Source organism: Acinetobacter sp. CY73, from assembly GCF_059515865.1.
In genome coordinates, this window is the sequence record NZ_JCAKMZ010000002.1 from 173,014 (window position 1) to 229,658 (window position 56,645).

63 protein-coding genes, 4 tRNA genes and 2 pseudogenes (2 of these 69 only partly in view) are annotated in these 56,645 nt (G+C 40.1%); 47 read left to right on the plus strand and 22 right to left on the minus strand.

Features of this window, described 5'->3' with window-relative positions; genetic code table 11:
* Positions 1–611, minus strand: the 5' portion of a protein-coding gene (locus tag AC5YD2_RS02170; protein ID WP_496124746.1) for a ComF family protein. The gene continues 34 nt to the left of window position 1, outside the view; 611 of the gene's 645 nt are visible here — the first part of the coding sequence; it begins with the start codon at positions 609–611; the stop codon falls past the left edge of the window.
* A 201-nt stretch (positions 612–812) separates the two neighbouring features.
* Between AC5YD2_RS02170 and AC5YD2_RS02175 the strand changes: the two genes are divergently transcribed.
* On the plus strand, positions 813–1,571 hold the full coding sequence (locus tag AC5YD2_RS02175; RefSeq protein WP_496124747.1) for a DUF4184 family protein: 759 nt from the start codon (positions 813–815) through the stop codon (positions 1,569–1,571).
* A 33-nt stretch (positions 1,572–1,604) separates the two neighbouring features.
* On the opposite strand, the gene recG is transcribed toward AC5YD2_RS02175, so the two are convergent.
* Entirely contained in the window at positions 1,605–3,650 is a 2,046-nt protein-coding gene (recG, locus tag AC5YD2_RS02180; RefSeq protein WP_496124748.1) for an ATP-dependent DNA helicase RecG, read from the minus strand.
* Positions 3,651–3,695: 45 nt separating this feature from the next.
* Here recG and AC5YD2_RS02185 point away from each other — a divergent pair.
* A pseudogene (locus tag AC5YD2_RS02185) lies at positions 3,696–4,483 on the plus strand (NAD-dependent epimerase/dehydratase family protein).
* 49 nt (positions 4,484–4,532) lie between these two features.
* On the opposite strand, the gene plsB reads toward AC5YD2_RS02185, so the two are convergent.
* Positions 4,533–7,106, minus strand: a complete 2,574-nt coding sequence (gene plsB, locus AC5YD2_RS02190; RefSeq protein WP_496124749.1) for a glycerol-3-phosphate 1-O-acyltransferase PlsB — start codon at positions 7,104–7,106, stop codon at positions 4,533–4,535.
* Positions 7,107–7,410: 304 nt separating this feature from the next.
* Here plsB and AC5YD2_RS02195 point away from each other — a divergent pair, with 304 nt between their 5' ends.
* Entirely contained in the window at positions 7,411–8,286 is an 876-nt protein-coding gene (locus AC5YD2_RS02195; protein WP_496124750.1) for an acyl-CoA thioesterase, read from the plus strand.
* Between the two features lie 244 nt (positions 8,287–8,530).
* Positions 8,531–9,787: a dicarboxylate/amino acid:cation symporter gene (locus AC5YD2_RS02200; RefSeq protein ID WP_496124751.1), complete on the plus strand. Its 1,257-nt coding sequence runs from the start codon at positions 8,531–8,533 to the stop codon at positions 9,785–9,787.
* Positions 9,788–9,949: 162 nt separating this feature from the next.
* On the opposite strand, the gene AC5YD2_RS02205 is transcribed toward AC5YD2_RS02200, so the two are convergent.
* The 6 genes from AC5YD2_RS02205 to AC5YD2_RS02230 all read right to left on the minus strand — a co-directional run bounded on the left by AC5YD2_RS02205 (position 9,950) and on the right by AC5YD2_RS02230 (position 16,350).
* Complete coding sequence (locus AC5YD2_RS02205) at positions 9,950–10,894, minus strand: metal-dependent hydrolase (RefSeq protein ID WP_496124752.1); 945 nt, start codon at positions 10,892–10,894, stop codon at positions 9,950–9,952.
* A gap of 131 nt (positions 10,895–11,025) precedes the next feature.
* A complete protein-coding gene (gene yihA / locus AC5YD2_RS02210; RefSeq protein WP_496124753.1) occupies positions 11,026–11,856 on the minus strand; it encodes a ribosome biogenesis GTP-binding protein YihA/YsxC in 831 nt (276 codons plus the stop codon).
* Between the two features lie 196 nt (positions 11,857–12,052).
* Positions 12,053–12,508 carry an RrF2 family transcriptional regulator gene (locus AC5YD2_RS02215; protein ID WP_496124754.1) on the minus strand — a complete coding sequence of 152 codons (456 nt, stop codon included), beginning with the start codon at positions 12,506–12,508 and terminating at the stop codon, positions 12,053–12,055.
* A gap of 96 nt (positions 12,509–12,604) precedes the next feature.
* The gene (locus AC5YD2_RS02220; protein ID WP_496124808.1) at positions 12,605–13,366 is read right to left on the minus strand and encodes a globin domain-containing protein; all 762 of its coding nucleotides are present in this window, start codon (positions 13,364–13,366) and stop codon (positions 12,605–12,607) included.
* Between the two features lie 173 nt (positions 13,367–13,539).
* Entirely contained in the window at positions 13,540–15,123 is a 1,584-nt protein-coding gene (locus AC5YD2_RS02225; protein ID WP_496124755.1) for a helicase HerA-like domain-containing protein, read from the minus strand.
* 24 nt (positions 15,124–15,147) lie between these two features.
* Complete coding sequence (locus AC5YD2_RS02230) at positions 15,148–16,350, minus strand: PLP-dependent transferase (protein WP_496124756.1); 1,203 nt, start codon at positions 16,348–16,350, stop codon at positions 15,148–15,150.
* A 157-nt stretch (positions 16,351–16,507) separates the two neighbouring features.
* Between AC5YD2_RS02230 and AC5YD2_RS02235 the strand changes: the two genes are divergently transcribed.
* From AC5YD2_RS02235 to AC5YD2_RS02380, 30 genes and pseudogenes are all read left to right on the plus strand, one after another.
* Positions 16,508–17,233: a type 1 glutamine amidotransferase gene (locus AC5YD2_RS02235; RefSeq protein ID WP_496124757.1), complete on the plus strand. Its 726-nt coding sequence runs from the start codon at positions 16,508–16,510 to the stop codon at positions 17,231–17,233.
* Positions 17,234–17,509: 276 nt separating this feature from the next.
* On the plus strand, positions 17,510–17,821 hold the full coding sequence (gene rpsJ, locus AC5YD2_RS02240; protein WP_004725677.1) for a 30S ribosomal protein S10: 312 nt from the start codon (positions 17,510–17,512) through the stop codon (positions 17,819–17,821).
* A 59-nt stretch (positions 17,822–17,880) separates the two neighbouring features.
* A complete protein-coding gene (rplC, locus tag AC5YD2_RS02245) occupies positions 17,881–18,519 on the plus strand; it encodes a 50S ribosomal protein L3 (RefSeq protein ID WP_496124758.1) in 639 nt (212 codons plus the stop codon).
* Between the two features lie 11 nt (positions 18,520–18,530).
* Positions 18,531–19,133 carry a 50S ribosomal protein L4 gene (rplD, locus tag AC5YD2_RS02250; RefSeq protein WP_005012993.1) on the plus strand — a complete coding sequence of 201 codons (603 nt, stop codon included), beginning with the start codon at positions 18,531–18,533 and terminating at the stop codon, positions 19,131–19,133.
* Complete coding sequence (gene rplW / locus AC5YD2_RS02255; protein ID WP_496124759.1) at positions 19,130–19,450, plus strand: 50S ribosomal protein L23; 321 nt, start codon at positions 19,130–19,132, stop codon at positions 19,448–19,450. Before rplD ends, rplW begins: the two co-directional genes overlap by 4 nt.
* Positions 19,451–19,461: 11 nt before the next feature.
* The gene (gene rplB / locus AC5YD2_RS02260; RefSeq protein ID WP_067661646.1) at positions 19,462–20,286 is read left to right on the plus strand and encodes a 50S ribosomal protein L2; all 825 of its coding nucleotides are present in this window, start codon (positions 19,462–19,464) and stop codon (positions 20,284–20,286) included.
* Positions 20,287–20,305: 19 nt separating this feature from the next.
* Complete coding sequence (gene rpsS / locus AC5YD2_RS02265; RefSeq protein WP_004281508.1) at positions 20,306–20,581, plus strand: 30S ribosomal protein S19; 276 nt, start codon at positions 20,306–20,308, stop codon at positions 20,579–20,581.
* A gap of 9 nt (positions 20,582–20,590) precedes the next feature.
* Complete coding sequence (rplV, locus tag AC5YD2_RS02270; protein ID WP_067762914.1) at positions 20,591–20,920, plus strand: 50S ribosomal protein L22; 330 nt, start codon at positions 20,591–20,593, stop codon at positions 20,918–20,920.
* Position 20,921: 1 nt separating this feature from the next.
* Positions 20,922–21,738, plus strand: a pseudogene (gene rpsC, locus AC5YD2_RS02275) (30S ribosomal protein S3).
* The gene (rplP, locus tag AC5YD2_RS02280) at positions 21,678–22,091 is read left to right on the plus strand and encodes a 50S ribosomal protein L16 (RefSeq protein WP_496124760.1); all 414 of its coding nucleotides are present in this window, start codon (positions 21,678–21,680) and stop codon (positions 22,089–22,091) included. Before rpsC ends, rplP begins: the two are co-directional and overlap by 61 nt.
* A complete protein-coding gene (gene rpmC, locus AC5YD2_RS02285; protein ID WP_496124761.1) occupies positions 22,091–22,288 on the plus strand; it encodes a 50S ribosomal protein L29 in 198 nt (65 codons plus the stop codon). Before rplP ends, rpmC begins: the two co-directional genes overlap by 1 nt.
* The gene (rpsQ, locus tag AC5YD2_RS02290) at positions 22,285–22,542 is read left to right on the plus strand and encodes a 30S ribosomal protein S17 (protein ID WP_122899910.1); all 258 of its coding nucleotides are present in this window, start codon (positions 22,285–22,287) and stop codon (positions 22,540–22,542) included. Before rpmC ends, rpsQ begins: the two co-directional genes overlap by 4 nt.
* A 91-nt stretch (positions 22,543–22,633) precedes the next feature.
* On the plus strand, positions 22,634–23,002 hold the full coding sequence (gene rplN / locus AC5YD2_RS02295) for a 50S ribosomal protein L14 (protein WP_004725701.1): 369 nt from the start codon (positions 22,634–22,636) through the stop codon (positions 23,000–23,002).
* A gap of 11 nt (positions 23,003–23,013) precedes the next feature.
* Positions 23,014–23,331, plus strand: coding sequence for a 50S ribosomal protein L24 (gene rplX / locus AC5YD2_RS02300; RefSeq protein WP_496124762.1), 318 nt, complete (start codon positions 23,014–23,016; stop codon positions 23,329–23,331).
* A 16-nt stretch (positions 23,332–23,347) separates the two neighbouring features.
* Complete coding sequence (gene rplE, locus AC5YD2_RS02305; protein WP_496124763.1) at positions 23,348–23,884, plus strand: 50S ribosomal protein L5; 537 nt, start codon at positions 23,348–23,350, stop codon at positions 23,882–23,884.
* 9 nt (positions 23,885–23,893) lie between these two features.
* A complete protein-coding gene (gene rpsN, locus AC5YD2_RS02310) occupies positions 23,894–24,199 on the plus strand; it encodes a 30S ribosomal protein S14 (protein ID WP_067762906.1) in 306 nt (101 codons plus the stop codon).
* Between the two features lie 13 nt (positions 24,200–24,212).
* Complete coding sequence (rpsH, locus tag AC5YD2_RS02315) at positions 24,213–24,608, plus strand: 30S ribosomal protein S8 (protein WP_496124764.1); 396 nt, start codon at positions 24,213–24,215, stop codon at positions 24,606–24,608.
* Positions 24,609–24,621: 13 nt separating this feature from the next.
* On the plus strand, positions 24,622–25,155 hold the full coding sequence (gene rplF / locus AC5YD2_RS02320) for a 50S ribosomal protein L6 (RefSeq protein ID WP_496124765.1): 534 nt from the start codon (positions 24,622–24,624) through the stop codon (positions 25,153–25,155).
* A 14-nt stretch (positions 25,156–25,169) separates the two neighbouring features.
* The gene (gene rplR, locus AC5YD2_RS02325) at positions 25,170–25,520 is read left to right on the plus strand and encodes a 50S ribosomal protein L18 (protein WP_496124766.1); all 351 of its coding nucleotides are present in this window, start codon (positions 25,170–25,172) and stop codon (positions 25,518–25,520) included.
* A gap of 2 nt (positions 25,521–25,522) precedes the next feature.
* Positions 25,523–26,020, plus strand: coding sequence for a 30S ribosomal protein S5 (rpsE, locus tag AC5YD2_RS02330; RefSeq protein ID WP_004657688.1), 498 nt, complete (start codon positions 25,523–25,525; stop codon positions 26,018–26,020).
* 6 nt (positions 26,021–26,026) lie between these two features.
* The gene (gene rpmD, locus AC5YD2_RS02335) at positions 26,027–26,203 is read left to right on the plus strand and encodes a 50S ribosomal protein L30 (protein WP_005012961.1); all 177 of its coding nucleotides are present in this window, start codon (positions 26,027–26,029) and stop codon (positions 26,201–26,203) included.
* Between the two features lie 3 nt (positions 26,204–26,206).
* Positions 26,207–26,647, plus strand: a complete 441-nt coding sequence (gene rplO / locus AC5YD2_RS02340; protein ID WP_496124767.1) for a 50S ribosomal protein L15 — start codon at positions 26,207–26,209, stop codon at positions 26,645–26,647.
* A gap of 45 nt (positions 26,648–26,692) precedes the next feature.
* Complete coding sequence (secY, locus tag AC5YD2_RS02345; RefSeq protein WP_496124809.1) at positions 26,693–28,012, plus strand: preprotein translocase subunit SecY; 1,320 nt, start codon at positions 26,693–26,695, stop codon at positions 28,010–28,012.
* A gap of 21 nt (positions 28,013–28,033) precedes the next feature.
* Positions 28,034–28,150, plus strand: coding sequence for a 50S ribosomal protein L36 (gene rpmJ, locus AC5YD2_RS02350; protein ID WP_000867907.1), 117 nt, complete (start codon positions 28,034–28,036; stop codon positions 28,148–28,150).
* 105 nt (positions 28,151–28,255) lie between these two features.
* On the plus strand, positions 28,256–28,612 hold the full coding sequence (rpsM, locus tag AC5YD2_RS02355; RefSeq protein ID WP_496124768.1) for a 30S ribosomal protein S13: 357 nt from the start codon (positions 28,256–28,258) through the stop codon (positions 28,610–28,612).
* Between the two features lie 19 nt (positions 28,613–28,631).
* Complete coding sequence (gene rpsK, locus AC5YD2_RS02360) at positions 28,632–29,018, plus strand: 30S ribosomal protein S11 (protein ID WP_004281491.1); 387 nt, start codon at positions 28,632–28,634, stop codon at positions 29,016–29,018.
* A gap of 12 nt (positions 29,019–29,030) precedes the next feature.
* On the plus strand, positions 29,031–29,657 hold the full coding sequence (gene rpsD / locus AC5YD2_RS02365; protein ID WP_496124769.1) for a 30S ribosomal protein S4: 627 nt from the start codon (positions 29,031–29,033) through the stop codon (positions 29,655–29,657).
* A gap of 17 nt (positions 29,658–29,674) precedes the next feature.
* Complete coding sequence (locus tag AC5YD2_RS02370) at positions 29,675–30,682, plus strand: DNA-directed RNA polymerase subunit alpha (protein WP_496124770.1); 1,008 nt, start codon at positions 29,675–29,677, stop codon at positions 30,680–30,682.
* 18 nt (positions 30,683–30,700) lie between these two features.
* Positions 30,701–31,066: a 50S ribosomal protein L17 gene (gene rplQ, locus AC5YD2_RS02375; RefSeq protein WP_067726622.1), complete on the plus strand. Its 366-nt coding sequence runs from the start codon at positions 30,701–30,703 to the stop codon at positions 31,064–31,066.
* Positions 31,067–31,259: 193 nt separating this feature from the next.
* Positions 31,260–32,750, plus strand: a complete 1,491-nt coding sequence (locus tag AC5YD2_RS02380) for a flavin-containing monooxygenase (RefSeq protein WP_496124771.1) — start codon at positions 31,260–31,262, stop codon at positions 32,748–32,750.
* Positions 32,751–32,813: 63 nt separating this feature from the next.
* Here the strand turns inward: AC5YD2_RS02380 and AC5YD2_RS02385 are convergent, their stop codons facing one another.
* A complete protein-coding gene (locus tag AC5YD2_RS02385) occupies positions 32,814–33,986 on the minus strand; it encodes an acyl-CoA dehydrogenase family protein (protein ID WP_496124810.1) in 1,173 nt (390 codons plus the stop codon).
* A 197-nt stretch (positions 33,987–34,183) separates the two neighbouring features.
* Between AC5YD2_RS02385 and AC5YD2_RS02390 the strand changes: the two genes are divergently transcribed.
* The 4 genes from AC5YD2_RS02390 to AC5YD2_RS02405 all read left to right on the plus strand — a co-directional run bounded on the left by AC5YD2_RS02390 (position 34,184) and on the right by AC5YD2_RS02405 (position 39,824).
* Positions 34,184–34,444 carry an FAD assembly factor SdhE gene (locus AC5YD2_RS02390; protein WP_496124772.1) on the plus strand — a complete coding sequence of 87 codons (261 nt, stop codon included), beginning with the start codon at positions 34,184–34,186 and terminating at the stop codon, positions 34,442–34,444.
* 944 nt (positions 34,445–35,388) lie between these two features.
* Positions 35,389–36,507: a hypothetical protein gene (locus AC5YD2_RS02395; RefSeq protein ID WP_496124773.1), complete on the plus strand. Its 1,119-nt coding sequence runs from the start codon at positions 35,389–35,391 to the stop codon at positions 36,505–36,507.
* Between the two features lie 179 nt (positions 36,508–36,686).
* Positions 36,687–37,277 carry a rhombosortase gene (gene rrtA, locus AC5YD2_RS02400; RefSeq protein ID WP_496124774.1) on the plus strand — a complete coding sequence of 197 codons (591 nt, stop codon included), beginning with the start codon at positions 36,687–36,689 and terminating at the stop codon, positions 37,275–37,277.
* A 1,161-nt stretch (positions 37,278–38,438) separates the two neighbouring features.
* On the plus strand, positions 38,439–39,824 hold the full coding sequence (locus tag AC5YD2_RS02405; protein WP_496124811.1) for a TRAP transporter large permease subunit: 1,386 nt from the start codon (positions 38,439–38,441) through the stop codon (positions 39,822–39,824).
* A gap of 277 nt (positions 39,825–40,101) precedes the next feature.
* Here the strand turns inward: AC5YD2_RS02405 and AC5YD2_RS02410 are convergent, their stop codons facing one another.
* The 4 genes from AC5YD2_RS02410 to rnr form a co-directional block, all read right to left on the minus strand.
* Complete coding sequence (locus AC5YD2_RS02410; protein ID WP_496124775.1) at positions 40,102–40,536, minus strand: hypothetical protein; 435 nt, start codon at positions 40,534–40,536, stop codon at positions 40,102–40,104.
* A 14-nt stretch (positions 40,537–40,550) separates the two neighbouring features.
* A complete protein-coding gene (locus tag AC5YD2_RS02415; protein WP_496124812.1) occupies positions 40,551–40,760 on the minus strand; it encodes a YheV family putative zinc ribbon protein in 210 nt (69 codons plus the stop codon).
* Positions 40,761–40,798: 38 nt separating this feature from the next.
* Positions 40,799–42,838 carry a M3 family metallopeptidase gene (locus AC5YD2_RS02420; RefSeq protein WP_496124776.1) on the minus strand — a complete coding sequence of 680 codons (2,040 nt, stop codon included), beginning with the start codon at positions 42,836–42,838 and terminating at the stop codon, positions 40,799–40,801.
* A gap of 195 nt (positions 42,839–43,033) precedes the next feature.
* Positions 43,034–45,481, minus strand: a complete 2,448-nt coding sequence (gene rnr / locus AC5YD2_RS02425) for a ribonuclease R (protein ID WP_496124777.1) — start codon at positions 45,479–45,481, stop codon at positions 43,034–43,036.
* Between the two features lie 269 nt (positions 45,482–45,750).
* On the opposite strand from rnr, the gene AC5YD2_RS02430 reads away from it, so the two are divergent.
* The 3 genes from AC5YD2_RS02430 (at position 45,751) to AC5YD2_RS02440 (ending at position 46,057) form a co-directional block, all read left to right on the plus strand.
* A tRNA-Ser gene (locus AC5YD2_RS02430) sits at positions 45,751–45,842 on the plus strand.
* Between the two features lie 16 nt (positions 45,843–45,858).
* Positions 45,859–45,935 (plus strand) — tRNA-Arg (locus AC5YD2_RS02435).
* 45 nt (positions 45,936–45,980) lie between these two features.
* Positions 45,981–46,057: transfer RNA gene (locus tag AC5YD2_RS02440), tRNA-Arg, on the plus strand.
* A 67-nt stretch (positions 46,058–46,124) separates the two neighbouring features.
* Here the strand turns inward: AC5YD2_RS02440 and AC5YD2_RS02445 are convergent.
* Entirely contained in the window at positions 46,125–46,778 is a 654-nt protein-coding gene (locus tag AC5YD2_RS02445; protein ID WP_496124778.1) for a hypothetical protein, read from the minus strand.
* Between the two features lie 157 nt (positions 46,779–46,935).
* On the opposite strand from AC5YD2_RS02445, the gene AC5YD2_RS02450 reads away from it, so the two are divergent.
* A tRNA-Arg gene (locus AC5YD2_RS02450) sits at positions 46,936–47,012 on the plus strand.
* A gap of 93 nt (positions 47,013–47,105) precedes the next feature.
* Here the strand turns inward: AC5YD2_RS02450 and AC5YD2_RS02455 are convergent.
* Positions 47,106–48,401, minus strand: a complete 1,296-nt coding sequence (locus tag AC5YD2_RS02455) for an SRPBCC family protein (protein ID WP_496124779.1) — start codon at positions 48,399–48,401, stop codon at positions 47,106–47,108.
* A gap of 188 nt (positions 48,402–48,589) precedes the next feature.
* Between AC5YD2_RS02455 and AC5YD2_RS02460 the strand changes: the two genes are divergently transcribed.
* Together AC5YD2_RS02460 and AC5YD2_RS02465 are read left to right on the plus strand one after the other, a co-directional pair.
* Entirely contained in the window at positions 48,590–49,090 is a 501-nt protein-coding gene (locus AC5YD2_RS02460; RefSeq protein ID WP_496124780.1) for a YcxB family protein, read from the plus strand.
* Between the two features lie 211 nt (positions 49,091–49,301).
* On the plus strand, positions 49,302–49,940 hold the full coding sequence (locus AC5YD2_RS02465; RefSeq protein WP_496124781.1) for a fumarylacetoacetate hydrolase family protein: 639 nt from the start codon (positions 49,302–49,304) through the stop codon (positions 49,938–49,940).
* 128 nt (positions 49,941–50,068) lie between these two features.
* Here the strand turns inward: AC5YD2_RS02465 and AC5YD2_RS02470 are convergent, their stop codons facing one another.
* Positions 50,069–51,313, minus strand: coding sequence for a YihY family inner membrane protein (locus tag AC5YD2_RS02470; RefSeq protein ID WP_496124782.1), 1,245 nt, complete (start codon positions 51,311–51,313; stop codon positions 50,069–50,071).
* A 115-nt stretch (positions 51,314–51,428) separates the two neighbouring features.
* Between AC5YD2_RS02470 and wrbA the strand changes: the two genes are divergently transcribed.
* Positions 51,429–52,025, plus strand: coding sequence for an NAD(P)H:quinone oxidoreductase (wrbA, locus tag AC5YD2_RS02475; protein WP_496124783.1), 597 nt, complete (start codon positions 51,429–51,431; stop codon positions 52,023–52,025).
* Positions 52,026–52,098: 73 nt separating this feature from the next.
* Here wrbA and AC5YD2_RS02480 read toward each other — a convergent pair whose 3' ends face one another.
* The 4 genes from AC5YD2_RS02480 to AC5YD2_RS02495 all read right to left on the minus strand — a co-directional run bounded on the left by AC5YD2_RS02480 (position 52,099) and on the right by AC5YD2_RS02495 (position 54,898).
* Positions 52,099–52,482 (minus strand): hypothetical protein, encoded by a 384-nt coding sequence (locus AC5YD2_RS02480; protein ID WP_496124784.1) that lies wholly within the window; start codon positions 52,480–52,482, stop codon positions 52,099–52,101.
* Between the two features lie 179 nt (positions 52,483–52,661).
* Positions 52,662–53,237: a xanthine phosphoribosyltransferase gene (locus tag AC5YD2_RS02485; protein WP_496124785.1), complete on the minus strand. Its 576-nt coding sequence runs from the start codon at positions 53,235–53,237 to the stop codon at positions 52,662–52,664.
* Positions 53,238–53,328: 91 nt separating this feature from the next.
* Complete coding sequence (locus tag AC5YD2_RS02490) at positions 53,329–54,042, minus strand: DUF3108 domain-containing protein (protein ID WP_496124786.1); 714 nt, start codon at positions 54,040–54,042, stop codon at positions 53,329–53,331.
* A gap of 178 nt (positions 54,043–54,220) precedes the next feature.
* Positions 54,221–54,898: a hypothetical protein gene (locus tag AC5YD2_RS02495; protein WP_496124787.1), complete on the minus strand. Its 678-nt coding sequence runs from the start codon at positions 54,896–54,898 to the stop codon at positions 54,221–54,223.
* A gap of 232 nt (positions 54,899–55,130) precedes the next feature.
* On the opposite strand from AC5YD2_RS02495, the gene AC5YD2_RS02500 reads away from it, so the two are divergent.
* Both AC5YD2_RS02500 and AC5YD2_RS02505 read left to right on the plus strand, forming a co-directional pair.
* Positions 55,131–56,012, plus strand: a complete 882-nt coding sequence (locus AC5YD2_RS02500) for an energy transducer TonB (RefSeq protein WP_496124788.1) — start codon at positions 55,131–55,133, stop codon at positions 56,010–56,012.
* Positions 56,013–56,031: 19 nt separating this feature from the next.
* A complete protein-coding gene (locus tag AC5YD2_RS02505; protein WP_496124789.1) occupies positions 56,032–56,469 on the plus strand; it encodes a hypothetical protein in 438 nt (145 codons plus the stop codon).
* On the opposite strand, the gene AC5YD2_RS02510 is transcribed toward AC5YD2_RS02505, so the two are convergent.
* A protein-coding gene (locus AC5YD2_RS02510) for an antibiotic biosynthesis monooxygenase family protein (protein WP_496124790.1) crosses the window boundary here: on the minus strand, positions 56,434–56,645 show its 3' portion. Its footprint extends 121 nt past the window's final position; 212 of the gene's 333 nt are visible here — the last part of the coding sequence; the start codon falls outside the window, past its right edge; its stop codon occupies positions 56,434–56,436. The two genes, AC5YD2_RS02505 and AC5YD2_RS02510, sit on opposite strands and share 36 nt — an antisense overlap.

Below are 56,645 nucleotides of genomic sequence, written 5' to 3' on the forward strand. Positions count from 1 at the left end.
ATCTGTTGACAGCCTAATTTTTCTAAAGCCATTTTCAGTGCATGTAGTGAACTGCCTGTTGTTACGACATCATCAATGATCAAAACTTTTCGGTACTTGCGTCGTTCAGCTTTGATGATTTCAAATTGATCTGCAATATTCTCCATTCGCTCAACACGACTTAAACCTTTTTGTGAGTGTTGAGCCAGACGAATGATAGGTTGCCAAACGGGAATATTCAGTTTTTGAGAGAGTTGATTGGCAATGATTAACATTTGATTGTATCCACGTTCGGCTAAGCGTTCTGTAGAGATCGGCATGGGGACAATGGCTTGAACTTTGGGTAGACGCATTTGCAATAAGCTATGAGCGAGTAAAGTTTGGTATTGCAGTTGCTGTTCATATTTATATTTTTGAATCATTCGATCGATGGGAAACTGGTAGTTGAAAGCAACGCTGATTTCCATTTCATTGCGGTAAAGTTTGACTTGATTAGATTGTTGAAACCAAGGGAGTTGATTCCAACAATCATGACATAAGGAGTGAGATTGTTGATGGTCTAAACCACATAAGCTACAGGGAGAAACATGGTGTATTGCGCTTTGAAAAATTTGATGAGTCAACCGGAGCATGAGCTTGTCTTTATTGTCATTCTTATTTGAGTGTTAAGATGACATGATTTATAGCTGAGTTCAATTGCCAAACAGATGTTGGGGTGGACATAGGACTTTAATTGCTAATCTAAGTATTAAAATAGACGTTTTCTGGAAAATTTTATTTTTCTCATTTATGCTCTAAAAATAACAAATTATTCTAGACTCATAACATTAACAATGCCTTTTACACTTTCTCATACTGCCGCAACTGTTATTTTTAAGCCATGGCTTAAAAGGCAAAAGCTATCTTATACAGGTTTGATACTGGGGACGATGTCACCTGATTTTGAATATTTTTTAAGAATGCAAATGAAAGGAGAAATAGGGCATCAACTTATCGGTATCATTCTGCTAAATTTACCTGTTGCTCTAATGGTTGCAGTGTTATTTCATCTTGTGATTCGGGATCAATTGATAGAATACTCACCGAAAATCATTAAAAAGCGCTTTGTTATTTATCAGTATGAAAATTGGTTGGATTATTTAAAGCAACACGTCTATATCGTTGTAGTCTCTATTTTGCTTGGAGTTTTGACCCATATTTTATGGGATGCTTTTACGCATAAAACTGGTTTTTTTGTAGAACATTTTTTAATTTTAGAACAAGGTATCAGTATTGGCAGATTGCATATTTATATGTATAAAATTTTACAACATTTAAGTTCCATTTTAGGCTTAGCACTTATTTTGTACTGTGTATATAAAATGCCTTCCTATGATCTACCAAGTCAAATTTTGGATTTAAAAGGTATCTGTTCCTATTGGCTGGTGATGTTGATTTTTATCACAGTTTATTTTGCAATGTGGTTGCTTCTGAATACTGAATTGATGTATTCAATAGGCCATATAGTGGTTGCGTTAATTGCATGTACATTTTGGAGTCTATTTTTCACATCTTTAATTTTCAAACTTAGAAAAAGCGAAGTGTTAAAATAGAAATGTGACAAATAAGCTTTTAAATTAGATCGTTTAAACGAAGGCATAGCGAGGTGCTTCAGGGAGCCATCGTTTAAGCAAAGCGTCTGCCTGTAGCGGATGATCTTTGAGGAGCTCACCAGCAACATAATGCGCTTGAGCTAAAAGATGATCATCACGTTCGAGTTTGGCGACCTTGAACCCCATATCACCTGTCTGTTTAGTACCAAGTAACTCACCCGGACCTCGAATTTCTAAATCTTTTTCAGCAATTAAAAATCCATCATTGGTTTCACGCATGATGCGTAAACGCTCCTGCCCATTTTGCGAAAGCGGGCTTTTATAGAGTAGTGCACAAAAGCTGGCAGTTGCTCCACGTCCGACACGACCACGTAATTGGTGTAACTGTGATAGTCCTAATCGCTCAGCATTTTCAATCACCATGATCGATGCATTGGGGACATCGACACCGACTTCAATCACGGTGGTCGCAATCAGAAGTTGCAGTTCATTGTCCTTAAACTGTTGCATGACGGACTGTTTTTCATCAGCTTTCATTTTGCCATGCACTAAGCCGATATTGAGCTGTGGAAAACGCTCTTTAATTTCTGCAAAAGTCGCTTCTGCTGCTTGTGCATCTAAAGTTTCAGATTGTTCCACCAAGGTACAAACCCAGTAAGCTTGTTTTCCTTCTGCACAGTTCTTTGCGATGCGTTGTAAAACTTCTTCACGGCGATCCAGTGGAATGGTCACCGTTTGAATCGGTGTACGACCAGGTGGAAGCTCATCAATCACAGAGGTATCCAAATCGCCATAGGCTGACATGGCGAGTGTTCTTGGAATCGGTGTGGCAGTCATTACCAATTGATGCGGCGTTGTATTGTTGACGCCTTTATTACGCAGAGCTAAACGTTGATCAACACCAAAACGATGTTGTTCATCAATAATCACTAAACCGAGTTTGGCAAATTCAACATTGTCTTGAAATAGGGCATGAGTCCCGACCACTAGTTGAGCAGATCCATCTTTAATATTCTGCTCTGTTAAAGCACGCGCTTTACCTTTTTGCTTGCCTGATAGCCAAGAGACATTTAAGCCCAAAGGTTCAAACCATTTTTTGAAATTCAAATAATGCTGTTCGGCTAAAATTTCAGTCGGTGCCATCATCGCCACTTGCCAACCTTCTTCCAAGGCATGACATGCGGCAACGCCTGCAACCAAAGTTTTTCCTGCACCCACATCGCCTTGTACCAATCTCAGCATTGGTTTGTTTTGCTTTAAATCTTTAGCAATTTCATTGGATACACGTTTTTGTGCATTGGTCATTTCAAAGGGTAGAGTGGATAACAATTGCTTCGCAAAAGTTTGACTCGGTGCAAAGGCAGGTGCCGCAATTTTTTGAATGAAAGCACGTCGCGTCAGCATGGTGATTTGATGCGCAACCAACTCTTCAAAAATCAGTCGTTGCTGAGCAGGGTGGTGACCTTGTGCCAATTGCAACATATTGGCATCTGTAGGCGGATGATGAATATATTCTAGCGCTTGCTTAAGCGCATAACCATTGGTGAATTTTTCAGGTAACAGTTCTGATAAATTATCACTGTGATGAGTCAGCGCTTGTTTGACATATTCACGAAGTTTGGACTGTGTTAGTCCTTCAGTGGCAGGGTAAATGGCGGTCAGCTGAGTTTGCGGAAGTGGGGTATGCTCTGAAATGAGTTGAATCTCAGGATGGTACATTTCTAAACCACGAGCACCAACACGAACTTCACCAAAGATACGCAGTCGATTACCTGCCTTGGCACGATCCATTAAAGCTTTATAAATATGATAAAAACGCAGTGTGACCTTGCCATAATCATCTTGGACTAAAATCGCCATAGATTTACGTTTACCGGGAGGCATGTCGATGGACTTCACGATACCTTCGAGCAAATAGCTGCGCCCGACGTGTAATTGGTTCATTGGAATGATCGTGCTACGATCTTCATAGTCACGGGGTAAATGAAACAACAAATCGTCAGTGGTGAAAATGTTTAGTTTTTCAAGCAGAGCAACGGTGGCATTGCCAACCCCTTGCAATTGATGGACTGCGGCCATGTCCCCTCAACTTAGTTCAATTCATGTAGATGAATAGGTCGTATGATGCATATGCTAATGATTGGTTATGGTAAAACATCACAACGTGTTGCTAAACAATTATTCCAACAAGATCACCAAATTACCACAGTTAGCCTGACTCGGAAAGATGATGCTTTCGCAGCGCATTTACAACAAGATATTCATCAGCTTGATTTATCCATGATTCAGCCTGTCGATATAGTCTATGTACTTTTAGCGCCATCTCGCCAGTCTAAATTGAGTAGTGTTGAAAATTATAAACGCACCTATGTGGATTCAGTTCAGTCTATGGTTAAAGCTTTAAGACATCACCCTGTTCAACGCATTATTGTGGTTTCGTCAACGCGTGTGTATGGTGAAGATCAAGGGCAAATCATCAATGATGATTCACCAGTTATTCCAAAAGATGAGCAAGGGCATTTGTTATTGCAAATGGAGCAATTGTGGCAAGACGCTTATCCTGAGCAAGTCATTATTGTCAGACCGACAGGAATTTATGGAACTTCAAATGCTCGAATGCAAAAGCTGGCTGAAACAACAAAAAACTATCCGAATATTCATTGGTCAAATCGAATTCATATCGATGACTTAGCTCGATTTTTAGTGCATTTGATTCACGTGGAACATCCTGAAAAATCTTATATTTGTACGAATAATCAGCCTGAACCTTTGCATGAGCGGATTTTAAAGATTCAACGAGAAATGGGATTGCCTGAGTTGTTGTTAGAAAGTCAGATGGAAACAGGGAAAAGGGTTTTGCGGAGAGGATGGTGGAGAGTAAATTTGAGCTTATGAAGATAAAAGCTATTTGAGCAAACACATAAAAAAAATCCCCTTCAAAGAAGGGGATTTTTTTTATGACTATTTCTTCTTACGCTTTAAACGCTTCTTCGCTTGTTGTTCTGCAACGGCATCCAATGCATCCTTCAATTCCTCATCGGTAAATGAAGTAATGTGTTGAAGCATTTGCAAAGTCACATCATCAAGCACAAGGTTGGCATACTGGGCCACATTTCTGAAATGCGCATCAAATACAATCGAACCTTCTTCATTCTTGCTGATGTAGCCTTGCTCAGTTAAGACTTTAATGAAGCTTTGGAACAGCGCTTTATCGAAGAACTCAGGTGAGTTGAACTCGTAAAGCACAGACAAACGCTGACCCAATAAATGACTCAAGTCTTCAACTTGTTTAGTTGAAATATTACCTGAACCACGTTGTGTGATCAGCGCTAAAGTCATGTAATAACGCTCAAGACTTTGACGAACTGGCGCTGCAAGAACCACCAATTGATTATGATCTTCAGAGTTTGGTGCAGGGCAGAGCAGATTATTCTGATCATCAATGGAAATTAAATTTGCTTGAACAAGCGCATCGACATATTGCTCAATTTGTTCTTTAAGCTCATGTTGTTCCCATTTAAGGAAAAGCTCAGCTTTTAAGAACGGGTAAAGCGTTGAAATTACACTGATCATATCGTCTTTGCTAATACGACCATTGTGTTCAACCAGCGCAGCGATGAGAGATGGAAGAACAAAGGCATGCAGAATGTTATTACGGAAATACGTCAATAACACAGCTTGATTGTCTTCAATCGCAATGATGTCGCCCAAAACATGCTTCACACGTTTAATCAGTTTAAGTTTCAAACCATATGCAATGATTTCTTTACCGGATAATGGCGTCACTTGCATACGATGATCGTATGGAAGTGCAGTCAACAGATTACGATAAGTATCCAGTTGCTTAATGCAGATCTCTTCATCCAACGTGTGTTTTGTGGTTGCCAAAAGGATTAACGAGAGCAATGAAACAGGGTTAATGACTGCTGCACGGTTAATATTTTCCAAAATGGCTTGCGCAGAACTATTTACTGCATCGGACACTGCTTGAGGAATAGGATCATCATTCTTTTCAATTTTGACATTTTCAGCACCATGCTTCTTCAACATGTCATCTAAGAAAACAGGCTCACCAAAGTTCACATAAACACGTCCGAAAATACGTTCGATTTTACGTAAGGTTTGGATAATGCCAAAAACCGATTCAGATTCTTTCGGCTTACCATTCATCTCACCGACGTAGGTTGCACCTTCCATCAAACGTTCATAACCGAAATAAGTCGGGACAAAAGCAATTGGCTTTTCACGACCACGTAAATGACTATGAACTGTCATTGCGATCATGCCTGTCTTTGGCGGCAGTAAACGACCTGTACGTGAGCGACCACCTTCAATGAAGTATTCAAGTGGTGTATTACGAGTCAAAATACTGTGTAAATACTCTTTAAATACGGTGGTGTACAAGCCATTACCACGGAAACTACGGCGAATAAAGAACGCACCCCCACCACGAAGTAATTGACCCACAAACGGCATGTTTAAGTTATCACCCGCTGCGATGTACGGCACCATCATGCCACGTTTGTAGATTACGTAAGACAGAAGGAGATAGTCGATGTGACTACGATGACATGGCGTATAAATAATTTCGTAGTCCTTGGCTAACTCACGTACCGTATTAAAGTTATGTACTTCAACGCCGTCATAGAGTTGCGTCCATAAGCGGGTTAAGGCTTGTTCTGCAAAACGCACTGTCGAATGAGAATAGTCAGAAGCAATTTCATTCACATAACCAATCGCACGGCGTTCTGCTTCAATTAAGCTGATCTTAGAACGAATGCTTTCCTTACGAATCGCTTCTTTCACATCTTCAGACTTGATCAAAGACTGCATCACATTGCGGCGATCTGATAAATCTGGTCCTAAAACGATTTCACGTTGACGATCCAGAAAGTCATTCAGTTGATTCACAATATACGTTGCAGGCGATAAGTTTGGATGTGTATCTTTTGCATAATTCACCAACTCACGCAAAGACTTCGCTTCATGGAATTCTAAATACGATTGGCGGCCATGCAGACCGATGTTCATTAACTGCTTTAAAGTACTTGGCGTTGCCCAAGTATCAGTGAACAATAATTTAAATAATGAATCTTCTTTATCTGGTGAACGTCCCCACAGCACAGTCACTGGAATTAACTCGATTTCAATCTCAGGATTTTTTTCAATCAATTCGATGAGACGCAATAAGCGAGGTGGAAATGCATGTTGTGGTGGATTAAGCAGATTGGTTTCATTTTGAGGTTGTAAGAAAACTACAGCAGCTTTTTCTTTATGTTCACCAATGACCAATGGTTCAAGTGCAGGTGTAAGTTTTAAGCGACGTGTTTCGCCATCGACAACCAGTGCATTACTTTTAGAATAATTCTGCAAGATATAACACACCACTTTTTGAGGTGTGTCTGTCGAAGCTTCAGATTGTTCTGAAACTTGAGACTCTGTTGGAACTTCTCCAAGAACATGCGGTGTTACTACTAGGTCAAGCAGCTTACTAGAAAGTCTGCGATACATTTGACCAAAGCCACTCTTGGACATAAAAACTCCTAACCGATGACGAATTACGCATCACAGCGAATAATGTGCGTTATTTTCTTAAATATAAGCCAAAAACAATATGTCATTTTCTAACAAATTGCATGGAAATTGGTAGATTTTATCGTTAAAAATCGTATTTTTAGTGATTATATCAAATAACCAATGTGACAATACAGTCAGCGAAACTTTAGTAAAATGATGGGGATTTATGGCAATATAAACTCAGTCGTCATTGCGATCTGTATTGGTTGAGTTTTTGATTGTGCAATAGCAATGAATCGAAATGTCAGAATGAAGGTTAGATATGAACAATTTAACGCAAGAACTTGTTAATTTACTTACTTTGGAAAAATTAGAAGAACATATTTTTCGTGGTCAAAGCCTCAATTTGGTAGGGAAGCGGGTATTTGGTGGACAAGTTCTTGGACAGGCACTTCGAGCAGCATCTTATACAACAGACCGTCCAGCACATTCATTACATGCATATTTTTTATTTGGCGGAGATGTGAATGCGCCGATTATTTATGAAGTAGAGAAATTACGTGACGGTAAAAGCTTTGTCAGTCGTCAAGTGCGTGCAATTCAGCATGGTCGCACTATTTTTTCAGCAATGGTCTCTTTTGCTCATACTGAGGAAGGTCTGGATTACCAAATTGCAGAACCTGAATATCCAAAGCCTGACGATTTAATTTCTGAGCAAGAACTGAAAGAAAACATCATCAATTTTGTTCCTGAAAATATTCGTGCGGCATTCATGCGTCCACGTCATGTTGAAATTCGCCCTGTGTCAATCAGCAATCCATTTCAACCTCAACCAGAATCTCCATCGTACGCGCATTATATTAAAACGCATGAAAAATTGGCTGCTGAAGTTGCCAATGATATTTCGTTGAATCAAGCCATTGTTGCATTCTACTCGGATTATACCTTGATGATGTCGGCACTACGTCCACATGGTATGAACTATCTGACACCAAGCTTACAATGTGCCAGTATCGATCATGCGATTTATTTCCATAAGCCATTTAAGGCAGATGAGTGGATGCTTTATGATATGGATGCAACGGTGAGTGCAAGTTCACGCGGTTTGAATTTTGGTAAAATGTGGCAGAAAGGACAATTGGTCTGTAGCACCACCCAAGAAGGTTTAATGCGTTTAAGAGAAATTGAAAACCAATAAGGAGTTCATATTATTCTTCGAAGAATCTATTTGAAATCTGGTTCGCTCATACTTATAGAGCACTCAAGAAAAAGCCTTGTTTAAATCAGGGCTTATTCATTTCTAAGAAGTACGTATCTAAAAGCGTTTAATTTCTTCATAAAGTATTCAAAATAAATGCTGAACTTCTCACAAAAAATCTCTCGATTGCCAGAAGTTGGCATGGCATAGTGCAGTCACGTTTTTAAAAATAAAGCATGATGCTATGAGCTTGAATACGCAGATTTTGATTGCCGCAATATTTGGTGTCGCATTTGGTTTTTTATTAAATCTCTTTCCTGAAACGTCATTTTTCACAGGCAGTATTTACGGGTTGGGATTAATTAGCAGTATTTTTATTGGATTGCTGAAATTACTGTTAATTCCTTTGATTTTTAGCTCAATTGTGGTCGGGGTGTCTAATCTCCAGTCTGCGGGACAGCTCGGGCGAACGTGGAAAATCACGCTCGCATGTTGTGTGACCACGACGACACTGGCGTTAATTTTAGGGTTAACGTGTGCACATTTGTTTGATGTCGGGAAGGGCGTAGATGTTGCATTTTTTAAAGATGCAATGGATCAGCATCAGTCTCCTGATACGTTAACGCCGTCTTCATTTTTCACTAATTTTATTCAAAATACCTTGATCAATCCGTTTAAAGCATTCGCGGAAGGCAATGTGTTGGCTGTGGTTTTGTTTGCTTTAATGATTGGCGTTGCATTGGTGAAAGGCGGTGAGAAATTTAATGGGGTGCGTCAGCTGAGCCAGCAATTTTTCGACATTATGATGTTGATGATTGGTTGGGTAATGAAGATCGCACCATTGGGTATTTTTGCCTTATTGGCGAAACTCATTGCCACTGAAGATATTTCTGTATTGAGTCGCTTGGCTGAGTTTGCTGCTGTGGTGACAGGAACGACGATTTTCCACGGCGTAGTAGTACTACCACTACTCCTTTGGGTTTTTGGAAAAATGGATCCAATCACCTTTTTCAAAGGTGCACGAACAGCCTTGATTACAGCGTTTGCGACCAGTTCAAGTTCTGCCACCATGCCATTATCGCTCAAATGTGCGCAAGAAAATTTGGGTGTTAGACCGCAAACAGCAGGATTCGTGATTCCTTTAGGCACACAGTTAAATATGGATGGCACTGCCTTGTATGAGGCCGCTGCAGCATTGTTCATTGCGAATTTAATGGGTTTAGATTTAACGCTCGGGCAACAGTTGATTGTCTGTGCAACCGCAATGATCGCATCACTTGGCGCACCAGGTATTCCAAGCGCAGGTATGGTGACCATGATCATGGTACTTCAGTCTGTAGGCTTACCAGCAGAAGCGATTGCTATTTTATTGCCAATAGATCGTTTACTCGATACGGTACGAACTGTGGTAAATGTTCAAGGGGATATGATGATTAGTGTGGTTGTGGATCGTCATACTCGTGACAATGATGAACAAATGGATGCGGTATCATCGAGTTAAATATCTTTATCTAAAATTGTGTTGATCATCACTTTTCATAGGTTTTTTATTTATCGCATGAAGTGATGATTGATTTTTTGGCAAAAATGAATGGAATTAAAAAAGCCTGCAATATGCACATTGCAGGCTTTTTGTATCACTGAATAAATGATGAGGAAGTGATTAAGCGACTTTTAATGCAGCACGTTTGGCTGCTGGTGATTGATCAAGATACGCAATCGCATCTTCAGTTTTTGCCTCATGAACTGGATCATACCAAGGCATTAAATAACCCAATTGTTGTGATACTAACCACAATGGATGTGGCAAAATGCGGTTATCTTTTTGAGCGATACGCGCCCATTCACGCCAGATCCAAGGTTTATATACTGCGGGTTTTATAGATGCATAGCGAGGATCTTGACTCATGATGTGTGCAGCACCATCAACCCATAATCCAAGCACCGCGGCAATCACAATCACGCTTTGATAATAACGAGAAATGTAGCCACCACCCAGATGACGATACAGATCAAAAGCAACAGTACGGTGTTCGATTTCTTCAGCACCATGCCATTTAACCAAATCCAGCATATTGGCATCAGCGCCAAGTTCACCCCATTTCTTATTATAGAGTGCATATTTACCTAAGACGCAGGTCATATGTTCAACGGTTGCAACGACGCCTAAGCGGAATAAATCCCATTGATGATCGAGTATTTCTGGAACTTTAATGCCCAGTGGTTGGTCTGCAAGTAATTTTCCAAAGAGGAAATCCATAATGTCTAAATTACGTTGAATATCAATATTACGAGCAGTGAGATATTCTTTATTGGCTGAATTATGTGCTTGAGCATGCATGGCTTCTTGGCGAATAAATGCTTTCACATCTTCTGCCAATTTTTCATCGGTAATTTTCGGCAGAACTTTGTTGTAAAGGCGACAGAACCAAAATTCACCTGCAGGCAAAATATTATTAATTTCATTAATGAAATAGCTGGTAAAGGGTTGATCTGGAATCCAATCCACAGGCGTCTCAGCCCACTCAAATTTAACCTTACGTGGTTTGATGTGATACTGAATAGACGATCCAATCTTACTATTTTTTAATTTAGCCAATAGTTTCATCACATTTCCTGAATTATTGTTGTGTTACTTATCATTCAGTATAAAAAAATGCCCCCGATTGTTATTAGCAATTGGGGACATTCATCTATCAATATGTGATCTTTTGTGTCTAACAAAAATATCTCAATGGATTATTTATCCAATTTTTCAATAGATGGGTCAGTTTCAGTTTCTAGATCTGAATCCGTATCTATATCGCTTTCTGAAGCTTCTGGAATTGCAGACATGTCGAAACCTTGTGGATATTCGAGGGTATAGTTCAAACGACCACCCATGACACTGGCTAACTCTTCCAAACCGATTCGGTTCAGTGAAGAGAACAATTGAATAGAGAAGTTCAATTTCATTTTCTTCAATTGGGCTTGCACTTCTTGAAGCGTTTTAGAAGCAGGGCCACGATTTAATTTATCAGCTTTGGTGAGTAACACGTGAACGAATAATTTACGCGAATGGGCCCATTCCAACATCATGACATCAAAGTGTTGAAGTGGATGGCGAATATCCATCAATAACACTAAACCTTGCAAGCTTTGACGATGAATCAAGTAATTCTCAAGTTCTTTTTGCCATACGATTTTCATGGCTTCGGGTACGGCAGCATAGCCATAACCCGGTAAATCGACTAGACGCTGATCAGGATTACCCAAGCTAAAGAAGTTGATCATTTGCGTACGGCCAGGACGTTTTGATGCGCGGGCCAATTGCTTTTGATTGGTCAAGGCATTGATTGCGCTTGATTTACCAGCATTGGAACGTCCAGCAAAAGCAATTTCATAACCAGTGTCTTCAACACAAATACTGAGCTTTGGCGCACTCATTAAGAATTCGGCTTTACGTAACCAGTTGAGTGCTGAAACAGCATATTCTGTGATCGCAGGATCAACCGCCTTTTCATAGCTAATCTTTTGTTTAGGCGCGTTTGATGTCTTTGAATTCTTAGACTTTCCACTACTGCGATGCATAACTCAACTTCAATAAAATGACCAACAATTGCGTATTATAAAGCAAGTCGGGAATCCAAGCGAACTTTGTCAGCGAGAGTTTTAAATTCAAAGTGATAGTGGTTGTTAAGTTTTGAAGGGTGAATGAAAAATTGAATTGAATTCAAATGCGATAGGCTTTTAAAAACTGGAAAACATTCATTACTGTTCGGTTGTTTTAAAGCGCTAGAAAATCAATCGCATTGTTTGATGTATATATGTTTGATGAAGAAGCTGGAGGACGGGATTTAACTGCTTCGGCTAAAGTATATTGATTAAGACTTTGATAAAATTGTTCAACAGCATGATTTAAAATACCCTTTAAACCGCAGTGACTACGGAGGACGCAAGGTGGAGTATTACACTCTACGATCTGTTGATCACCTTCCAGAATTCTTAAAACATCGCCCAGTTTGAAATCTAAAGCTGTTGGATTGATTCTGATCCCACCACCTTTACCACGCGTGGTGATAATCCATTCCTTTTTCGACATAAAATGAACGATTTTGACCAAGTGATTTTGAGAGACAAGCAAATTTTCCGCGAGTTCAGCAATAGTGTAGGGTAAATCTCGAGGTCTTGAGATGTACATTAATACACGTAATGCATAGTCTGAAAATTTATTGAGTTGCATGACTGAGTCAAATATGAAGGATTCAAGGAATCTTAGCCTGAAAGTCCTTAAAAGAAAACTTGGCAGGCTAAGTTTTAGCTTGGATGCGAGTTTAAATTAACGGCTGAGTGGCGCTGTAACTTCAACCATATCGCCAATGTTGTAATGATTCAGCAGAATATTGGCCACTGAAAAATCAGTTGGATTTTCTTCAGCAATCACATCAAAGGTGTATTGAGTAGATTGTGCTGTGACAAAAGTGAACTGTTGAGGCTGTTTTAAATTTTTTCCTGGTACTTCAATACGTACAGAAATGTAGTCACGAGGTTGAGCCGGAAGAATTGCTTGTTGATCTTGAGGATGCAGGGTAATGCGTTTTGAACTGTTATTACCTTCGATATGGGTAATGTTAAATTTACGCCATCCAGCCCAACCACCATTTTGAGCAGCAAGATTCTCATATTTCTGTTTCTCTACGCCAATCAAGATGTCTGCAAGCTGTAAATAGGCTGCTTTCCATGCCGCAATGAGTTCTGCATCCATAGGTACATCAAGGACTTCGCTAATCGAATGTAAGAGGTTTTCACCCACAATTGCATATTGCTCTGGTCGAATGTCTAAGCTGACGTGTTTGGTGGTGATGTGTTCAATGGCTTTGGCTAAAACGCTTGGATTCTCAATATGTTCAGCATATGCCAAAACAGCAGCTGCAAGTGCACGCGGTTGATGACCTGTACTTTGGTGATCAAGGTTAAAAACGTTATTCAGTTCAGGATTATTTTTCAACATACGTTGATAGAAATAGCTGGTTAATGCCACACCATTTTCACGAAGGACAGGGACGGTTGATTTAACGAGTTCAATGTGTTCAGCAGTCATGCTCATGTTTAACATCTATTCAGAATTTAAAGATGTATTTAAAATACATCTTTAAATTTATAACTACAATAGTTCGAAAAAGAAAAGCCATAATAAAATTATGGGATATTAAAATATCCCATAATGAAGCAATACATCATCTGCTAACTGAATTGAATCAAAGGTTTTGAAATCTACTTTCGCCCAAACAAAGAGCCGAGTAAACCACGAACGATCTTTTGACCCGTTGATCCACCGAGACTTCGTGCAGCACTTTTCGCGAAAGTGCCGACAATATCCTGCGTCATTTTTTCTCTTTGTTTGGCTGCACGCTCTGCTTCTTTTTGTTGCTCTTTAGCAATACGTTCTTGCTCTTTGGCCTGTTGCTTTGCATAAGCCTCAGCCTCTTTTACTTGTTGCTTTGCCAGAGCTTCCTGTTCTTTTGCTGCTATTTTTTGTTGTTCTGCTTGAAAGATTTGTTGTTGACGCTCAGCGACTTTATTTTGCAGCACTTCAAAAGCACTTTCTCGATCTAAATCTTGCTCATAAACTCCTGCTACAACACTCTGACTCATCAATGCTTTACGTTCCTCAGTCGTAATTGGGTTAAATGAAGAGTAGGGAGGCATTACCCAAGCGCGTTCTACGATTTGCGGAATACCTTGTTCATCTAGACAACTAATTAAGGCTTCGCCTACACCTAACTCGGTAATGGCCTCATCAACTTTAAATTCAGGATTGGCGCGGAAAGTATCGGCAGCGGTTTTTACTGCTTTTTGATCTTTGGGTGTAAATACACGCAGTGCATGTTGAACACGGTTACCCAGTTGGCCTAGAACGCTTTCTGGTAGATCGAGTGGGTTTTGAGTGACGAAATAAATGCCGACGCCTTTAGAGCGGATCAAGCGTACCACTTGTTCAATTTTATCTTGAAGTGCTGAGCTGGTATTATCAAACAATAAGTGTGCTTCATCAAAAAAGAACACCAATTGAGGTTTGTCCATATCACCGACTTCAGGAAGTTGCTCAAACAACTCAGAAAGCATCCAAAGTAAGAATGTGGCATATAGCTTCGGTGTGTTCATTAACTTATCAGCAGCCAATAAGTTGATATTGCCTCGCCCTTGAGTATCCGTTTGAATGAAATCCATAATATCCAAAGCAGGCTCACCAAAAAACTGATCTCCACCTTGATCGGCGAGTGCCAACAGATTGCGTTGAATTGCACCTAAGCTCCCTGGAGAAAGGTTGCCATATTCAGCTTTAAAGTCAGCCGCATGTTCACTGACATAGGTGATCATTGCTTTGAGATCTTTAAAGTCAATCAGCAATAGCCCTTGATCATCTGCGATACGGAAAATCGCTGAAAGTACGCCTTCTTGTGTGTCATTCAAATTCAACATGCGTGACAGTAGCAGAGGACCGATCTCTGAAACTGTAGTACGAATCGGATGGCCTTGCTCACCAAACAAATCCCAAAAAACGACGGGTGAGGCAGCGAATGGAATAGACTCGATGTTTAAACTTTGAATACGCTCTTTAAATTTAGGATTGGGTTCACCCGCTTTCGCAAGACTCGAAACATCGCCTTTGGCATCAGCTAAGAATACGGGCACACCAATACGTGAAAAACTTTCTGCCAATACTTTTAAGGTGACAGTCTTACCAGTACCTGTCGCACCCGCAATCAAACCATGACGGTTCGCGAACTGTGAATGTAAGACAACATCTTGTTGAGTATTGGTGGTTTTTTTAGCGATGACAATTGGTGTGCCCATAGCGATACCTTTTTATATTTTCAATTATTCATTTTTATGCGTATGCAGTTGTTTTAGCGCATTTTCTATATCTTGGATTAAATCTTGAGGATGTTCCAGTCCTATACAAAAACGAACCAGTAAACCTTGTTGCAAATGTGTATTTTCTAATTTGCGCATGTCTTTTAAGTTATACAACATCACCAGGCTCACAGGGCCACCCCAACTGAATCCAAGCTTAAATAATTGTAGTTGATCGCAGAAATAACGGATATCAGCAAGTGTATATTGAGGATTGAAAATAACGCTCACAAGTCCAGCACTTTGCTCAGTTAAACAAATATCTCTCCAGTAATGATGGCCAGCTGATTCTGAATCAGCTGGATGCAACACTTGCACAAACTCATTCTGTTGTTTTAGCCAATCAAGAAGTTGAAGCGCAGACTCTGATTGAGTTTCATAACGAATTTTCATCGATGCCAAACTACGTTGAATTTGTGCAACATCATCGCCAGAGACAGAAACACCTTGTAAGGCATGCATTTTAAATAATTGGTGATGCAGCTTCTTGTCACGCGTCACAATAGATCCCATGAGAATGTCACCGCCACCACTTGGGTATTTCGTTAAGGCGTGCACAGTCATATCAACACTTAAATGTTGTTGACCAAAATCAAATGCATTAAAGGCTAGCCCAGCCGCCCAAGTGTTATCGAGGGCAGTCAAAATATGCTGAGATTTTGCTTTTAAAACCAATCCCTCTAGGTCAGGAAATTCTAAGGTGACTGAACCAGCTGCTTCGAGCCAGATGAGTTTGGCTTGAGCAGTGGGTCGAAAACTATCAACGTCTATTGGGTTGTAAATTTTGACTTGGATGCCGTAACGAGATTCTAGGTTAAGCAAATGTTCCATGTTGGGACCATAAATATTGTCTGATACCCAAACCTCATCACCCTGAGCTAAAAAACAGGAATTAACTAAATTAATTGCAGACAATCCACTTGGTGCAAGTAAGCAGAATTCACCGCCTTCTATTTGTGCAATGTTATCGGCAAGTGTGAATGTAGTGGGTGTGCCATGTGTGCCATAGCTATAATCATAGTCATCTGTCCAATGACGATTAAATAAAGCGTCTGTATTTTTAAAAATAATCGTAGACGCACGATAAGTAGGAGGTTGTACGCTAGAGATAAGCTGTGGGGCTTTACGAGGTGCATGGATCAGATGGGTTTGTGGATTTTTCTTCACAGCTCAGCTCAAAATTAAAAACAGAATAAGCATTAGCAAAACATAATATTCGGGTTAAACAAAGCAATGATTTGTTTAAAAATAATAAAATTTCATCGGGTTGGCTTCATTTTTGCAAAGTTAAAGTACTTATATAATAAAGATCAGGAAAATCTGAATGAAAAATTTAAAAGTTCATTATTTTCAGCATATTGCAGGTGATGGTTTTGGCAGTTGCTATGAGTATTTAATAGCTAAAGGCGCACAATTAAGTGCAACAGAATTCTTTGCACTTCCTGTAGATCGATCATTAGATATTGAAGCATTACCTTTAATAAAGGATGTAGATCTGTTGATCATCATGGGAGGTACGATGAGTGTTAATGATGAAGCTAACTTTCCATGGTTAACGGTGGAAAAAAGGTGGTTAAGACGATATTTATCACAAGGAAAGCCAGCCATAGGGCTGTGTTTGGGTGGTCAGCTCATTGCGAATGCTTTAGGGGCAAATGTGAGTCGTAATTCAGAACAAGAGTTAGGGTGGTTTGAAGTCAGTCGAAGTCATACAGTCAATGGTGAATATTTTTGTGTGCCAGAAAAACTTACCGTGATGCACTGGCATAGTGAAACCTTTGAAATACCGAAAGGGGGGGTACGCCTACTTGAGAACAAAGTATGTGCAAATCAAATGTATCAAATCGGGCGTAATGTACTTGGTTTTCAATTTCATCCAGAAATAACCCCGCAAGTCTTGCAATCTTTTATTGATAATGAGGAGCATGATCACACCTTTAGAGGATCTTTTGTACAACCATTAGAGCTGCTCAGAAAAAGTAAAACAACACAGTTTAAACCAGGCAACCAATTTTTAAATGATGCAATTGACTATGTTCTAAGTGCATAAAGTGCTGCTTTCGTATACCAGTAAATAGATATTTCATAAGGGCTATGTTTAAAATAAATCGCCAAATAGGTTTGCTTAACAGTTAAACAATCGTTATAATGGGCGACCCTTAAATATTGAGGGCTAAACAACGCTGAATGTTGTTTAGGTCGTTACAGTCGTGGCATCGATCATGACCTTAGTGATTTTCACTGCCTTTGACACTCGCCTTGTTTTGAATAGGGGGAGATGCGTCATGGGTGATTCTTTATATATTTTGGCTTGGAGTTTACTGGTATGTCTAACCAGAGAATCCGTATCCGTTTGAAGTCTTTTGATCATCGTCTAATTGATCAATCTTCTCAAGAGATCGTAGAAACAGCAAAACGTACTGGCGCACAAGTTTGTGGTCCAATCCCGATGCCAACTCGCATCGAACGTTTTAACGTTCTAACATCACCGCACGTTAACAAAGACGCGCGTGATCAGTATGAAATCCGTACTTACAAGCGTTTGATCGATATCGTTCAGCCTACAGATAAAACTGTTGACGCGTTGATGAAGTTGGATCTTGCAGCTGGTGTTGATGTTCAGATCGCATTGGGTTAAGGCTTTCGGTTAATTAACGTTTTAAGTTAATTAAGCCGCTTTTTTAGAGGTTTATGCACATGGCTATTGGTTTAGTCGGTCGCAAGTGCGGTATGACTCGTATCTTTACAGATGCTGGTGTTTCTGTACCTGTTACAGTGATTGAGGTTGATCCTAACCGCATCACTCAAATCAAAACGCTTGAAACTGATGGTTATCAAGCGATTCAAATCACTACTGGTGAACGTCGCGAATCTCGCGTAACTAACCCTCAGAAAGGTCACTTCGCTAAAGCGGGTGTTGCTGCTGGTCGTTTAGTTCAAGAATTCCGCGTTTCAGAAGCTGAGCTTGAAGGTCGTGAAGTTGGTGGTTCTCTTACTGTTGAGTTGTTCACAGTTGGTCAAATTGTTGACGTAACTGGTACTTCTAAAGGTAAAGGTTTCCAAGGTGGTGTTAAGCGTTGGAACTTCCGTACGCAAGATGCTACTCACGGTAACTCAGTTTCTCACCGTGTTTTAGGTTCTACAGGTCAAAACCAGACTCCTGGTCGCGTGTTCAAAGGCAAAAAAATGGCTGGCCATTTAGGTGCTGAACGTGTAACTACACAGGGTCTTGAGATCGTTGCTATCGATACTGAACGTTCAGTTCTAGTAGTTAAGGGTGCAGTCCCTGGTGCTACTGGTGGTGACGTTACTGTTCGTCCTACGATCAAGGCTTGAGGGGAAATATTGTGAATTTAAATACTGTTTCCGGCTCTGCTGTTGAATTGTCTGAAGTTGCTTTCGGGCGTGAGTTTAATGAAGCTCTTGTGCACCAAGTTGTTACAGCTTATTTAGCTGGTGGTCGTCAGGGTTCTAAAGCTCAAAAATCACGTGGTGATGTATCTGGCGGTGGTAAAAAACCATTCCGTCAAAAAGGTACTGGCCGCGCACGTGCTGGTTCTATTCGTAGCCCAATCTGGGTTGGCGGTGGTAAAACTTTTGCTGCTCGTCCACAAGACTGGTCTCAAAAAGTAAACCGTAAAATGTATCGCGGTGCTATGCAATGCATCCTAGCTGAACTTGTTCGTCAAGATCGCTTAGTTTTAGTGGAAGAGTTTGCTGTTGCTGCTCCAAAAACTAAAGAATTGCTTGCAAAACTTAACGACTTAAATGCGACTCGCGCTTTGATCGTTACAGATGCTGTTGATGAGAACTTGTATCTTGCTGCTCGTAACATTCCACATGTAGATGTGGTTGATGCTGCTGCAATCGATCCTGTTAGCTTGATTGCGTTTGACAAAGTTGTTATGTCTGTAGCTGCTGCTAAGAAAATTGAGGTAGAACTCGGATGAACAACGAACGTATCTATCAAGTCCTACAAGGACCTGTATTCTCAGAAAAAGCTCAAGTTTTAGGTGAGACTGCTGGTGTTCAAGTTTTTAAAGTTGCGATCAACGCAAACAAACTTGAAATCAAAAAAGCAGTTGAACAATTGTTTGGTGTAGAAGTTGTTAAAGTTAACACGACTATCACTAAAGGTAAGACTAAACGCTTTGGTAAAACATTAGGACGTCGTTCTGATGTTAAAAAAGCATACGTCACCCTGAAAGCTGGCCAAGATGTTGAAATGGCTGACTTGGGCGATACCGCTGAAAGCACAGCGGAATAAGGACGAGAATTATGCCTATTCAAAAATGTAAGCCAACGTCTCCAGGACGTCGCTTTGTAGAGAAAGTCGTTCACGACCATCTTCACAAAGGCGCTCCGTATGCTCCGTTGGTTGAAGCTAAAAAACGTACTGGTGGTCGTAATAATAACGGTCACATCACGACTCGTCACGTAGGTGGCGGTCATAAGCAGAACTACCGTATTGTTGACTTCAAACGTAACAAAGATGGTATTCCTGCAACTGTAGAGCGTATCGAATACGATCCTAACCGTACTGCACACATTGCACTTGTATTGTATGCTGATGGTGAGCGTCGTTATATCATCGCTCCTAAAGGCCTTCGCGCTGGTGATAAAGTACAGTCTGGTAACGATGCTCCAATTCGTCCAGGTAACTGCTTACCACTTCGCAACATGCCTATCGGTTCTACTCTTCACAACATCGAACTTAAAATCGGTAAAGGCGCGCAACTCGCTCGTTCAGCTGGTACTTCAGTTCAGTTGTTGGGTCGTGACGGTTCTTACGCTATTGTTCGTCTACGTTCAGGCGAGATGCGTAAAATTCACGTTGAATGCCGTGCAGTTCTTGGTGAAGTTTCTAACCAAGAAAGCAACCTTCGTTCACTCGGTAAAGCTGGTGCAGCTCGCTGGCGTGGTGTTCGTCCTACCGTTCGTGGTATGGCGATGAACCCAGTTGACCATCCACATGGTGGTGGTGAAGGGCGTAACAAAGGTATTCAACCTGTAAGCCCATGGGGTCAAAAAGCTAAAGGGTACAAAACACGTACCAATAAGCGTACGACTAAGATGATCATTCGCGACCGTCGCGTTAAGTAACAAGTAAAGGAATCTGACAATGCCTCGTTCTCTGAAAAAAGGCCCATTCGTCGATGCGCACTTGTTCGCTAAGGTTGAAGCGGCTATCGCGGCTAATAACCGTAAGCCGATCAAAACTTGGTCGCGTCGTTCGATGATCCTCCCGGATTTTGTTGGTTTAACAATTTCTGTCCATAATGGCCGTAACCATGTTCCAGTGATTGTATCTGAACATATGGTTGGTCATAAACTCGGTGAATTCGCGCCAACTCGTACCTATCGTGGTCACGGTGTTGACAAGAAGTCTAAACGTTAAGGTGCTATGATGGAAGTTACTGCTAAATTACGCGGTGCCGCTATCTCGGCACAAAAAACTCGTTTAGTTGCAGATTTAATCCGTGGCAAATCAGTTGCTCACGCGCTTAACATCTTAAACTTCAGCAACAAAAAAGCTGCAGTTTTAGTTAAAAAAGCTTTGGAATCTGCGATTGCTAACGCTGAACACAATAACAGTTTAGATGTAGACGACCTTAAAGTTTCTACGATCTACGTTGATGAAGGCACTAGCCTGAAACGTATTTTGCCACGTGCTAAAGGCCGTGCAGATCGTATTACTAAGCGTACTTGTCACATCACCGTTAAGGTAGGGGTTTGATATGGGTCAGAAGGTTCATCCAATCGGTATCCGCCTAGGTGTTGTGAAACGTCATAACGCTAACTGGTACGCGAGTCCGAAACAATATGCTGAATACTTGCTTAAAGATCTTCAAGTTCGTGAGTTTTTGAACAAAAAACTTAAGAATGCGATGGTGAGCAATATTCTTATCGAACGTCCTACTGGCGCTGCTAAAGTTACTATTAGCACTGCTCGTCCTGGTATCGTAATCGGTAAAAAAGGCGAAGACATTGAGAAATTACAACGCGAATTAACATCTATTATGGGTGTTCCTGCGCAAGTAAGCATCAACGAAATCGATCGCCCAGACTTAGACGCTCGTCTAGTTGGTGAAGCTATCGCTTCTCAATTAGAAAAACGTGTAATGTTCCGTCGTGCTATGAAGCGTGCGGTTCAGAACTCTATGCGTTCTGGTGCTAAAGGTATTAAAGTTGAAGTTTCTGGTCGTCTTGGTGGTGCAGAGATTGCTCGTACTGAGTGGTATCGTGAAGGTCGTGTGCCTTTGCATACACTTCGTGCTGACATCGACTACACTTCAGTACGTGCTGAAACTACTTACGGTACGATCGGCGTTAAAGTGTGGATTTTCCGTGGTGAGATCTTAGGTGGCATGAAACAAGTCATGAACCCTGCTCCTGCTGAAGATCGTCCAGCTAAACGCGGTCGCGGTCGTGGTGAAGGTCAAGAGCGTCGTGGTCGTCGCAATGATCGTTCTGCTGAAAAAGGAGAATAAACCATGTTGCAACCTAAACGTACAAAATTCCGTAAAGTGCAGAAAGGCCGTAACACTGGTCTAGCTCACCGCGGTAGCACTGTATCTTTTGGTACAATCGCTCTTAAATCAATTGAACGTGGTCAAATGACTGCGCGTCAAATTGAAGCAGCGCGTCGTACAATCAGCCGTCGTATTAAACGTGGTGGTAAAATCTTTATCCGTGTTTTCCCAGACAAACCAATTACCTCTAAGCCTCTTGAAGTGCGTATGGGTAAAGGTAAAGGTTCGGTGGAATACTGGGTTTGTCAAATCAAACCAGGTAAAGTCTTGTACGAAATTGATGGTGTTAACGAAGAATTGGCTACAGAAGCTTTCAAGCTTGCTGCTGCTAAACTACCGTTTAAAACCACTATCGTGACTCGGACGGTAATGTAATGAATATTAAAGATCTACGTGAAAAGTCGGTAGAAGAATTGACAGCTTTGCTTGATGAGCAACAGTTGAACCAATTCCGTCTTCGCATGGCGAAATCAACTGGTCAATTGGGTAAATCGCATGAAGTTGCGCTTACTCGTAAGACAATTGCTCGCATCAAGACCCTCCTTACCGAAAAACAGGAGAACGCACAATGAGTGAGCAAACAGTTCGCACGTTAACAGGTAAAGTAGTAAGCGACAAGATGGATAAGTCTATCGTTGTTCTTATCGAACGCCGCGTTCAACATCCGTTGTATGGCAAATCGATTCGCCGTTCAACAAAATTACACGCTCATGATGAGAACAACACTGCTAAAGCTGGCGACGTTGTAACCATTAAAGAATGCCGCCCAATGTCTAAAACTAAGTCATGGACTTTAGTTGAAGTAATTGAAGCTGCAGCTGAGTAATTAACGTTCTTGTTGCATCATCGGTCAATTTCGAGTACTCTTTGAGCCTTTCGAAAATGTGACCGGTGATGCTCGGTTTTGGAGTAGGGCAATGATTCAGACCGAAAGTATGCTCGACGTAGCAGACAACAGTGGTGCTCGCCGCGTACAATGTATCAAAGTACTAGGTGGTTCACATCGTCGTTATGCTTCTGTTGGCGACATTATTAAAGTTACTGTAAAAGAAGCAATTCCACGTGGCCGTGTTAAAAAAGGTGACGTGATGAATGCAGTTGTTGTACGTACAAAATTCGGCATTCGTCGTCCAGACGGTTCTGTGATCCGTTTTGATGACAACGCTGCTGTTATTTTAAACAACAACAAAGCTCCGATTGCTACTCGTATTTTCGGACCAGTGACTCGTGAACTTCGTACTGAACAGTTCATGAAAATCATTTCATTGGCTCCTGAAGTTCTATAATAGAGGCAATCATGGCTAAGATTAAAAAAGGCGATCAAGTAATTGTGATCGCAGGTAAAGAAAAAGGCAAACAGGGTTCTGTTTTGTCTGTTTCGAATGACCGTGTTCTTGTTGAAGGCTTGAATTTGGTTAAGAAGCATCAAAAGCCTAATCGTGCAACAGGTGCTGAAGGCGCTGTCGTTACACAAGAAGCTTCGCTTCATATCTCTAACGTGGCAATTTTTAATGCTACAACCCAAAAGGCTGACCGTGTTGGTTACCAAGTAGTAGAAGGCGTGAAAACTCGCGTATTCAAATCTAATGGTGAATCAGTGGCGGTAGCGAAGTAATAGGTTGAATTAGGCTATGGCCAGACTTAAAACACGTTATAACGACGAACTTAAAGCTCAATTGTTAGAAACTTTGGGCGTTAAGAATGTGATGGAAATTCCACGCATCACAAAAATTACCATCAACATGGGTGTTGGTGCTGCTTCTGCTGACAAGAAATTGTTAGATGGCGCTCTTTCAGATATGCAAGCAATTGCTGGTCAAAAACCAGTTCTTACATTAGCTCGCAAATCTATCGCTGGTTTCAAAATCCGTGATGGTTGGCCGATTGGTTGTAAAGTGACTTTACGCGGCGAACGTATGTACGAATTCTTAGACCGTTTGATCTCTATCGCGATCCCTCGTATTCGTGACTTCCGCGGTTTTTCTGCGAAATCATTTGATGGTCGTGGTAACTATTCAATGGGTTTAAAGGAACAAATCATGTTCCCTGAAATCGACTTTGATAAGATTGATCGTATTCGTGGTATGGATATTACTATTACTACGACTGCTCGCACCGATGACGAAGGCCGTGCGCTTATGCGTGCATTCGGCTTCCCGTTCAAATAAGAGGTCGATATGGCTAAGAAAGGTATGATTAATCGCGAATTGAAACGCGAAGCTACTGTTGCTAAATACGCTGCAAAACGCGCTGAATTAAAGGCGATTATTGCAAACGTAAATGCGAGCGACGAAGAGCGTTTCGAAGCGATGATGAAATTTCAAGCATTACCACGTAATGCGTCTCCAGTACGTCTTCGTAACCGTTGTGGTTTAACTGGTCGTCCTCATGGTTACTTCCGTAAGTTCGGTCTAAGCCGTAACAAATTACGTGAAACAGTAATGCAAGGTGATGTACCGGGCGTTGTTAAGGCAAGCTGGTAAGGAGCGACTATAAATGAGTATGCAAGATACCGTTGCCGACATGCTAACACGTGTTCGTAACGCACAAATGGCGAAGAAACAAACTGTTTCTATGCCTAACTCTAAGTTGAAGGTTGCTATTGCAAACGTTCTTCAACAAGAGGGTTATATCGCTGATGTAGCGGTTGCTGAAAACGAAGGCAAACCTACGTTAACGATTACTTTAAAATATTTCGAAGGCAAACCAGTTATCGAAACTGTGAAACGCGTAAGCCGTCCAGGTCTACGTCAATATCGCGGTAAAGATGCACTTCCAAGCGTTAAGCAAGGTTTAGGTATTGCAATTGTTTCTACAAGCAAAGGCATCATGACTGATCGCGCTGCACGTGCTGCAGGTATCGGTGGTGAAGTTGTTGCTTTTGTTTCTTAATAGGTGATTCCTCATGTCTCGTGTGGCTAAAGCCCCAGTAACTGTACCTAACGGTGTAACAGTTACTCAGAACGGCCGGCAGGTCGAAGTGAAAGGCAGCAAAGGTACATTGTCTTTCAACCTGCATGCGCTGGTCGAGCTTAATCAGGAAGAAGGTACACTTCAGATTGCTCCTAAAACAGAGTCGAAAGACGCTTGGATGCAAGCTGGTACTGCTCGCGCTATGCTTAACAACCTTGTGAAAGGTGTAAGCGAAGGTTTCGAACGTAAGTTACAGTTAATTGGTGTTGGTTATAAAGCTGCTGTTAAAGGTGATACTGTTCATCTTAACTTAGGTTTTTCTCACCCAGTTGATTATAAACTTCCTGAAGGTGTAACTGCTGAAACTCCAACTGCTACTGAAATCGTTTTGAAATCAGCAAGCAAACATATGTTGGGTCAAGTAGCTGCAGATATCCGTGGATACCGTCCACCAGAGCCGTATAAAGGTAAAGGTGTTCGTTATTCGGATGAAGTTGTTCTTCGTAAAGAAGCTAAGAAGAAATAAGGCGCGAGGTTCTTATGAACGAAAAGAAACAAACCCGTTTGCGTCGTGCGAAAAGCACACGCTTGCACATCCGTGCATTGGGTGCGACTCGTTTGTGTGTAAACCGCACTCCGCGTCACATCTATGCTCAAGTTATCTCAGCAGATGGTGGCAAAGTTTTAGCGCAAGCTTCAACTTTAGATGCTACTTTACGTGCTGGTTCAACTGGTAACGTTGATGCTGCAACTAAAGTAGGTGCTTTAATCGCAGAGCGTGCTAAGGCAGCTGGCGTAACTAAAGTTGCATTTGACCGTTCTGGTTTCAAATATCATGGTCGTATCAAAGCCTTGGCTGATGCTGCTCGTGAAAACGGCTTGGAGTTCTAATCATGGCTAAAGTTGAACAAAACGAAGGTCTTGTTGAAAAGCTGGTTGCCGTTGATCGTGTAGCCAAAGTTGTTAAGGGTGGTCGTATCTTCTCTTTCACAGCATTAACAGTTGTGGGCGATGGTAATGGTCGCGTAGGTTTTGGTCGTGGTAAAGCACGTGAGGTTCCAGCTGCTATTTCTAAAGCACTTGAAGCTGCTCGTCGCAACATGATCACTGTTGATCTTGCAGGTACTACTCTGCAACACCCTGTGAATGCTCGTCATGGTGCAAGCCGTGTTTACATGCAACCTGCCTCTGAAGGTACTGGCGTAATTGCTGGTGGCGCAATGCGTGCCGTTCTAGAAGCAGCTGGTGTACACAACGTACTTGCTAAATGTTATGGTTCTACTAACGCTGCTAACGTAGTAAACGCAACTTTCAAAGGTTTGCGTGATATGACTTCTCCTGAGAAGGTTGCTGCGAAACGTGGTCTTTCAGTAGAACAAATTCAAGGGTAATCAATCATGAAAACGATTAAAGTTACCCAGACTAAATCTTCATCGCATCGCTTGAAAAATCACAAGCTTAGCCTTAAAGGTTTAGGTCTGCGTCGTATTGGTCATACTGTTGAAGTGCAAGACACGCCTTCTAACCGTGGTATGATCAACCAAGTCTACTATATGGTTAGTGTAGAGGAATAAGCCATGACTCTGCGTTTAAATACAATTGCGCCTGCAGAAGGTGCTAAGCGTGATAACCTTCGTCTAGGCCGTGGTATCGGTTCTGGCGTTGGTAAGACTGGTGGCCGTGGTGTCAAAGGTCAAAACTCACGTAAGAGCGGTGGTACACGTCCTGGTTTCGAAGGCGGTCAAACTGCGTTATATCGTCGTTTGCCTAAATTCGGTTTCACTAGCCAATTGGCATTGAAAACTGCTGAAGTACGTTTGTCTGAACTTGCAAAAGTTGAAGGCGATATCGTTACTTTGGAAACTTTGAAAGCGGCAAACGTTGTACGTAAAGATATGATTCGTGCTCGTATTGTTCTTTCTGGTGAAATCACTCGTGCGTTCACTGTTCAAGGTGTTGCATTGACTAAAGGCGCTAAAGCTGCTGTTGAAGCTGCTGGCGGTAAAGTCGAGGAGTAATCGCGAGTGTCTATGTCTCCTAGTTCTACAGGTCATGTTCACATGATGAAGGGGCAACCATTTCACGTGAAGTACCGTGAAATCATTCAACGTTTGTTATTTTTGGTAGCTGCGTTGGTTGTCTTTCGACTAGGAGCGCATATTCCGCTGCCAGGTATTGATAATGTCGCTTTAGAACGTTTTTTCCAAGCCAATGAGGGTACATTCCTCGGCCTGTTTAATATGTTTTCTGGCGGGGCATTGGAACGAATGTCCATTCTTGCGTTAGGGATTATGCCGTACATTTCTGCATCTATTATTGTGCAGTTGATGTCATCGGTAGTCCCATCGCTAGAAGCATTAAAGAAAGAGGGCGAGCAGGGCAAACGTAAGATTAACCAATATACTCGCTACGGCACCTTATTTCTTGCTTTGGTGCAAGGTATTGGGATGTGTGCAGGACTCATTAGTCAAGGAATTACCTTTACTTCTGGTCTTGCTTTTTACATTCCAGCGCTAACTTCTTTAGTTGCGGGTACCATGTTCCTCATGTGGTTAGGAGAGCAAATTACCGAACGTGGTGTTGGTAATGGTATCTCGATGATCATTTTTGCAGGGATTGTTGCTGGTTTGCCAAGCATGGTCGTACAGTCATTTACCCTTGTGGAAAATGGTCAGTCCAGCCTAATTGGTATAGCAGTTTTTGGTTTATTATCTTTGGCTGTTTTGGCAGCTATTGTGTTTATTGAAAAGGCACAACGTCGTATACCTGTTAACTATGCTCAAAAGCAGCAAGGTCGTCGAGTATTTACTGCACAACAGACGCATTTGCCATTGAAAATTAACATGGCAGGGGTGATTCCAGCAATTTTCGCTAGTTCGTTATTGTTGTTCCCTGCGAGTTTAGGTCAATGGTTAGGTAGTTCTGATCCTAGTGCAGGAATTGTAAAGCGTACACTACAAGATTTGGCATTAGTTTTGTCGCCTGGACAACCGTTGTATTTGGTGCTTTTCGGTGCGCTCATTATATTCTTCTGTTACTTCTATACGGCATTAGTATTCAGTCCTAAAGAAGTTTCTGAAAATTTAAAGCGTAGTGGAGCTTATGTACCTGGTATTCGCCCAGGTGAGCAAACTGCTCGTTATTTAGATCATATTCTTAGTCGTTTGACTTTTATTGGCGCAATCTATATTACAGTTGTGTGTTTAATGCCGATGGTACTGCAAAGTTCATTTGGTATTCCTTTCCACCTTGGTGGTACATCATTGTTAATCGTGGTTGTTGTTGTGATGGACTTTATGGCTCAGCTACAAGCTCATCTCACATCACGTCAGTATGATAATCAGACGCTAATGAGTAAAACGACTGCTCATCCTAAGGGATAAGCGCACTTAGAAGGTTTCGTTATGAAAGTTCAAGCTTCTGTAAAGAAAATTTGTGGTAGCTGTAAAGTTATCCGTCGTAATGGGGTTATTCGCGTAATTTGCAGCGCAGAACCTCGTCATAAGCAGCGTCAAGGTTAATCTGATCAAGACCTGTTGATTTCAGTAGGCTAATTAGGTTATTATCCGCCCCTCAAGATTTTGTCGGGCGGTTGATTATCTTTGCTGCCTTTTTGGAGAAAATGAATGGCTCGTATTGCCGGTGTAAACATTCCGGATAACAAGCATGCTGTTATCTCTCTTACGTATATCTTTGGTATTGGCCGTCACACTGCTAAGAACATCTTAGCTGCTGTTGGTATCGCTACTACTACTAAGATTCGTGAATTAGATGATGCTCAGCTTGATGCGATTCGTGCAGAAGTTACTAAGGTTCCTACCGAAGGTGATTTACGTCGCGAAATTTCCATGAACATCAAACGTTTAATGGATTTAGGCTGCTACCGCGGTCTTCGTCATCGTCGCAGCTTGCCTGTCCGCGGACAACGCACCAAAACTAACGCACGTACCCGTAAAGGTCCGCGCAAACCGATTAAGAAATAAGATTTCTGGAAGCTAAAAGATGGCTAAAGATACACGCGCACGCAAGAAGGTCACTCGTACCGTCTCTGAAGGTGTTGCACACATTCACGCTTCTTTTAATAACACCATTGTGACTATTACCGATCGTCAAGGTAATGCACTGGCTTGGGCCACTTCAGGTGGACAAGGCTTCCGTGGATCACGTAAATCAACTCCGTTCGCTGCTCAGGTAGCTGCTGAAGTTGCTGGTAAAGCAGCTTTGGACTACGGTTTGAAAAACTTGGATGTCCTTGTTAAAGGTCCTGGTCCAGGTCGTGAATCTGCGGTTCGTGCTTTAGGTGCAGTGGGTTATAAAATTAATAGCATTACCGATGTGACTCCAATCCCGCACAACGGTTGCCGTCCACCTAAAAAACGTCGCGTCTAAGGAGAATCATTCATGGCTCGTTATATTGGTCCAAAATGCAAACTCTCTCGCCGCGAAGGGACAGACCTGCAACTTAAATCAGGCGTTAAACCGTTTGATGTTAAAACTAAAAAACATGCTAAAGCTCCTGGCCAACATGGCGGGGCTCGTGGCAGCAAACAATCTGAGTATTCACTACAATTACGTGAAAAACAAAAAGTACGTCGTATGTACGGTGTTTTAGAGCGTCAATTTAGTAACTACTATAAAGAAGCTGCTCGTGTTAAAGGCGCAACAGGTGAAAACTTGTTGAAATTGCTTGAAAGCCGTCTTGATAACGTCGTTTATCGTATGGGCTTTGGTTCTACACGTGCAGAAGCTCGTCAGCTTGTATCTCACCGTTCAATCACTTTAAATGGTCGTCGCGTTAACATCGCTTCAATCCAAGTTAAAGCTGGTGACGTGATTGCAGTACACGAGAGCTCTAAACAACAATTACGTATTAAAAACGCAATTGAATTAGCTGCTCAACGTGGTACTCCTTCTTGGATGGAAATTGATTCATCTAAGTTAGAAGGTACATTCAAATCTGCACCTGATCGTTCTGATTTACCTGCTGAAATCAACGAAAGCTTGATTGTTGAATTGTATTCTAAATAATCCTTGAGGTAGCAATAATGACGCGTACTGCAAACGAGTTTCTCACTCCGCAAGCGATCAAGGTCGAAGCGGCAAGCGGGACCTCGGCAAAAGTGATTCTAGAACCATTAGAGCGTGGCTTTGGCCATACTCTAGGTAATGCTTTACGTCGCATTCTTTTATCTTCTTTACCTGGCGCTGCTGTGGTAGAAGTTGAAATCGAAGGCGTCGAGCACGAGTACAGTACTTTAGAAGGCTTGCAGCAGGACATCGTCGAGCTCTTGCTGAACCTTAAAGGATTGTCTATTAAGCTGTTCGATCAAAATGAAGCATATTTAACATTAGAGAAACAAGGGGCAGGTGACGTAACTGCAGCTGACCTTCGTTTACCTCATAATGTTGAAGTGATCAACCCAGAACACTTGATCGGCACATTAAGTGCTTCAGGCTCATTAAAAATGCGCTTGAAAGTTGTTCAAGGTCGTGGTTATGAAACTTCTGATTCACGCTTCCCTGAAGGCGAAACTCGCCCAGTGGGTCGTTTACAATTAGATGCTTCTTATAGCCCAATCAAACGTGTTTCTTACACAGTGGAAAACGCTCGTGTTGAACAACGTACAGATCTTGACAAGTTGGTCATTGATCTTGAAACAAATGGTACTGTAGATCCAGAAGAAGCAATCCGTAAAGCGGCAACAATCTTGCAACAACAAATTGCAATTTTTGTTGATCTTCAGAAAGATCAAGCTCCAGTTGCTCAAGAACCTCGTGAAGAAGTTGATCCAATCTTGCTTCGTCCAGTAGATGATCTAGAGCTTACTGTTCGTTCTGCTAACTGTTTGAAAGCAGAAAATATTTACTACATCGGTGATCTTGTTCAACGTACTGAAGTTGAGTTGCTTAAAACTCCTAACTTAGGTAAAAAATCGTTGACTGAGATTAAAGATGTTCTGGCATCGAAAGCTTTGCAATTGGGCATGCGTTTAGAGAACTGGCCACCGGCTAGCCTCCGTATGGACGATCGCTTTGCTTATCGTAGCCGTTAATTAAGTAGGACTATCACCATGCGTCATCGTAATAGTGGTGTGAAATTAGGCCGTACAAGCAGTCATCGTAAAGCGATGTTCCAAAACATGGCTAATTCTTTGTTCGAACATGAGTTAATTAAAACTACTGTTCCTAAAGCGAAAGAATTACGTCGTGTTGCTGAGCCTTTAATCACTTTAGCTAAAGTCGATTCTGTAGCAAACCGTCGTTTAGCGTTTGCTCGTACTCGTTCAGCTGCAACTGTAGGTAAATTATTTACAGTTCTTGGCCCTCGTTACAAAGAACGTAACGGCGGCTATCTACGTGTTCTTAAAGCGGGCTTCCGTGCAGGTGATGCTGCACCGATGGCTTACGTTGAGCTAGTAGATCGCGAAGTTAAATAATTTCGCAAGAACGACAGTTGTTGTTCAAAAAAAGACCAGCTTTTAGCTGGTCTTTTTTTATGGGTATTGTTAGACAATATATTTTATTGACCCAAATTGACATGAAAAAAACAATAAATATTTAAAACTGACATTGTGTATTGTCAGAATTGTGTTTTAATAAAATTGTTCATATAAGAGGTTATAAAAAGAAATGGAAAAGCAAGTTGATATTCTCATTGTTGGCGCTGGTATCTCTGGAATAGGTATTGCAGCTCATTTATCAAAAAATAATCCAAATCGTCAATTTGATATTATTGAACGACGTGCGAGTTTTGGCGGTACTTGGGACCTATTTAAATACCCTGGAATTCGTTCTGATTCAGATATGTCGACCTTTGGTTTTAATTTTAAACCATGGCGTAATTCTAATGTACTTGCCGATGGCGAATCGATTAAAGGTTATATTGGTGAAGTTGTAGATGAATACAAATTAAAAGAAAAAATTCACTTTAATCATCGTGTAGTCGCTGCAAATTATGATTCTGCAACCAAAAAATGGCATGTTAAAATTGAAGATGCAAATCAAAAAACTCAAACTTGGATTGCTAATTTTGTTCTAGGTTGTACGGGTTATTATAATTATGATCAAGGCTTCCAGCCTGATTTTCCAAATCAGGAAGCATTCAAAGGACAACTGATTCACCCACAATTTTGGCCTGAAAACTTAGATTACACAGGTAAAAAAGTCGTGATTATTGGCAGTGGTGCGACAGCAATTACTTTAGTTCCTGCAATGGCAAAAGGTGGAGCTGGTCATGTGACCATGTTACAACGCTCGCCTACTTATATTGCTTCGATTCCTTCTATCGATTTTGTATATGATAAAACCCGTAAATTTATGTCAGAAGATATGGCGTATAAATTTACTCGTGCGCGTAATATCGGGATGCAACGTGGCATTTTTGCATTATCGAAAAAACAGCCACAGCTTGTTCGTAAATTACTTTTGAAATCGATTGAAATGCAATTAAAAGGCAAAGTGGATATGAAACACTTTACACCTAGCTATAATCCATGGGATCAACGTTTATGTGTTGTTCCTGATGGTGATCTTTTCAAAATTTTACGTACAGGTAAAGCCAGTGTTGAGACGGATGAAATTGATAAATTTACAGAATCGGGTATTCAATTAAAATCTGGTCAGCATTTGGATGCAGATATTATTGTTTCTGCAACCGGTTTGGAAATCCAAATTATGGGTGGTATTAAGGCGACTGTGGATCATAAACCTCTAAATACCAGCGAACATATGTTGTACAACGGTGTGATGGTAAGTGATGTACCAAACATGGCGATGGTGATCGGCTATGTGAATGCATCATGGACATTGAAGGTCGATGTGGTTGCGGATTATATATGCCGTTTATTCAAATATATGGACCAAAAGGGCTATGATGAAGTGATCGCGCCGACGGATCATTCAGCGATGTTAGAAGAAACAGTGATGGGTGAGATGAGTTCGGGCTATATTGCACGTGCAGCAGATCAACTACCAAAACAAGGTACCAAAGCACCTTGGATGGCGACCCATAACTATTTAGCAGATCGGAAAGAATTGAAAAATGCACGTTTTGATGATGGTATTTTAAAATTCCATAAGCGCACCGCAGAAGATAATCGTAAGCCTAAACTTGTATCTTAAGTAGCTATTCAATTAGTCCACGATAAAAAGGAGCCATAAGGTTCCTTCTTTATTTTGCAGAATTTATAGCGTACGTGAAATCAATTCTTTCATGATTTCATTGGTTCCTGCATAAATACGGTTTGCACGGTTATCGATATAAGCACGTGCAATTGGATATTCAAGCATAAACCCGTATCCACCATGAAGTTGTAAACATTCATCGACGACTTTTGAGAACATATCTGAAATTTTATATTTTGCAGCAGCGGCAGCATCAACCCCTAAATCACCATCAATTTGTAGCTCCATACAGCGATCCAAATAAGCACGACAGAAATCGATTTCCGTACGTAATTCAGCAAGCTTAAAACGAGTATTTTGGAAACTATTAATGGTCTTACCGAATGCTTTACGATCTTTCGTATATTGTACGGTATGAGCGAATGCCGCTTCAGCACCCGCTTGGCAAATAATCGCCACCAGCATACGTTCCCATGCCAGTTCTTTCATAAGCATAATGAAGCCCATGCCTTCCATACCAATGAGGTTTTCTTTTGGAACACGGACATTGTCAAAGAAGAGTTCACAAGTATCTTGCCCCTTCATACCAATCTTATTCAGCGGTTTACCTTTGGTAAATCCAGGACGGTTTGCCTCAACAATAAATAAGGAAAGATTCGCCGAACCTTTTTCATTATTGCCTGTTTTGCATACCACAATCGACATATCGCAAAGATAACCATTGGTGATAAAGATTTTGGAACCATTGATCACGTATTCATCGCCATCAAGCACAGCAGAAGTACGCACCGCTTGTAAATCCGATCCTGTACCGGGTTCGGTCATTGCAATTGACGTGACCACCTCGCCTGAAGCCATTTTAGGTAACCAATATTTTTTTTGCTCTTCATTGGCAAAGTTATTGAGGTAATTGGCAACGATATCTGAATGCAGAGAAAAACCTGTTGATGAGTCCATCGCATAAGCTTGTTCTTCAATCAAAATCATACTGTAAAGACGGTCTACACCGTAACCACCGTATTCTTCAGGCATCGTAGTACAAAGCAGCCCCATTTCACCTGCTTTATTCCAAAGGTCACGATCAACGTGTTGTTGCTCTTCGTATTTTGCAATATTTGGAACCACTTCTTTTTCATAGAATTTTCTAACAGTATCTCGGAATGCTTCATGTTCGGCATTAAAAAGTTTACGCGGTAACATATTATTAATTGGACGGATTGCACCTGATTGCATTGTTGTCATTTCCATGGCTGTTATTTGATTTCATTGAAGTTAAGCTATGGGCTAAATTCGATCAATGAGTTGAATGCTCAATTCATGGTTATCGATGATGTGTTTGGTCAATTCAGCTGAATCATAAACAAATGTATGTTGAATCCGTTAAAATGTTAATCTATCCAGTAGAATCAATTATCAACTAGGGGAATAAAATGTCAGATGAAATGACACTCGAAGAACGTAAAGTCATTTATCGTGCACGTCGTGGTTTAAAGGAAATTGATGTTTATTTTGATCCCTATGTCAAACAACACTATCTACAAGCAGATGCCAATGAGAAAGCCATGTTTGCAGAGTTAGTCGAACAAGAAGATCCAGATTTATTAGACTGGTTTATGGAAGTGTCAGCTCCACCACGTCCTGAGCTATTAGAATTTATTCATAAATTAAAAAAATATGTGCATGGTGAATGAACACTATGAATTGAAACACAGTCGTTTATCGATTGTGTTTAAACTTATTTTTTTGATGACTATCAGCGTAATACTTTATTTTGTGATCAACCTCGGTATTTGGTTAATCAGTATTGCTGTAATGTTGGTTGTTCTTCTTGGGTTTAATCAAAAGCCAAAACTCGTCAGATTAGAGCAACTTGATCGGGCAGAATGGTCATTAAAATTTGAAGGCCAAAGTAATATTACTCAGGTTAATCTTAGCCATTGTATCGACCATCATTTCTATATCGTGGTGTATTTTTCAAATCAAAAAATAAAAAATAGTGTGATTTGGCGCGATCAGTTAAATTTAATAGATTGGAAAAAATTAAAAACTCGAGCAAATTTGAATTAATTGTCTAACAATTTAGATTATTTAGAAATACTCAATAACCTTAAGATTCAATTTTTTAGCATATTTAATATTTAATCTTAATTCTCTTGTTTGACCAAATATCAATAAAATTTAATTGTTAGACAATATTTAGCCTGAAAGTTAAATAGTCTTGTACATTAAATACACCAACAGCTAAGTAAGGAATTTCAAATGTACGAAATTCAAATGTGGTTGTTTCTAGTGGTTGCTGCTGTTATGGCAATTATAATTGGAAGACTAGGAACTGTGCTGAAGGATCGGATTCATCAAACGCAAAAGCGTCGTCATCACACAAATAAACTCAGTTGAGTTTACCGTTTAATAAGTAGCAAGTGCCGAACCGTCGCTATGCTACTTTTTTTTGTCTTATTTTTCCCTTAATTTTGCCATAAAGCCAAATAAAATGAGAATCGGGTCAATTTTTTTAAAGCCGATCAATGACAAACTCTAAATATTAAGATTAGAGTAGTGTCTCTTTAATTCAGAATTTGCATCTGATATTTTAATGACCAAGGATGACATAAAATTATTATTAGAGGACAGGTAAATGTCTAAAGTCGATAAATTCAACAAAATAATACTTACAACTGCTTTAGCTGCTTCAGTACTTTCAGGTTGCTCATACGTTGTTAAATCAGGTGCTAATGTTGCCATTGGCTTTAGTGAAAAACATATTGTTCCTCCAATTCTTGCCATGAGTGATGCCGATATGGCATGTAATCAGGGCACAGCTTTGACACCTGCAATCATGGCAACAAAAGATATGGGGGCAGATCCAACACGGATGGCAGTTTTGCTTTATACCGCATCTGGCATGTGTGCTGAAAATAATGCTCTCAAAGCTGAATTACGCTACTTACGTGCTTCAAAAGCGGGACAAGTCTCTGAAGCACAAGATGCGCGTGTTGAACAAAAGCGTTGGGCTGCGATTGCATCAGAAAGACAATATGCAGGTTATCAGCTTTTTGCAGAGCGCTGGCAAGCAAAGTATAAATACACGTTAGGTGATTCATGCCCGACGATGAAAAAAGATTTAGATCAAACGGTTTACTTATTGGGAATGCTAAGTGGTTTACAGGCCATGACCAATGACATTAACTCGGGTGGTCAGGTCAATGTACCTAAAGATATCGCAGCCATTGTTGAACGAGGTATGACTTGCTTAGATAACACTAAATTTTGGGGCGCACCGAATGCGACTCGGGCTGTTATTTGGACTTTATTACCAGGAGCTGATGAAGGTAAACCTGATCCTTATGTCACTTTGAAACAATCGATGCAAATCGGCGAGCAAAAAGGGGTTCGTTTAGCACATGCTCTCTATGCTGTTGCTGCACAAGCCAGCGGTGATGATGCAAAAATTCGTGATGCATTCCGTTCTTATGCTGCTTCACGTGCGGAAGATAAACCTGTAAATCCTGAATTTAGACTGATTGATAGTATGGCAGGTCAAATGATTCAAGGGATTGCAGATCGTTACTGGACTGAAAATACGGGTGTACGTGCGGCAGATGATGGGATGACTCATTTTTGGGATGATCAAGGGTCATCTTCAAATGATGATCTATTTGATGGTACAGGTTTGGAAGTACCCGTGGAAGATTCAGGTAATTCAGAAGCACCTATAGAGGATGCTACTCAGGAGCAGGTTCCTGCGAAAGAGTAATGTTTAAGATGAAGATTTAGATAAGTTTAGCCTTCACAATAAAGATTTAGTGAGCTTTTCAGTTCATTGAGTTTAGGTAAAAACATTTCAATAGTAAAAGTATTGTTGACAATTTTTATACTGCAATAGAAAGATAGAAGAGCAATATATGCTCTTTTTTCTTTATGGAGTAGCATGATATGAAAGACCAAGCACTGGTCAAAAAGATTCTCTTCATTGCGATTTGTATGAGTTTTTCTGCATGTCTACAAGTGTTTCAAACGTATTTTATTTATTGGCGTCCTATTTTTTTTGAAGATATTTGGCGTTGGTGGACAGCACATTGGGTACATGTAGGGTGGATTCACTATGCCTTAAATATGTTGGCTTTCGCCTGCTTGCCTTTTATATTTCCACATTTTAAAAATCGATATGCAATCTCGCTTTTAATTTTATTGCCTCCACTGATCAGTCTAAGTTTTTACTTTTCTATTCCTCAAGTTGAGGCTTATGCAGGATTGTCTGGCGTTCTTCATGGATTGTATGGGGCTGCTGCCATTTATTTTTTACAGTTTAATTCAGAACGTAAATTTGCTTTATTGGTGATCTCTTTAGCCCTAGCAAAAATACTTTGGGAAAATTTTATGGGTTCCCTACAAACCAGTCAGTTAATAGGAAGTCCCGTACTGATTGAAGCACATTGGATTGGATTGGTTTGGGGCATCATTTTAGCGTTGTGCTATATGTTGTATGAAAAGCTGGTTATACATAAGAATCAGGCTAATCATTAAGCTAAGGAGTTTGTATTGATTGAGTTTTATTGTTATTACAAAACGAGTTTTATGATTTTAGATCAATTGTATTCATTTGATAAATTCAATGCCTCTCAGTCATAATGAAAACACTTTAAACAAATAATACTTAAAGATATTTAAGTGCTTAAATTGACATTAATTCTTGAAAATTGTGAAATCCAGTCATTTATTAAATATTCAAATTAGTTCAAATTCTAAAATAGGAATAAAGCGTGGCGATTAGGTAATGGATTTTACCTGACCCAAATTATAAAAGATGAGCTGTACAGGTGATGTATGGCAGACAATAAAAATGGAAGAACAATGCAACAGCCTACAAATAAGAGATCAGGTCTAGGTCTGCTTAGTTATATATGGACTGAGTGGATTTCAGCATTCACAATTTTACTTCTATTACTGCTCACACTCATTATTGGGACAGGTGAGATGATCCACGGGCAAATGTTGCGCTTGGGTGAGAATCTTTATGGTGACCCTAAAACAGGGATGCAATATTCTTTCTTACGTGCTGAGCCTGAAAAGCCGACTTGTGATCGTAATCCGAATATTGATCAACTCGTGCAAACGCAAATGCAGAGTAATGCCAATGATGAATTTGCCGATATTTTTGGTACAACATCTGAAGCAGATGTGCGTGCATCGGTATTGGCAGGTCAACAACTGTGTGAAGAAAAATATACGTTTTATGACAAGTCGATAAAGCATTTAGAACAGCATCCATCTATTCGTCCTTATCGAACGATGGAAACCACTTTCTTTGGTATTTTCCAGTTTGGTACAGACAATAAAGCATTGTTGCTGATTATCATGGTGGTTTTAGCCGCAATCACTGCGACTTTAAAAATTCATCACATTGGTCTGCGTGGTCCAAGTACCCGGATTGATTATCGTATCTATGCGATTGCAATGGTTCTAGGGAATGGTTTTTTAACCAGTTCTTCGATCAGTCAGTATTTATCGGTTATGAATTCAGGTGTGCCGCCCACTACAGAGATGTTTATCATTTACTGGTTGTGGATGATTCTCTTTAGCATTCTGACCTTAATTAGTCTTTATCAGCTGTTCCGTATTCCTGACACAGCCAAGTCTGGCGGTTCGATTGGTTTGGCATTTTTGGCTGTGCCTTTATATGCTTATATGGCAATTATTACGGGAATTAACTTTACCTTCCTTATGGATTATCCAATGGGGCAAGGGATCTATTTAGGTCAATTGGTTGAGTTCTCATCAATCTTCTTGAATCTTGCCTTATTCATTTGGGCAGGGATGTTGTTGAAGCAGACCCTGATTGTCGATAAATTCCTGAATATTCTGCGTCCATGGAATTTGGCACCAGAAACCTTAACATGGCTGATTCTATTGGCGGCAGCACTTCCAACAGCGTATACAGGTGCTTCGGGTATCTTCGTTATTGCTGCAGGTGCGATTATTTATAAAGAAGTTTGGAATGCAGGTGGACGCCGTCAGTTTGCATTAGCAACAGCTGCGATGTCGGGTTCCTTGGGTGTGGTATTACGTCCTTGTTTGTTGATTGTTGTGGTTGCCTCTTTAAATAAAGAAGTCACAACAGATTTACTTTATCAATATGGGATGTATGTTTTCTTACTCACGTCTACATTGTTCCTCGTAGTTTCGTTATTCTTTGCTGAGCAGAAATTCCGTATCGCATCGCCAAGTGAGGCATTGCCTCGTTCTGCGAAGGGATTGCTCGCAGTTGTTCCTTATGTGATCGTATTCTTGATTGTTTGGTTGTTCTACAAATACGCGCTGAATACAAACTTAAATGAATTTACTGCACCTGTCATGATGCCAATCATTCTATTGATTATGGTGCTATACGAAAAACTACGTCATGAACCAGCCCCATTGGCTGCTGTAGGGCATTGGGATACCCATCTTAGCCATAATTCAGTTGAGCAGGAAGCATCCAAAGCGCATGTTTCACCTTCAACCATTGCGGAGCAAGACAGCCCTAAAAACCCACAGCGTAAAGTGGGGTTCTGGAAGTCGATCCATATCTCTTCAAGTGAAACTGTCGGGCATATTGGAGCGTTAGTGATCCTGATGGCATTGTCTGTGAGTGTAGGTGGATACCTTGAGCGTATTGAGATCATGGAAATGTTCCCCACCAATATTGAGAATATTTACATCGTAATCACGTTAATTGTATTGGTGATGATCTTTGTGGGTATGATCATGGATCCGTTTGGTGCTGTAATTTTAATTTCAGCCACAGTAGCGCCTGTCGCCTATAAATACGGTATTGATCCGGTTCACTTCTGGATGATTGCATTGATTGGCTTTGAGCTTGGTTATGTTTCACCACCTGTAGCCCTGAATCATCTCCTTGCGAGGCAGTCAATCGGTGATGAAGAGGTTGCAGCTGCAGATGCTGAGGTACGTCATAAGTCGTTTTACTATAGATATGAACGTTGGATTTTACCGCTGATTGTTATGGCACCAGCGATGCTGATCATTGCCTACTTTCCTTATGTATTTAAATTATTTGGTTGGTATCACTAAAATTGATTGAAATGAACATATAACTAAAAAGCACCTTCGGGTGCTTTTTTCTGATGTGATTATTCTAGATCACAGACCAGAGCTTCATTGAATTTTAGCTCTTGGTTTTAGAAGGATTCAAGAGAATGCAAATAATGCAGATGCATTTTAAGTGTGATCTCAAATTAAATTATCCAGACTAAAGAATGAACGTTTCTCGATACCGATGTGAATTGAGTCTTTATGGGTTCTCAATCAGAACCCATACTACTTACAGTGAATTGAATAACAATAGGTTTTAGTTGCTTGCAATGAGCTGTTGTTCAAGAATTTGAATTTGCTCTTCTTTGAGTTTAATCAGTTCTTCAGCATTTTTTTCTTGTTCTGCTAATATCGTTTGCTGAGTTAAAAGCTGATCTTGAATATCTTCAAGCTTTGAAATTTCTTCTTTTGCTAAAGAAGGATTAGTAGGCACTTCATTTTTTAAAATAGATTCGTTGACTAAGGCTTTGGTATCTTCAACGATAGGTTGGGAAGCTGATGGTTTGACTTGTACAGGCGCCATTGCTTGCTCATCAGGTGTTTTTTGCATAACTTGTGGTGCGTGTTGAACTGCAACAGACTTGTTTCTGCTCTCTAAATACATAAAAGCCGCTGAAACAATGATCATTGCTGACAAGGCACCTGATATTTTCCAAATTAAATTGGATTGATTCGCTTGATCTTTAGACATTCAGATTCCCCAATCTATTTTGTCTGACGTGGCTTAAATTGAATGACCCCGATTTCATCCGCGACTTCTGGTTCTAAAGGTTCTTCTACGTGTGTCGGACGGTTTTCGGAATAAGTGCATTCTACACATTCAATCCACTCTGCATCATCAGAGGTGAGCATCACGATACGATCCATTGCTTCACATTTAGGACATTTTGCACCTGCAATGAAACGACGTTTGATAGCCATGAAACTCACCTTTGATTAACTAAGCCAATAGTTTAAGCGCTTTTAGTTGTGTTCGTCCAACCTTGATGACGTAACAAAGCATCAATTTTTGGTTCACGTCCACGGAATTTGAGAAATGCGTCAAGTGCTGTATCTTTTCCGCCAACTGCTAGGATAGCCTGACGAAATTCTTTTCCTGTTTCGGTATTAAAAATCCCTTCTTTTTCGAAGCGATCGAATGCATCACTGGCTAAAACTTCAGCCCATTTGTATGAATAATATCCAGCTGCATACCCGCCAGCAAAAATATGGCTAAAGCTATTTTGGAAGCGGTTATAAGGCACAGTCGGTAATACCGAGAACTTTTGGCGAATGTCGTTTAAAGTGGATTGAACTTGTTCTGCATTGAGGGCAGGGGATGCTTTATGAATGCTCAAATCGAAAAGTGCAAATTCAATCTGACGTAAAGTTTGCATACCGGATTGGAAGAATCGAGCATTGATTAAGGATTGCAATAGGTCTTGTGGCAATGATTCCTTGGTTTCGATATGTTCACTGATGAGAGCAAGACTTTCATTATCCCATGTCCAGAATTCCATAAATTGGCTTGGTAATTCAACCGCATCCCAAGCAACGCCGTGTGTACCAGCCACTGAAATATTATCTACTTCAGTCAGCATATGATGTAAGCCATGTCCAAACTCATGGAACAAAGTCACGACTTCATCATGTGTGAGTAGCGCAGGTTGATCACCAACAGGTGGAGTGAAGTTCCCAACCATATAGCAAATTGGTTTTTGCAAACCCTCATCTGTTTGCATACGTGAGCGGAAACCACTCATCCACGCGCCACCGCGCTTACCACTTCGTGCATAGAGGTCGAAGTAGAAACCGCCAATGACGTTGCCTTGATCTTCAAGCTCATAATAATGCGCATCTTTATGCCAAAGTGGGGCTTCGCGCTCAACCACTTGAATACCGTAAAGACGATTGACAATGCTAAATAAGCCTTGAATGACCTTCGGTGTTGGGAAGTAGGGTTTTAAAGCTTCTTGAGATAAGTTGAATTGCTGTACTTTTAATTTTTCAGAATAATAAGTAGAGTCCCAAGGTTGAATCTCAGTAACACCATTTTCAGATGCAATCTTTTTTAGTTCTTCGATTTCTTGTAGTGCGGGTTGACGTGCATGTTCTGCTAACTCTACTAGAAACTGATCAACTCCATCTACACTTGGTGCCATTTTGCTGGCTAGAGAGTATTCAGCATAGTTTTCAAAGCCAAGCAGTTTCGACATTTCTTGACGAAGACTCAGAATTTCTTCCATCACAGGCGTATTGTCAAACTCTGTTTGGCTAGATTGGTCCGAAGCACGTGTAGTGTAAGCTTTATAAAGCTCCTCACGTAATTCACGATCATCTGCATAGGTCATGATAGCAAGGTAAGAAGGTATATCCAATGTCGCAACGGCTTGGTCAAGTTCACGCTGTTGTCCATATTGCTTAAGCAATTCGATGCTAGATTCAGGTAGACCTTTTAATTGTTCTTCGCTAAGCGGTTTAAAGTAAGCTTGCGTTGCATCCAATACATGATTTGAAAAGTCTGAAGACAATTGAGACAGTCGTGCTGAAATTTCGGCATAGCGTGTTTTAGCTTTACCCTGTAATGCAACACCTGAGAGTTTAAAGTCGCGTAAAGCCAGTTTGACCGCACTCTGTTGTGCAGGCGGGAAGCTTTCAAATAGCGATGAATCATGTACATGCTGATACGTTTGATAAAGCGCAGTGTGTTGACCGAGTTGCGTATAGTATTCGCTTAGACTTGGCAGTAAGGATTGATACACTTGACGTGTTTCAGCATTGTTCATCAAGGCATTTAAATGTGACAGCACGCCCCATGATTCACTCATTTGATTTTCAAGCGTATCGATCTTTTCTAGCACTTGAAGTTGTTGTTGAATAGTGTCAGGAGCAGTTTGTAATTCTTGAATAAATTTTTGTCCATTGGCAATTGATTGCTCAATATTGCTTTTGAGTTGATCCAAAGTGATTTGATCGAATTGGGGAACAGGCAAAGTTGCCTTTTGTAATGTCATTTATAAATGCCAAATTATTAAGTAGGTTATTTATAGATGTAGGGCTTCTAGAGTGGGAAATCAAGTAAATTAGTACTAAAACGTACTTTAAAATTTAATATCAGAAGTTCAAAAGTCTATTTTGCTTTTAGTTTTGGTCTGATTTTTTAGTTCTAGCATCAAAAAAGAGCGCCGTAGCGCTCTTTCTGTTGAAACTTAAGACTCGATTTTCGCCTTAGCATTGGCTTTTTTCTTTTTTGCCTTTGCTTTTTTCTTGGCTTTATCTTTGGCTTTTTGCTCCGCAGATTTAGGTGTCGATTTCTTCGCTGGTTTTTTCACATCTTCAGAAGCTTTCACTCGAGGCTTCTTCTTGCGTACCGGTTTTTCACCACTCTCAATTACTAAAGCAAGATCGGCAGGTTCTTTAAACATACGATCGAATACTTCTTCTTTGGTGGTTGGTTTAGCCACGCGGGGCGCACGACTGCGAATCGCACGACCAGCATGACTCAACTGCTGAACCAATTCAAAGTCAATTTTACGTTCTTCGAGGTTGACCCCAGCGACTTTAATACGAACTTCATCGCCTAAGCTAAAGCTTTGACCACGATTTTGACCGATAAGACTTTGACTGGCTTGATCAAATACAAAGAAGTCATCGCCCAATTGGCTCACATGCACCATACCATCGACATATAAGTCTTTGAGGGTCACAAATAAACCAAATTCGGCTGTTGCACTAATATTGCCGACAAACTCTTCGCCAATATGCTGTTGCATATAATGACATTTCAACCAAGTCGTAACAGAACGAGATGCTTCATCGGCACGACGTTCAGTTGCAGAGAAATGTGAACCCGCTTCTTCCAAAGCACCACCAGAAAGAGGCGATGGTTTGTTGGTTAGATGTGCTTTCAGAGCACGGTGAAGGAGCAGGTCAGGATAACGACGAATGGGTGAAGTGAAATGCGTATATGCTTCATATGCCAAGCCGAAGTGACCTGCATTATTTGGACCATAGTAGGCTTGCATCATTGAACGTAACAACACGGCATGAATACTTGGCGCATCAATACGGTCTTTGGTTGCTTCGATCACCGCTTGGTAATCTTTCTGTGTCGGTTGTACAGGGAAGCTTAAGCCGAGTAACTTGACATAGTCACGAACTTTTTGAATACGTGAGAATTCTGGTGGCTCATGCACACGGTACAGCATCGGAATTTCATTTTTCAATGCATATTCAGCAGCTGCAACGTTGGCCAATAACATACATTCTTCAATGAGTTTGTGAGCCTCATTACGTGAACGAGGGAGAATTTCTTTAATTCCTCCGAGTTCATCAAAAGTCATGTAGGTTTCAACAGTCTCAAACTCCATCGCATGGCGTTCAGCACGTAAGCCTTTGAGCACTTGATACAATTGGAAGAGTGTATTGAGTGATTTACGCACATCACGATTCTCAGTGATTGCATTACTATCACCATCAAAGTATTCCGCCACTTGATCGTAAGTTAAACGTGCTTTTGAATGCATTACAGATGGATAGAATTCAAATTTAGTCACTTTACCAGCACGACTTAAATTCAAATCACAGACCATACATAGACGATCTACATTTGGATTGAGTGAACACAATCCATTTGAAAGTGCTTCAGGTAGCATTGGAAGAACGAAATGTGGGAAGTATACTGATGTACCACGTTCCTGCGCTTCCTCATCCAAAGGCTTATTGGTCCGAACGTAATGACTGACATCAGCAATGGCCACCACGACACGGTAACCACCACCTGGACGCTTTTCTGCATAGACAGCATCATCAAAGTCACGTGCATCTTCGCCGTCAATCGTGACCAATGCTAAATCACGCAGATCAATACGACCTTTCATGTCTTGAGCATTCGGTTCTTTGAAGCTTTCAGCATCTTTAACGACTTCTTCTGGAAACTCAAATGGCAAACCAAATTCTAAAATCGTTTGTGGAATAATGATTTCAGTATCTGCCTTATCTGCCATAGATTGCACAATATGCGCATTGGCAAATTCCTCACGTGTCGGGTAGGTATCAATTTCGACACGAACTGAATCACCGACTTTTACTTTGGCATGTTCAACCAGTTCTTTTTCTAAAGTAATCGGTTGATGTGCATTCGGGGCTGCAGGTTGAATAAAGTATTCACCTTCAAATTCAGCCAATTTACCAATAATTTGTTTAACACGACGTTGAGTCACTTCAGTAATGTAACCCCAAGCTTTACCTTTACGGTCAACTGAGGTTTGTTGCACTTTAATACGATCACCATGAAAGACTTGGCGAAGTTCGCGCTCTGGCAACACCATTTCTTCTTTTTTGCCACCATCTAGGCTCGCCGAGCCAAAGCCTTTGGTATTGATATAGACCGTAGCATCAAAAACAGGTTGATTTGTCATGAGTTGGAATTTGAATCCATCTTTCATGAGCTGACCATCGCGTACCATTGCACTTAAGCGATGACTCAAAGCATCAATACTTTTTTGATCGGCAATTTGGAAATGTTCCACAAGTTCAGAGTGTGAAAGGGGATGTTGACTATTTTCAATCGTTTCTAAGATTAAGATACGGCTTGGAATAGGATTGTCGTAACGTTGAGCTTCCGCTTTAGCTTCAGGATCGACCCAATTTTTCATATGTCTTTGGCTTCATGTCAGAAGATAGGTTTAGCATAAGTCATGCTGACGCAGACTGCACGTAAATGATTGCATTAATGACGTGTATTTCTGCACATTGTGAGTTCATGCTAATGGGTTTATGGTCTTTTTTGAATCAATAAAGTTTAAGAAATCGTAAAAAAAGCTGAAAATTGTATAAAAAATATATGATTGATCAAAAATCTAAGATTTTTTTGATTTGTGACTTGAAGAGTAGGGGCGAAGTTTGTATTATGGCGACTCGTTACGGTGAGGTGGCCGAGTGGCTGAAGGTACTCCCCTGCTAAGGGAGCGTGGGCTTTAACTCCCACCGAGGGTTCGAATCCCTCTCTCACCGCCAACGAAAAACTTGAAATGCGCTCATAGCTCAGCTGGATAGAGCACTTGGCTACGAACTAAGGGGTCGGGAGTTCGAATCTCTCTGAGCGCACCAATCAAGTTTAAATCGTTGTAACGAAGTCGAAAGACACTCAAGTACGCGCTCATAGCTCAGCTGGATAGAGCACTTGGCTACGAACTAAGGGGTCGGGAGTTCGAATCTCTCTGAGCGCACCAACTTGAACATCGAAGGATGTAAATCTGACAAGAAACCGCTTAAATGCGGTTTTTTTGTGGCTGAAATTTAGATAATCCTAATGATGGCAAAACTTAGATGAAACAGCCAAATTCCGAAAATAATTACTATTAATTTAACTTTAAAATGTTTTGGGAATAATTTGTATATTGAAATCAAATAACTAAAGGCAAAGCATATGAAAAGTCCAATTAAGATTAAAATCAATAAGTGAGCATATTGATGGTTGAGATTGACATGATGATAGGGTGGTTGATTTCGATGCTCATAATAATGAGTAATACCATCTTTTGAATTGTAATAAATGCCTTTTAAATAAATTTGGTACTTACTGTGATTTAAAAATCCTTTGTAATAGAGGATTTTGGTGATTGAAGGTGCTTGTTCATCTTTTAATTGTTGGCAAAGTGGTTTGATTTTCGAAGTTTTGCATTCGATATATTTATACTGATCTTGTGAAATTGGGAGCTTAATAATATATGCAAGCCTACCTAAATAACTTAAATACCTGAGATCATCTGAAATCGTTACTGAAAATTCGTCCCATTTATTATTTTGAATCAGTTGAATAGTCTCTGATTTCTGTGTCAACGCTTGTGTATAGATAATATAAGTAATAAACCCAATGATCAAAAACATCATAATAAGTCCGAAATGCTCGGATATGCTTTCTCGTTGCTCATTATGTATTTTATATTGCATTTAATGAAGTAACCTTTTTTTAAATTGATATAAATTGATGTTTTTTTTAATAGATTAAAACTATAAGTGATTAATTACTAGGCGCTTGATTGGTTTTTTCAAAATTAGCACTTAACAAAAAATCATATTCATATATAATGAGCCCCATCAAGACGTCGCGCTCATAGCTCAGCTGGATAGAGCACTTGGCTACGAACTAAGGGGTCGGGAGTTCGAATCTCTCTGAGCGCACCAACTTGATCATCGACAGATGTAAAAATCACAATAAACTGCACTTGTTGCGGTTTTTTTTGTGTCTGATTTTTAAGATATTTTAATTATAAGTCATCACTTAGTATTTTTAACCTTGAGCAAAAAAACATGATTTGCACCTACTGTTGGAAGTAGATCATGATAGGGAAGGCTACGAACGGCACGCAGGAGAAATGGAGCTTGATCATCAATTTTAACTGCGGATGTTAATCGAAATAATGTACCTTGAGGAACATTTTTTAACTCCATTTGACCCTTCACATATCTTAAATCACCGCCATTGGCATGAAATTGATTTGAAGATGAGTTTGGGTATTTAAAATTCAATTTAAAATCAAATGGAATGGTAATCACACCTAGTCCGACACTGACTTTGATATCTGCATTTTGGGATGTACTAGATTCATCTGTAATGTTTATTTTTTTAATCTGTCTTGGAAAAATGGCTTGATAAGCATTGGGTTTCAGCCATTTTTGTAATTGTTCTCTATTTAAAGGATTATATTGATAGCTGGTCACAAAGCGAAGATTTTCACGACCATGTTGATAAGGCACAGTACTCAAGCCATGAATAAAACTAACGGGTTGCTGTGAATGACGACTCACCTGTACCAACTTATCTACTTGAGACGGACTCAACTGCGTTTGAGGAAATTCACCAGGGTTCAGCGTTGTTGTTTTCAGATGAATAAATTTTTTACGTAATGATTCTAAAATAAAGGCATTGGTTCCACCTGGAATGCCCAGTTTTGCTTCAGGCACAGCTTTCAATATTTGGCTGAATAAAAATCCTCTAGGTTGATTAAGATCGCTCCACTGGGTCAATGTGACTAAGGTTTTGTTGTCTCCTAAACTAAACCATTCAAATTTCCCAATGCCATAAGGTACGGGTGCATCAATCACGATACTGGATAAGCTGTTATTGCTAAGTTGGTGTTGAAAAATGATATCTTCATTGAAATTCAATACTGGGATGGGTGTCGGGATTGAAACTTTATATTTCATCTGGCTAATATTGCCTGATTTTTCGACCAGTTTTGCAGATTTCAACGTTGGGAAGAGTCCAACATACTGATCATATTGACTCAATGTTTTGGCAACGGTTGCACTACTGATAGGAAGTACAATAGCAGATGAAGTAAATGTTGCTGAAGGATTGGGATTCTTAGAAGCAGTTGGTACAGAAGTCTTTACAGCAGGATGTGCGTAAATGATTATTTTATCCTGAGCAAAACCTGCCAAAAGTTGAGCATTGTTTTGAAAGGGCTGTAAGCTACTTGGAATATTGTCTTTCCATGCAATAATTTTGGCTTGCGCTTGCGCAGTGAAGCCAAGAATGATCAAAGCACAATGAATCACGGCTTTATTCATGTTTTATACATCATTTTTTCCATTCTATTTTTTCGTATTTTTATATTTTTTAGATTTTAAACATTGTATTCGGCTATACAAGAGCAAGCGTGTATAAGCACAGTGAAGAAATGCCATCGTGAGATGCTAAAAATAAGTCGAATTGGTGTAATATCGTCGTAACTTGTATCCAATCGAACGAAGCATGTATGTCTGACAACAAGCCTACTTTATCTGTCCGCTATTTTTTGAATATTGATGAATCTCAAGATGGTTTTGGTTTAGCGACTTTCGGCAAAAAACAATTCACCCGTTTTTTGACGCCATTGGTGAGTTTGGCGATTCTCATTTGGGGGTTCTACCTGGGATTGGACGGGGTGGGGCGCTACTATGTTGCACTCGGTGCTTTCTTTATTATTTTACAAGTGGTGATGCGTTATTGGTTTTTACCGATGATGTTTAAACGTCAGTTTGAAAAATATCAATTTGGCAAACATGAGCAAGGCATTGATCTCTTTCAAAACTCTGCTGAATTATTTTCAAGCGGTCGTCCTAAACAGGCATTCAGTTATACGGATGTAAACAAGTTCGCTACAGGTAAATTGACGTATATGATTGAGTTGAAAAATAGTACGGTGGTGATTATTCCAAAACGTGCTTTTGAAAATGAAACAGATCGTACTTTGTTTGAAAATACTTTTAAAAAATAAAAGCTTTATAAAAAAGTCTTAGTTTCAAAAAAAGCCATTGGATAATCAGTCTGATGGCTTTTTTATTGGTTTTTCACTTGGTCTTTAGCCGTTAAATTCTTCTTTCGTATTCAATTCGTCTGAATGTTTTACTTGGAACAGGGTACTTACAAAAACCTAAAAAAAGCATAAGCTATAAACGAGAATATTCATTGAATAAAAAGGGAATCCCATGCATTCAAAACCATCAAAAATTATCTGTGTCGGTCGCAATTATGTCGATCATGCCAAAGAATTAGGTAATGCCATCCCTGATCGTGCTGTTTTATTTATCAAACCACCGAGTAGTTTGATTGCTTTGAACGAAGGAATTGCATGGAATGCTGATTGGGGGAATTGCCATTATGAGTGTGAACTCAGCCTGCGTATAGATCGTCAGCTTAAAGCTGAACATGATCCACAAAAAGCTTTACAGGCCATTGGTGCAGTGACTTTAGGCTTAGACTTAACGCTACGTGAACTGCAAGATGATTTGAAAAAGAAGGGTCAACCTTGGGAGCGCTCGAAAGCCTTTGATGGCTCATGTGTGTTGGGAGATTGGGTGGATGTATCAGAAATTCAGGATTGGTCATCAGTTCAATACACTTTAGAAGTCAATGATCAGCTTCGACAGTCAGGGGATTCTTCACTGATGATCTTTGACATTGCAAGTTTGTTGGTAGATATCAGTCAATTTTTTACATTAGAAGAAGGTGATGTGATCATGACAGGTACGCCAGCTGGGGTTGCAGCACTCAATACAGGTGATCAATTAAAAATGACTTTAAAAGGACAGCGCCAAGATTTTGTATGGAAAACCTTTGTGAAGTGATTGAGACTTAAAATGTTAATTTCATGATTGAGTGAAAGCAATCAGGAATAGTTTTTCAAATCTATACGGCACAAAAAGACCTCAATTGAGGTCTTTTTGTTTAGAACTATTTAAGGGGGGCAGATCTTCTATTTCTCATCCAAAATAGTCGACAAGGGTATCGAAAGCTTCGCAGCAAGATATTCGTCAGATTCGATCAATGCAGGACCAATTCGCTTCATCCATACATCATCTTCATGCACATGCTCTACATCTTCACGACGTGGAAGTGTATAAGGCAGTGATTTATAGAAAGACCAAAAATCCAAATGATCTAAATTACGCACGAGGACATAATCATCCTTGTCTGTTCGTTTAATCACATTTTGCTTTTCAAGCAGTTTGACATACGTTGGCCAACGACCAATTTCACCACGACCTAGGATATTTAACGCTTCTTGATCGGTCACTGATTGTCCCATTTTTTGTTTTTTATAAAACAATTCAAGCATGTCTAAGAGCATCAATATTGGATGGCGAGTTTCAGTTTTACCTGTGTGGAATGCAGTGAGGGCATAACTGATTTCGACACCAAGTAAGACGACATTCCACGATAAATAAATCCACAGTAGAAAAATCGGCACTGCGGCAAAAGCACCATAGACCAACTGATAACTGGTGAAATTCGCCATCACAAAACCGAATAAATTTTTGAGTAATTCAAAGGTGATCGCGCTAAATACCGCTGCAATCATGGCAGCACGAACAGGCACAGAACGATTTGGAATGGTCCAATACAAGGTAAAGAATCCAACGATCGTTAAACCTATCGAGATGAGCCAAAGTAATGCCGCACCATCGACTTCGTAGCCCGCAAAATTATTGCTCAATACATTCATAGAAGCCAATGTAGATGAAATGACAAAGGCACTGCCCAATAAAATTGGACCTAAAGAAATGATCGTCCAATAGCGCATAAAACCAACAAGACCATTTCGAGTTTCTTTCACTCGCCAAATCCGGTTAAAAGCCGTTTCAATACTGGTCAGCATCATCACAGTGGTGATAAAGAGGAACAGCACTCCGATAATGGTTAAATTGCTGGAATTTTCTGTAAAAGAGTTGAGTGCTTTGTCAAAGGCAATACTGGTTTTAGGTAGAAAATTGCTATAGATCAACTGTTGGAGTTGTTGTCTCGCAGGCTCTAAAGCCTTGATAGACGAAATGATCACCAAAAAAACCGTCAACATCGGCACGACGGCAAATAGAGTGGTATAGGTCAAAGAACCCGCTTGTTCACGACAGTTATTACTTTCAAAACGTCGTAAAACGAATAAGGTAAACTGAAACCACGTTTTATCGTAGAAAGGCAGTTTTTTCAATAAATCCGTCATAAACCATCATTCTCTATTATTTTTCGTTAAATTTATGAAGCTTTCACCCCATAGCTTACCCAAAAAAACGGAAAAATACCGTATAGTTTTCTTTTTTAATCTCAAAGATCCGCCTATGCAAACATATGTACTTGTTCTTTATTACAGCAAACATGGTTCAACCAAAGAAATGGCACATTTGATTGCTGATGGAATCGAGGCATCGGGGGTTACGGCGAGAATTAGGACAGTTCCCAATATTTCAACCGTTGTGAATGTAGCAGCGCCGAGTATTCCTGAAGATGGAGATATTTACTGCACACTCGAAGACCTACAGCATTGTTCAGGTTTAGCCTTAGGTTCACCTACACGTTTTGGCAACATGGCCAGTGAGATGAAATATTTCTTGGATCAAACCACCAGTCTTTGGTTGAACGGCGCTTTGCATGGTAAGCCGGCATGTGTATTTAGTTCTTCAGGGTCTATGCATGGTGGACAAGAAAGTACTTTGCTCACCATGCTGCCACCGTTATTCCATCACGGGATGATGATCATGGGACTAACCAACGCCAACTCCTCCTTATCGAATACGAAGACGGGTGGTACACCATATGGCGCAACGCATGTCAGTGGTCCACGTCATGATCAAAGTATAAGTATGGATGAAAAATTACTGTGTATAGAACAAGGGAAGCGATTAGGTGAAGTGGTTAAAAAGCTACAAGTAAATTAATTGGTGAATATGTCGAATTTGATGCATTAAAAAATGGGCAAGAGCGCCCATTTTTTATTTGTACATTGAACGCTTATTTTTCTGCTGTATCTTTTGACTTAGCTTGATCTTCAAAACGGTACTTACATTTTTGACACTGGAAATCTAAGAATACGTTTTTATCCACAATTTCACCGGCTTTTTTACCGAAACGATGACCGAGGAAGCCACCGGTAATCCCGACACTGATTGCACCAACAAAAGTTCCAACTGTGCCACCAACAATCACTCCTAATGGACCTGCAACAGTTCCAATGGCAGCACCAATAGATGCACCTGAAGCAGCACCACCAACTGTACCTGCAGTTGTTCCTGCGGCAGACAATAATACGCCACCCGTTTTTTGTAAAAATTGTTCGTGATCACGTTTAATCACTTCAGTAGATCCACATTTGGGGCAGCTTATTTCGTGTTCCATCATCATTGTCTCAATTGATCCGTTTAAAGCATGAATTTATTTACAGCATTTTATGCTAAAGCCAAACTTAGTTATGTTGTTTTGTCATGTCAATGAAACAATGACGAATTGCAAAATTATTAAAAGTCTAAAATAAAAAAAGAGCGCACTAGGCGCTCAATTTTGCTCTTATCTACTGATTAATCACGAACAAATTCAACAGTACCATTTGCAAGTGATTGAACACGAGCCAATGATTCAACGCGATAACCTTTTTCAAGCAATAAATCACGCCCAGTTTGGAATGATTTTTCAATCACAATGCCGATACCCACTACAGATGCATCTGCTTGATGGATGAGGTCAGCAAGACCTAATGCAGCTTGACCATTCGCCAAGAAGTCATCAATCACTAAAACTTTATCTGCAGATGAGATGTGCTTTTTAGAAATAGCAATCGTGCTTTCAATTTGTTTGGTAAAAGAGAACACTTTAGAACGATAAAGATCATCTTTAAGCGTTAAAGATTGATATTTACGTGCAAATATAACAGGGACACCGAGTTCTAGACCTGCCATCACTGCAGGCGCAATACCTGAAGCTTCGATTGTAATGATCTTGGTAATGCCTGCATCTTTAAATAGGCGAGCAAATTCTTGACCAATTTTTTGCATCATTACAGGGTCAATTTGATGGTTTAGGAAAGAATCAACTTTCAAAACTTGATCAGATAGAACGATACCTTCACTCAAGATTTTCTGTTCTAGTGCGTGCACGGGAGAATCCTCTAAGGCAAGATGCTTAAAAAAGCAAAGGCGTATTTTAAAAAGCATCTTGAAAAAAGCAAGTAAAATCGATTAAAAAAGATTAATTACTTGGTCCTTTATACCCAGTGAGTAACAGCCCGTAAGATGTTTTCTTGTCTTGATGGGTGACTTTTACTGGAAGATAGTCGAGTTTAGGCGCTAACCAAAAGATCGTATCACGACCGGGTTTGTCATGTTTCATGACGACCTTAACTGTATCAAAAGTTCCATAATTGGTTTTTACTGTTTCATTGCCTGCTTTGACAAATTTGCGCGCTTCGACTTCTTTTGCATCCGCAAGATAATAATTTGACTTTAAACCACCGCCCTTTAAATCTTCACGAAGTTGTAGTTCTGCATTTAACTCATCCAAGACACCGGCTTTCCATGCAAATGAACGGTTTTCTTTATCTTTGGTGGTGTTAATGGTTTTGGCACTAGGATTGAACTTAATGCTCATCGTATTGTTATGAACCAGGATCTTACTGGTACGGCTAAAATTCCCTGAGGTAATTTGACCATTATTGAGGCTAAAACGACTGGTTTCTGTCGCTGAAGCAATCGCACCTGCTTTGGCTGCAAACACATAAGTCCAATTATTACCTGATTTACTTAAAGTTCGAGTCGCAGAGCCTAAGTTCTTACCATTGTAGGCAAATTGATAGCTTGCTTGGAAAGGACTCATCGCAAGCGCTTGACTCGAATAGCCTGCGAATAAAATTGCGGTACTCACGCCTGTGATTACACTTAATTTCTTGATTGCGATTAAAGCCATAAAAATTTCCTTTACATATCATGCGACAAGACTCAGATAGGGTAAGTATGCGACTCAAAAAAGAAGAAAAAATCAAGATTAAGGTTAAATATGTGAATTTGTGTAAATGCCTACATCAGCATATGACGAAATCGTCTAGCCGAATCAATCGGTTTAAATTCACTTCATCTTAATGGATTTACTTTTGGACGATAGGGGTGACTTGATCATCAAGTTCTTTTTCAACGACTGGCGCATCATCACGAGCGCTATTCATCTTGCTAAACAATGCCATTAAATTCACATTCCCAATCACGACCAATTCAGTTTCACGTAACTCAGCATGATTGACATGGACTTTATTTAGCGCATCCATGATGGATTTATTCTTGCCTAACCAGCGGTTCAAATCCAAATGTAGAAGGTCATCTTTCACTTTGATGACTTCAAATTTTTCTAAAATGATACCTAATGGATCTTTACGCAATATCTTTTGATAGAAAAATAATGCCGATTTAAAACCAATTTTCATTAAGAAGTTTGGAAATTTTGCTTCAATAATTTCAGTTTCACTGATTTGTTCAAAGACGATGAGCTGCATGTCTTTATTCAGTTCCATTTGAACCAATTTCAAATCAACTGACAAAATAGTATGTAAGCCTTTGACGTTAATCGTTGCATAAAGACGTAACCAATCTTCATGTAAGTCAGCATGTAAATCTTCTAAAATTTGTACATTATCAGTCACGAACTTTTTAAAAGTCGCATTCAAAAAAACCTGAGAAATAGGGAATTCTCTTTCTTCTTCGATAAAACCTTCCGCTTTGTGATAGACCTTACGGAATTGTTTGGCAATATTTGAAAATAACGTTGGCATATTTAGCAATCCATAACATCTTGATTTTGTTCGACCGTAATTTTGTCAGTTAAATTAAAAAATACGAGCATAAACATTGCAGTTTAGCAAAATTCAATGCACCATTTTCATAGTTTAAACATTATGATTCTGATTGTATTAGGTGCGTCACACTATACTGAATAAATGTAAGAATAAACTGAATTTTGTGTAATTGAAAATTTTGCTTGGGGTGTTTTGTCGGTTTAATGTCATGTTAAAAAATATAATTGCATATCCGAAACAACGAAACTTATGGTGGCGAGATCAGCTGTTTATTGGAGCTGTGGTTTCTGCGACCGTTTTACATTTGGCTTTTTTATCTCTGCAATTTGCGATGCCTTCAGAAAGCGATATTGCAAGTAAAGAAATTGCGCTGGCAATTCGACCAAGCGAGACGGAAATCAAGCAGGCTGACTTTCTTGCTCAAGCAGATCAGCAGGGCAGTGGAACTTTTCGTGAAGCACATCGAATGGCTTCAGATATGCCAGCTCAAACCGAAGACCTCACTGCAGGTGAGCAACAGTTGCAAGCACTGGAGCAAGTACAGCAAAAGCGTGAGTTAAAGTTTGAAGAAAAAGTACTGATGACGGTGCTGAGTTGGCAGAAACAAGCAGAACTCAGTGAACGTAAAAAGGCAATGGAAGAGCTCAATAGCCAATTCCAAGCCAAAGCTGCCATGGTTGCAAGCTTAGAAGCGCAGTATCTCAAGAAGCAGCAGAACTTCAGCCGTCAACAAAAAATTAAAACAGTCGATGGTGTGCAAGCAAAACAAGATGCTTCAGCAGCATACTTAGATAAATTTCGAGAGAAAGTTGAAGTCTATGGAAATCGCTACTATCCAGACCTGGCGAAACAACAACGCTTATCAGGTGAAGTTCGTTTAATGGTAATCCTGAATGCATCTGGCGGGATTAGAGCCATTCGTTTACTTGAAAGTTCAGGTTATGATATTTTAGATGAAGCTGCAAAAAGTTCAGTCCGTCGAGGTGCGCCGTTTGGGGCATTTGATGCAAAAATGAAAGATATTTCAGAGCTTCGTATTGTTCGGACTTGGCGTTTTGATCCTGCGGAATCTGAGTTTGATGTGAATTAAACGACTAGACTTAGAAAATATGAATATAAATATAATACAAAATAGACATTTAAAATTATGGAATCCTAATGCTGTTGGATGTTGGGCATTATTGTTTACGCCTATATTTGGGAGTTATTTGTTATATAAAAATGCTAAACAATTAAATGATTTGGAATCTCAGTCAAAGGCAAGAAATTGGATAATTGCTGGTTTTTTAATTTGGATGCTTTCGATTTTCTGTATGATCCAATTTCCAAACAATACAGGGTTAACCAATGGGTTTTCATTTTGGTATCTAATTTTGTGGTACTTTTTTTTGGTACGTAAGGAAGTTGAAAAATTAGAAAATCAATGTGGTGGACATTATCTGCGTTTTAGTCAAAAAGAGTGGTTTATTGCTATTTTGATTGGTGTTGTTTTTAGAGCTATATTGATTGGATTATCCAGCGTGATTATACTGTTGTTTACTTCCTGATGAATAAGAGCGTGTAATTTCACAAATCTCAACACTGAAACTTTCATACCACTTTTCTTTTCCAGTATTTTGAGCAATCTGGTGTTCAGCATCTAAGTGCCAAGCATGAATATCCTCAAGGGAATTCCAATAAGACAAAGCAATCTCAAAGTTATTTTCGGAGATTGATTCAAATT

Coding starts and splice junctions, on each gene's coding strand:
- AC5YD2_RS02175 (WP_496124747.1), top strand. CDS start 813: ATGCCTTTTACACTTTCTCATACTGCCGCAACTGTTATTTTTAAGCCA.
- recG (WP_496124748.1), bottom strand. CDS start 3,650: ATGGCCGCAGTCCATCAATTGCAAGGGGTTGGCAATGCCACCGTTGCT.
- plsB (WP_496124749.1), bottom strand. CDS start 7,106: ATGTCCAAGAGTGGCTTTGGTCAAATGTATCGCAGACTTTCTAGTAAG.
- AC5YD2_RS02195 (WP_496124750.1), top strand. CDS start 7,411: ATGAACAATTTAACGCAAGAACTTGTTAATTTACTTACTTTGGAAAAA.
- AC5YD2_RS02200 (WP_496124751.1), top strand. CDS start 8,531: ATGAGCTTGAATACGCAGATTTTGATTGCCGCAATATTTGGTGTCGCA.
- AC5YD2_RS02205 (WP_496124752.1), bottom strand. CDS start 10,894: ATGAAACTATTGGCTAAATTAAAAAATAGTAAGATTGGATCGTCTATT.
- yihA (WP_496124753.1), bottom strand. CDS start 11,856: ATGCATCGCAGTAGTGGAAAGTCTAAGAATTCAAAGACATCAAACGCG.
- AC5YD2_RS02215 (WP_496124754.1), bottom strand. CDS start 12,508: ATGCAACTCAATAAATTTTCAGACTATGCATTACGTGTATTAATGTAC.
- AC5YD2_RS02220 (WP_496124808.1), bottom strand. CDS start 13,366: ATGACTGCTGAACACATTGAACTCGTTAAATCAACCGTCCCTGTCCTT.
- AC5YD2_RS02225 (WP_496124755.1), bottom strand. CDS start 15,123: ATGGGCACACCAATTGTCATCGCTAAAAAAACCACCAATACTCAACAA.
- AC5YD2_RS02235 (WP_496124757.1), top strand. CDS start 16,508: ATGAAAAATTTAAAAGTTCATTATTTTCAGCATATTGCAGGTGATGGT.
- rpsJ (WP_004725677.1), top strand. CDS start 17,510: ATGTCTAACCAGAGAATCCGTATCCGTTTGAAGTCTTTTGATCATCGT.
- rplC (WP_496124758.1), top strand. CDS start 17,881: ATGGCTATTGGTTTAGTCGGTCGCAAGTGCGGTATGACTCGTATCTTT.
- rplW (WP_496124759.1), top strand. CDS start 19,130: ATGAACAACGAACGTATCTATCAAGTCCTACAAGGACCTGTATTCTCA.
- rplB (WP_067661646.1), top strand. CDS start 19,462: ATGCCTATTCAAAAATGTAAGCCAACGTCTCCAGGACGTCGCTTTGTA.
- rpsS (WP_004281508.1), top strand. CDS start 20,306: ATGCCTCGTTCTCTGAAAAAAGGCCCATTCGTCGATGCGCACTTGTTC.
- rplV (WP_067762914.1), top strand. CDS start 20,591: ATGGAAGTTACTGCTAAATTACGCGGTGCCGCTATCTCGGCACAAAAA.
- rplP (WP_496124760.1), top strand. CDS start 21,678: ATGTTGCAACCTAAACGTACAAAATTCCGTAAAGTGCAGAAAGGCCGT.
- rpmC (WP_496124761.1), top strand. CDS start 22,091: ATGAATATTAAAGATCTACGTGAAAAGTCGGTAGAAGAATTGACAGCT.
- rpsQ (WP_122899910.1), top strand. CDS start 22,285: ATGAGTGAGCAAACAGTTCGCACGTTAACAGGTAAAGTAGTAAGCGAC.
- rplN (WP_004725701.1), top strand. CDS start 22,634: ATGATTCAGACCGAAAGTATGCTCGACGTAGCAGACAACAGTGGTGCT.
- rplX (WP_496124762.1), top strand. CDS start 23,014: ATGGCTAAGATTAAAAAAGGCGATCAAGTAATTGTGATCGCAGGTAAA.
- rplE (WP_496124763.1), top strand. CDS start 23,348: ATGGCCAGACTTAAAACACGTTATAACGACGAACTTAAAGCTCAATTG.
- rpsN (WP_067762906.1), top strand. CDS start 23,894: ATGGCTAAGAAAGGTATGATTAATCGCGAATTGAAACGCGAAGCTACT.
- rpsH (WP_496124764.1), top strand. CDS start 24,213: ATGAGTATGCAAGATACCGTTGCCGACATGCTAACACGTGTTCGTAAC.
- rplF (WP_496124765.1), top strand. CDS start 24,622: ATGTCTCGTGTGGCTAAAGCCCCAGTAACTGTACCTAACGGTGTAACA.
- rplR (WP_496124766.1), top strand. CDS start 25,170: ATGAACGAAAAGAAACAAACCCGTTTGCGTCGTGCGAAAAGCACACGC.
- rpsE (WP_004657688.1), top strand. CDS start 25,523: ATGGCTAAAGTTGAACAAAACGAAGGTCTTGTTGAAAAGCTGGTTGCC.
- rpmD (WP_005012961.1), top strand. CDS start 26,027: ATGAAAACGATTAAAGTTACCCAGACTAAATCTTCATCGCATCGCTTG.
- rplO (WP_496124767.1), top strand. CDS start 26,207: ATGACTCTGCGTTTAAATACAATTGCGCCTGCAGAAGGTGCTAAGCGT.
- secY (WP_496124809.1), top strand. CDS start 26,693: ATGAAGGGGCAACCATTTCACGTGAAGTACCGTGAAATCATTCAACGT.
- rpmJ (WP_000867907.1), top strand. CDS start 28,034: ATGAAAGTTCAAGCTTCTGTAAAGAAAATTTGTGGTAGCTGTAAAGTT.
- rpsM (WP_496124768.1), top strand. CDS start 28,256: ATGGCTCGTATTGCCGGTGTAAACATTCCGGATAACAAGCATGCTGTT.
- rpsK (WP_004281491.1), top strand. CDS start 28,632: ATGGCTAAAGATACACGCGCACGCAAGAAGGTCACTCGTACCGTCTCT.
- rpsD (WP_496124769.1), top strand. CDS start 29,031: ATGGCTCGTTATATTGGTCCAAAATGCAAACTCTCTCGCCGCGAAGGG.
- AC5YD2_RS02370 (WP_496124770.1), top strand. CDS start 29,675: ATGACGCGTACTGCAAACGAGTTTCTCACTCCGCAAGCGATCAAGGTC.
- rplQ (WP_067726622.1), top strand. CDS start 30,701: ATGCGTCATCGTAATAGTGGTGTGAAATTAGGCCGTACAAGCAGTCAT.
- AC5YD2_RS02380 (WP_496124771.1), top strand. CDS start 31,260: ATGGAAAAGCAAGTTGATATTCTCATTGTTGGCGCTGGTATCTCTGGA.
- AC5YD2_RS02385 (WP_496124810.1), bottom strand. CDS start 33,986: ATGCAATCAGGTGCAATCCGTCCAATTAATAATATGTTACCGCGTAAA.
- AC5YD2_RS02390 (WP_496124772.1), top strand. CDS start 34,184: ATGTCAGATGAAATGACACTCGAAGAACGTAAAGTCATTTATCGTGCA.
- AC5YD2_RS02395 (WP_496124773.1), top strand. CDS start 35,389: ATGTCTAAAGTCGATAAATTCAACAAAATAATACTTACAACTGCTTTA.
- rrtA (WP_496124774.1), top strand. CDS start 36,687: ATGAAAGACCAAGCACTGGTCAAAAAGATTCTCTTCATTGCGATTTGT.
- AC5YD2_RS02405 (WP_496124811.1), top strand. CDS start 38,439: ATGGCAATTATTACGGGAATTAACTTTACCTTCCTTATGGATTATCCA.
- AC5YD2_RS02410 (WP_496124775.1), bottom strand. CDS start 40,536: ATGTCTAAAGATCAAGCGAATCAATCCAATTTAATTTGGAAAATATCA.
- AC5YD2_RS02420 (WP_496124776.1), bottom strand. CDS start 42,838: ATGACATTACAAAAGGCAACTTTGCCTGTTCCCCAATTCGATCAAATC.
- rnr (WP_496124777.1), bottom strand. CDS start 45,481: ATGAAAAATTGGGTCGATCCTGAAGCTAAAGCGGAAGCTCAACGTTAC.
- AC5YD2_RS02445 (WP_496124778.1), bottom strand. CDS start 46,778: ATGCAATATAAAATACATAATGAGCAACGAGAAAGCATATCCGAGCAT.
- AC5YD2_RS02455 (WP_496124779.1), bottom strand. CDS start 48,401: ATGAATAAAGCCGTGATTCATTGTGCTTTGATCATTCTTGGCTTCACT.
- AC5YD2_RS02460 (WP_496124780.1), top strand. CDS start 48,590: ATGTCTGACAACAAGCCTACTTTATCTGTCCGCTATTTTTTGAATATT.
- AC5YD2_RS02465 (WP_496124781.1), top strand. CDS start 49,302: ATGCATTCAAAACCATCAAAAATTATCTGTGTCGGTCGCAATTATGTC.
- AC5YD2_RS02470 (WP_496124782.1), bottom strand. CDS start 51,313: ATGACGGATTTATTGAAAAAACTGCCTTTCTACGATAAAACGTGGTTT.
- wrbA (WP_496124783.1), top strand. CDS start 51,429: ATGCAAACATATGTACTTGTTCTTTATTACAGCAAACATGGTTCAACC.
- AC5YD2_RS02480 (WP_496124784.1), bottom strand. CDS start 52,482: ATGGAACACGAAATAAGCTGCCCCAAATGTGGATCTACTGAAGTGATT.
- AC5YD2_RS02490 (WP_496124786.1), bottom strand. CDS start 54,042: ATGGCTTTAATCGCAATCAAGAAATTAAGTGTAATCACAGGCGTGAGT.
- AC5YD2_RS02495 (WP_496124787.1), bottom strand. CDS start 54,898: ATGCCAACGTTATTTTCAAATATTGCCAAACAATTCCGTAAGGTCTAT.
- AC5YD2_RS02500 (WP_496124788.1), top strand. CDS start 55,131: ATGTTAAAAAATATAATTGCATATCCGAAACAACGAAACTTATGGTGG.
- AC5YD2_RS02505 (WP_496124789.1), top strand. CDS start 56,032: ATGAATATAAATATAATACAAAATAGACATTTAAAATTATGGAATCCT.